Here is a 55,142-nt window from a genome sequence, read left to right on the forward strand (position 1 = left end):
GGGACGCAACCCCAATAACGACGCGATTCCGGTGGTTTCACCACCGGCTAATGTCCGTCGCGCCTTCAGCGCGCAACTGAAAAGATTTGGGTAATGACAAGGCGTGAGCAAGGGCTTTCTGTCGCCAGCCGAGTCCTTGCTCACGCGCGGGCTACTGACACGAGCATCGGTTTACGAACGTCTTTTGACTTCGACGACGACCGGCCATTCGTTCAACCAAACGATGACGAGCGCCGAAGAATAGACGACCTCGACCGCATAGCCGGCCGCTTCCAACAGCCGCGCGATCAAATTCAAATGTGTGATCACCGGGTCTTCAGTCATAGCGCTTCCTCCTGTCATCCGGCTTCCGCCGTCTGACCAATTCCGCCGCGCGGTTAAACCCCGCCCGGCCTTTGTCTAATGCCTGCTTGCCAAATTGCGAAAGCGCGGGCGCGGCCTTTTCGCGCCAGGCCGAAGCGGCTTCGTTCAGCAACACTCTGACCGGCTGCTGCTGTGTCGAGGCGGGCGGCGGCGCGGCCGTCAATTGAAAGCGGTCAAAGCGGTAGCCCAGAAATTCCAGCCCCTGCTCAAAGCGCAAAATCCGCGTTTTTTCCGCGCTCAGTTGCAAATGCAACTCGGCCAGTTTGCGCCCGGCAAATGCGAGCGCCCGTTCCGCGCTCGCGGCGTCCCGCGTCGTCACGACCCAATCGTCGGCATACCGCACCAGATGAAACCCAGCCCGCAGCATGGCGACGTCGAATTCGTGCAGCACGATGTTCAACAACATCGGCGAGAGCGGCGAACCTTGCACCGCGCCCACACCGCCCGCCCCTTGCGCTGAGGCGCCCCACCGCTGACGCAGAAATTGCGCGGCTTTCGGGTAGGCCGCCGTTGCCAGCACCGCCGCGCCCGTCAGCGCCAACGAAGCCGGCGAAAGCAACCGTCGCGTGCGCCCCACATAGGTCAATCCCAATAACAAGGCATCGCGGCCCAATCGTTTATAAGCTTCGTGGCGCGCCGCCTTGCGCAAATCAGCGGCAGCCTCCATCTGTGACAAAGGGGGCGGCATGGCCTCGGTTCCGTGCAGCGCGCCGTAACCGCCATAAGCGCCATAACCAGCGCCGTGGCCATCACCACCCAGCATGTGCGTCAGCGCATCGTTGACGGCTCCTGTCGTAAAGTCAGCCACCCGCTCGCCCAATGGCACGGCAGTTTCGTTCCCTGCCCCAGTTTGCATGCCATTGCCAGCCGCCAGCACCAGCCGAATCAGCCCCAGCAAGCGTTTGTCACGCAAGCGTTGCCCGATCAGCCCCAGCACGAGCTCGTGATCCAGACTGCCAAAGGCATCGGCCAGATCGGCATCCACGATGAAACCCTCGCCAGCGACGCGGTAATCAAGCACGCGTTTAACGGCCATCTCGACATTGCGCTGCGGGCGAAACCCATAGCTGCATTCCAGAAAGCTCGGTTCCCAGACGCGTTCGAGCAGGTCGTAAAGCGCCCGCCCCACGATCTTGTCTTCGACCGTGGCATTGCCCAGCGTGCGCTGCTTGCCATTGGCTTTTTGCACCTGAAAGTGCACCAGCGGCATCGGCAAATAACGGCCCTCGCGCAAGCGCGCCGCCAAATCCGCCAGATTGCCCAGCAAATTGGCTTCGTATGCATAGACCGACATTTGATCAACGCCTGCCACGCCGCGATTGCCGCGCACCTGTTTCCAGGCGGCCATCAAACTGCTCAACTCGCAAAACTGTTCAAAAAAACGCTGTTGCTTATCCATCAGCGAGACCTCCCTTCGCTTCACTCTGACGTTTACCTCGCGCGCAGGGACAAGCAGTGTCCTTGCGCGGTGAAAATTTTGCTTCCCCCCTGGGCGCGCAGGCGTCTCGCCTGCTGTAAGAAAAGCCGCGTAGCGTTCCTTATCCCTGCTTTCGCCTTTTGCGATGTTAAGGAACAAGGAAGGCTACGCCGCTTCTTTTATGGCAGGCGAGACGCCTGCGCACTCAGGGCGGCGCTCAGCCGTCTTGGCTTTTCGCCGTCGCAGATTGGTGCAATCGCAACTGACGAAACACGCGCTCCGTCACCACTCGCGTCCCCGCCACCCAATCTTCCGGGCGCTGGCCCGCCGGGCTGAGCAACACACAAATCAACGCCGCGATTTCGTACCCCACGGCCCACGGCCACCATTGCCAACTGCACCACGCCGTTTGCGAGAGCGCCGAACCCACGCGGCGCGCGACAGCCTGCCAGAGCGCAGCCCTTACGCCGCTTTCAACCGCCACCACGCGCAGGCGGCAAACCCATTTCCCCACGCTGCGCCGTTCGGGCGCGGCCTCGCAGAGCAAGTGATAAAGCAAGACGACCACCACCCATTTGGGAAAGATGAGCGCCAACAATGGCAACGGCACTGTGCGATCAATCAATTCCGCCAAACCGCGCCGCCACAACGCCGGCTTGCCTGAAACCAGCGCGCCGTTGCTGGTCACCGCTGCATTCGCATGCGCCGGCCAATCAGCGACGACCTGAGTTTGGTCTGAACGTAGTAAAGACATAGCGTTTCCTCCTTGTAAGTAGCGAATGGTTTTAGCCCTTGGTTTGACTACTAACCGATGTTACGCAGGCGAAGAATTGCAAGAAAGGTTGACACCCTCTGTGTGCCGGAGGCGCAGCGGATTTTAGCCGGTGGTGGAGGCCTAGCCGCAACCACCGGAAGCAGGCGCACACGCCCCGCGCCCCGGATGGGGCGCAGGACAAGCCTCCCCAATCAACAGCCACACAACAGTGTCTAACCTTGCTCCCGTGTCCGCGCGGAAGTTGCAATAGCGTAGCGGACAAGCTCAGTCCTGCGCCCCATCCGGGGCGCGCGTGGCTGGCATGCCGGGTCCCGGTGGTTGCGGCGAGGCCTCCACCACCGGCTAGTCTCCCGCGCGCCTCCGGCGCAAAGAATTGTCAAATCCGAGCCGAACTTTCTTACGGCGTAACATCAGTACTAAATTTAGCGAGCGCCTGCTTGACCGCCTCGCGTGGCTCGCCGAAATACGGAATCGCCACCGCGCCCGGCGCCGCGCGCAACAATTCGGCGCGCCGTTGTGACCAGAGTTCAGCAGGGCTGGGAAGCGGTCTCGTCTTGCGGAAAGCGGTCGAGGCTGTTGGCAACTCCGGCAAAATCACCACGACCAGCGCCGCGTTGGCCGTAGCGAGCGAGAGTGCGGGTAATTGGTGCGAACACGAATCGTCAAGATCGGTAATCAGCACCACCAGCCGGCGTTGCGGGCGCGCGGACGCGGCAATGCGCAGCAAGCAGCCGCGCACATCGGTGCAAGGCGGTTCGACCGCTTTCCCCGGCAACAGTTTTTCCGGCGTGAGCACGGCCAGCCGTTGCCGCAGCGCCGCCAATTGCTGCGCGCGCGCCTGCGCCGCCTGTTGTTGCTGCGCGCCTTTGAAAAGCACGCCTGCTTCGCTCACTTCAGCCGCCACTGGCGCAGGCAAATCAAGCCGCGCGATTTCCGCCGCGCTCCAACCACGGTCGCCGAACTGATAGGCCGTCACCCGCCGTATGTCGTGCGTCAACGCCAACTCCGGCAACGCGGCCAACAGCGTCCGCACGGCCTCGGCAAAGGCTTGATCTTCCGCGCTGCGTGACCAATCCAGCCACAATTCCAGCCACACGCCCGCAGGCGTCTCAACGGCAGTTTCCTCAACAGCAGTTTCCGGCAGCGCTGTGGTTAGCGCAGGTGTGGGCGCAAGCGGCGGCGCACTCGCGGCCCTCACCGGAGCGAACGCTTTGCGCCAATCCGCCTGCGCCTGGCAACCGCTGCCGCCCACGGCCAGCGCCGCAACCAGCGCGGCCAGCCACACGCCATTGCGCCGGACGAGCGCGCCGGCGCGCAGCGTAGTGTTCGTCACCGGCACGCGCGGCGCGGCGACTTGCGGCCAATTGTGCGTTCCGGCTTCGCCGCCGCCGGCTTCACGCACCGCTTGGCGGGGCGCGGGGCGCGGGCGTAATTCCTGCGCCACTTGCTCGGCCCGCTGCAACACCTTGTTGGTCTCGACGGCTTCGCGTTCCAGCGCGTTGAAGCGGTTCTCGGCGTGCCGGCTCCAAGACATCAAATAGCCCAGTGCAAACAGCCCCGCCGCCAAGCCCAAACACCCCAGCGAGAGCGCGCACAACGCCAGATTGATGAAGGGCAATAACAACAACGCGAGCACGCCCGCCGACCGCGCGAACAGCAACGCGCCCAGCGACAGCATCGTCAGCACCAGCGCCGGCGCGATCACATAGCGCCGCAACCGTTGCCGCGTCTGTTGCGGTTGCGCCGGATTTCGCCACAGCGCTAGCACGCCCACTTTGAGCGCAAAAATCGAGACCAGCGCCACCAGCAATAAAAACGGCGCGCTTACGGCAAAGACCAGCGCCACCACGACGGTCAACACCAACTCGGTCAAGGCCAGGCACAGCGCGCTCAGGTTGATCACCCGCGCATCGCGCAAATCCCCCTCGATCGTCATGGGCCGCCGCGCCTCGCCCGCGTCGCGCGAAGTCCACGCCGCCAGCGTCGCCGCATATTCACGGCACTGCCGCAGCGCCTTTTCGCTCAAGCGCCGCTGCTCTTGCCGCAACACGGGCACGGCCTCTTCCGCCGCCTTGCGCCGCTGTTCGGGCGCGCCGTTGTTGAGGTTGAAGGCGATCTGTTTGCGTTCTCCAGTTTGCATACCAATCCTCCTTTGTTGTTTCTGCGATTGCCTGAAAACGCGGCGAAGATAAGGCCGAGGGCGTCAAAGCGCAGCAAAACAATGCTGGCAGCAAGCTTGCTGGAAAGGTTGCGGAAAGGTTGTTGGCACTTGGACAGAAAGGCTGCCCCCTGGGTGCGCACGGCTGCCGGCCTGCCGTCTTGGCAGGAGACCGATTGATGCCAAAAGAAACCCTCCGGCAGCAGTCAGCCTTAGGTCGAGACAGCAGGCTGGCAGCCGTGCGTACCCGGGGTGCTAAAGAATTTCGAGCAGGTTCTTATCCAGATTCAACCCGTAGGTGGTCTCGCCCCACTTGCGCCGCGCGTTGATCTTGGCCGAGAGCGGGCGCAACGTCTGATTGAGCTTGGTGTGATAGGACAGCAGCGAATTTGTATCGAGCCTGCTGGCAGGCGCGTCTGCGCTGTCAACGCCCACGTAAAGCCGTTTGTAAAACTGCTGAAAGTTTTCGACCGTCAGCGCCGGGGTGGTAAAGCATTCCTGGCAAGCGCCGCACACCGGCAGGTTCGGCTGCACACAGCGATTGAGCTTCACATCGGCGTAATAGGCCAGCAACGCCAGCCTGACGCCGCGCACCGTCACCGCCCGCGCGCCAAAGCGCACGCGCTGCCCGGCCAGCTCGATCACCAGCCGCTGCGGCGCGGTGCGGTCAAGCCGCTGTTGCGCAATCGTAATCAGCTCCTGCAAACCGTGCTCGACCTTGCCCACGTCTTCGCCCAGCGTATTGCGCAAGCGCACAAACGGAATCTGCGCCACCTCCAACTTGGCTTCGCTGGTATTGATAATCGCCAGCTTGTTCCCGGCCACCCGAATCGGCAGCGGTTGATTCTGTTTGGGCGGGAAGAAAAAATCGGAATTCGTCTCGAACTCTTCGGTCACCACCACGTGCGTCAACTCATCCTCCGCGCGCCCATACATCATCAGCGCCAGCATCATATAGGCCGACATCGTGCGCCGCCCGCCGCCCAGCGAACAGTGCAACACGACATTCGGATCAATCGTCAACGCCTTGATGAAGCCCAACAACTCCGACGCCAGCGTCTCGTTATCCGCCGACGAGCGAATGTCATCGAGCGGCGTCTCGCTGCCATCCGCATACCGTCGTTTGAAAACCAGGATGTTCTCTTTGTTAAAGACAATCTCGCCCCCGATTTCATACTCGCGTTGCAACGCGGCAATCGCCCCGTCAGTTCCGCCCAGCTTCGCCCAAGCGATCTCGGCCCCCTTCGCCGTCGTCAGGATGTAGACCTCTGAAATCGGAATCGGTGGCTGTTGCGCGACGGCCAACACATACAACGTCTCGGTCACGATCTGCGGCGTATTGCCCGTGACCGCCACCAGGATGTGCTGCTTGGCGGTTGGTTTGTTGTCGTTTGTCGGAGTTGTTTTTTTCATCGTGTACGAATGGTTGGGCGGGTTGTCCGACAAGCTGCCAGCTTGTCGCGGCGTGGCCGTAAAACCAATTGGCTACCAGCCAAGACTTCGACAAGCTGGCAGCTTGTCGAACATACAAACAATCAGTCCGCGCTCAGCGCACATAAATCGTAATCACGCTCTGCACCTCAGTCGGCACGCGATTCAGTAGGAATGGCCGGAAGCTCCATTGCCGCAAGGCCTCCAACGCCGCATTCCGCAATAGCATTTCGCCCTCCACGACTTCGGCTTTTGAAAGGTGCCCATACTTTGACAGATAGACCCTGATCACCACCGGCCCTGCAACACCCGTGCTCTTGGCTTGCGGCGGCAACACCGCATTCACCCGCTTGGTCGCATACTGCAAAAACTCTTTCTCGCTGATCGTGAAGGTCTCGTCTTCCGCCGCACGCGCTGGCGTCTGTTCCGGCGCCGGCCTGGGCCGCCGTTCGACCGTAGGTTCCGCCGTCGCCGTCGGCCCAGCCACCGCCGCCGCCGTCGGCTCCACCGTAGGGGCCGCTTCCGCCGAGCCGCCCGCCGGTTTCGTATCAACGGCAATCTCCCCATTCTCATTCGGCTGCGCCGTTTCGGTCATTGCCGCCGCCTGGGCCGCCTCGTACTGCTGCCGCGCCTGCACAATCAAATTCTTCGCCTCGGCCAGATTCCCGCTCTTCCTGGCATTCATCGCATTCCGCCGCAACTCTTCCGCCTGCCGCCACTGCTCCACGGCTTTCTGTTGCGCCTGCGCATTCACCGCCGCCCCACGCACCGCGCTTACATCTTTGAGCAATTCCTCAAAGCTCAACGTCTCCGCCAGCCGCGCATTCACCCCATCCCAACTGCCGATCACCTGCCGATACAGCCCTTCCGCCAGCTTGAAATTCTCGCGCTTGAACTCAATCTCGCCATCCCGCCAAGCCGCTTCCGCCTGATTGACGTAATCCACAAAATCACGCTGCTTCCGCTTTTCGCGCACCTTCTTCAACGCCAACTCCGCCGCTGTCCGCACCACCGTCGCGCTGCCCTTATCGCCTTTGTAAAGCGCCCACAGCTTCGGATAAGCAAACATCCCACCCATTACTAACACACCCAACACCACCAGCTTGCGCACCCCACCAGCAATGGTCTGCCGCGTAGCCTTGCGTTCCTGCAACTCCCGCTCGTGCCGTGCATGCTGCAAGCGCGCCTGTTCCAACCGTAACGCCTCAGCCCGCGCCTGCTGCGCCGCTTCAGACTGTTCGATACGGACGCGCTCCGCCTGCGCCTGTTGCTCGCGCCGCTGGCGTTCATCCTCGACCTGCCTGCCCCGCACATCCGCATCCGGATCGCGATAGATCGCCTGCTTGAGTTCCGGCGGAATCGCCGGTTGGCGGCACACATCGCCGATGGCCTCGATCAAACAATTCACCGCATTCTGATGATCCCGTTCGTTAAACTCGTTCCCGGTCACATGCGCAAACGAATTCCGCACCTTCAACGCCCACAGCACCCGCGTGAAATTACTCAAGCTGTGCTGACAGGCAATCACCCGCTCGCCCACCTTCGGCTCTCTGCCCTCATCAGCGGCGGCGACGTCCGGGTTGTACATTTTCAGCAAGTATTCCAGCAGCGTCGTCAGATGCATCAGCTTGCTGCCGGCGTGGCGTTCGTGCTGGATTTGGGGGATGGTGAGAAAGTTGGGAGGAAGCATCGCAGCCAAAACCTCATTTCCGCTTGCTCGATTGAGGAAAAGATTACGTTGAGATAGCTCTTCAAAGGCTCAATTGCCCATGTTCAATAGACCAACACCCGTCATAACCAGGCAAAGACGAATCAGCAACGCGCAAATCAGTTAATACCGCGCACCAATCGTTCTTCGCCAAGCACCAATCGGACTGTGCAGCGCATCAATCGGTTTGTGCAAGGCGCCAATCGGTTTATGCAGCGCGCAGGCCGGGCTTTACAACGCGCAAATCGAGTTGGCAGCGCACCAAGCGGTTTGTGCAGGGCGCAAAGCGCTCTTTACAAGCTGAACATCGGTTTGTGCAAGACAAAAATCATTTTCGCTGTAGCCAAAAGCACACGGGTTTGCGCATTGCCACGCCCGGGCGAGGTCTTCCGCACCTTGGCGGAGAGCCTGCCTTCGTAAATTGGAAAAGAGCTAACCGCTCAACGCTCCTGGCGCCCTCGCTCGACGCATTGGCCGGTGAGTTGCTCAATGGCGGCGGTTTGGGGGTAGTGAGCGGTCGGGTGAAGTTGAGAATAGCCATTTTGTTCTCAATCATTCTGCCGCCACCTTTTCAGATCATCGGGCACGCCTGCAACCTGCTCAGTAAAAGGAAGTATTTGCGCGCGCCGATCTCTGATCTTCTCCGGCTTGCGGTTTTTCATAAACCACTCGAAGTTTTTAGCGTTCGTCCCCTCCAGCAATGGGTAGTGTGTTAATAGCTGGTAAACCACCGGGAATTGCAGAATCGCGCTAAGATCAACAATGTTCGATAACTGCTCGAAGGGCTGACCAAATCGTTGCTTCATCCAATCTTGAAATACAGCCACGTACTCTTCCCGCCAATTGGAAGCCGCTTGGTTTCCTTCTTCAAAGGATTCATGTGTAGCTGAAAAGAGCTTTTGGTAGCGTGTATTCCGGTCAATCAAGACAACATCCTCGACAATAATGGCGACGCTGCCCAATCCAATTGGCTTTCCCATGCCCATTTTATGAGCCATCCCATCATCTAGCGCTAAACTCCATAACAACGCTCCCAGTTCGTAACCTTCGAGATTGGAAAAACGAACCATGAAGCGGAACTCGTTCTCCGCAGCCAGTAGGCGGACAGTGGCGTTTTGCGAGTTCTGCTTCCTCATCCCTTGTTTCTCTTGCCATTGATATTGGCCTTTATCTTTCTGGTGCCAATAAAATTTGCGCCCTCGCAAGCGCATGAACTCATCATCGTAGTTACGATGTCGCGGGTGTTTCCCACCAATCCATACGCCAGTTGGGTCATCAGCATTCACTAGATAGAACTCGCAGGATGTGGGTTTGGGAGAACTCAAGATTTCGAGCGTGACCTCTGCTGCATGCTTGACTTTATCGCCGATGAAGTGGGCGTCCGAGAATGAAACCCTTCCGGCGTATGAAGACCGTTGAGGTGATCCCTGCTTTGCTTCACTGACAAAGCCGAACAGCCGCGCAGTCGGATCAAGTTGTTGATTATCAGTGGCCGGATGAAAGAAAGGATCGAGCAAATCCCTCACTGAATGCCGATACCTGTATCGTGGTATCGAGACATAACCCAAATCGCATGCATCACCGTTACTTTCGCGGAAGTAGACCAGTTGCCCTTCTTTCAATGGGTAGTTGTCACGTTTGAGAATTTCTGCGGCAACAAACGCATTTTCAGAACTGTCGCGTTGCTGCTTGGCACGCTCTTGCTGTGCCTTGATCAATTCGTTGTAGGCTTTCACTTCCTCAGTAGAAAACCGAAAAAGTTTCTTCTCAGCCTCATAAAAAAACTTTTCACTACGCTTCAAACTATCGCCGGTTTCATTCGTAATGATGTGCCTGCCGGTCAGTTTCACGTAGCCTTTTTTGGCTTTGAGTTGATCCGGCTTTTGTTTATGCAAGGCGACGACGATCTCGTTATTATTGGCGGTATTGCCAAGCTCGGCCCAGACTTCATCACCATCCGTTGCCCAACTCGCATCTCGATCAAGGACATCAAAAGGCACTCTGACTGTCCTCATCTTTTGTATCTCACCAGGCATATTTTGCGTCGGCAATTTAATAACTCTTCCTGCTGCTCTGAATTCACCTGGTAAGCTACGCCGATCTAACTGTTTTGAGCTAATGGCGGTAAAGCCACTGTTTGTTGCAGCCTCAAACACTGAACGGACGGCACCGCGAATGGTTGAGCCGTGAATCATTGGGGTGCGTGGTTTATTAGATGGCGCTTCTGTCGAGCAGTAATCCATCTGTTTGTGGCCTTTTGTTTCACTACCCTCTTCTGTGTCCTGTTTGATCGTGCGGGAATCCGGCGTGAAAAAAGGAGTCAGCGTTCTTAATCGGCAAGTGATCGTACCTGACAATCCATGAAAACTATTATGTGGTACAAAGGCTTTTTTGAACGCAGTTTCTTGTTCTGGCAAGGGGCTGGCAATTCGCACAAAATTATATGGGTTTCTGAACTGGCGTGGCCCGCCACAATAATTCGGTGGGTCAGGTAACGTAATGCTTTCAAAACGATCCTCGCCTATGCGCCCGACTCTTGGCTCGCCCTTGTTACCCGCAGGAACGAAATGAAGGCTATCCCCCACATTGAGTAGGTTAAGGTCTAAATCTTTGAGTACCGCTTTATCGGCCACATAGACTTTTCCATCAGTCCCTGAAATGCGAAGAATTCTTCTTTGGCGATCAATCTGAGAAATTTTCCCCTGCATAGTTGTGTCCCTCTATTCGAGTTCAAGTCTGTCTAGTCAACTCAGCGCGACGCACGCACACCAATCGGCGATGTTGCCGCCTTCACCCCGCTAACCGCCAACGGGTCAGGTAGCACCGGGCGGTCTTTGTATTCATTGCCAAGCTGCGGATGTTCGATCAACAAGTAGCGCGTGCGATCAGCCCACTGCGCATTCCATTCGCGCCATTCGAGCATTGCCAACAACATCTGAATGCGCGGGACATCAGCCAGCTTGCCGGTCTTAGGCGCGACCGCCTTCAGCACGAAACGTTCAAAGGCCGTCAGCAATTCAGCCAGCTTGGCGGCATCAGCCTCAGCCGCGCCATCCGCAAACCTGCCACCGTCAAAGAGCCGCGCATAACGTTCGCGCCGCTCGGTCAGATGCAGCGTCATCGTAATCTTAACCGCGCCCATTCCCAGCGGTTTGCCCATGCCGAGTTTGTGGCAATAGTTCTTGCCTGCTTCGCCCGGTAAACAAAGCGCCCAAGCCAGCGCGCCCAATTCGTAAGCGCGCAGGTTCTCGAAATGCACGCGGAAGCAGAAGCGCACGCCAGCCTTGACCGGTTCAATGCGGGTCAGTTGCGATTCCTTCGTCTTGTCATCGGCCAGCGGAATCTTCGCGTCGCCCTTGTGCCAGTAAAACTTGTGCCCGCGAATCTCGGCCCCAGTGCTGAAATGAGCGAGCGAACCGCGCAAATCCGGGTCGTGCCCCTGCGTTTTGTCCTGCACGAGGTAATGCTGAAAGGTGGTGATCTTTGGGCCGCTCAACGGCGCGGGCTTGATGGCAGCCGTGCTGTACCACACGCCATTTTTGCTGCCCACAAAGCGGGCATCGCTGAAAGAGACACGACCGGCGCGTTGCTTGATTTCTTTGCGCGCATCGAGATTGCCTGGCTCTTCTTCTACCCAGCCGAAGATCGCTTCGGCCAGATCGGGCTGGCTGGCATCTTGCCGCAAGCTGGCCGGGATGAAATCGCGCACCGCCGCCAGCCCGCCGTCTTCATTCCGCGCGGGGATGCGGAAGTTCGGCGTGTGGCCGAACCAGAAGACCCCGCCATCTTTGGCGGTCACATAAAACACTGGCGCGCCTTCTTCCAAGCCGCCTTCCGCCCAGAGTTCATCGCGCTGGAACGGCGTCAGGCTCTCGCGGTAAGCGTCCAGCATTTTGGACGCAATCTTCAATGGCTTGGCGCGCTCGTCCGCTTCCAATACCAGCGCGTGATTGCGGCGCGGCGAAGCCTGCTCGTCCTTGCCGCCTTCGATCATGCTGCCGCTGCAAACCAGCACGCCGCGCTGTTGGTAGTTGTCTTCCACATCGCCGATCTGCGTGATGCGCACGAACGTGCCGCGTTTGCCGCGCTCGTTGACGGCGTTGAAGCTGACCTTGAAATACTCCGGCCAATAATCCCAATCATCGAAGCGGTAGAAATCCTTGATCGCCTCGCTGGGGATTTTGGCCTCTTTGACTTTCAGGTAAGCGGCCTGTTCCGTCCAGCCTTTTTGTTTGGGCTTGAGCGCGGGTTGAATCGTCCAATCGCCATTGGGTTGCTGGCGCAAATATCCGGCCAGCACGTTGCGGCTGAACGCACCGATGACGTCTCGATACGGTTCGGCCAGCGGGTCTTCGCGCGCAGCCGCGACTGCGCGGAAGGTGACTTTCACCGTGTCATTCACCCAACGCATTTTGCCGTACCCGGCAATCTCGATCAGCCCGCGAATCATCCCGCGCAAACTGCTGCCAGGGATGGCGGGCGCGGGGCGGCCTTCGACGGTTTGCTTAGGGTCAGTTGAATAAAAGCCCGCGCGCTCCTTCTTCCGCTCAGCCTGTTCAGCCTCGGTCAGCTTGCGTTCTTCTGCCGGGTCGTACTTTTCGTGCTGTTCGCGCGTCATCAGCCCGCGCACGTATGTGGGTGAACACGTCACCAACTCGCAATCGAACCAGCCGGTATGCGTGTCCTCTTCGTAGCTGTTCAGCTTCGGCAGCTTATCTTGGTCAACGGTGATGACCTTTTCCGGCAATGGCACGAAGTTGTAAGGCGCGCGTGCCGTGCGTTGCGGGCGTGTCGGATTGAAATGCTTGAGCCGGTTGTTATTGCCTGTTGCCATTACGTACCTCCTTGGTTAAATCCCGTTCTTCCAGTCCAACCAGGCGACTGCATTTGATGATGGCCTGACCGTCTTCGTCTTCGCTCAAGTAATGGTGAACGAGCAAAGCCAACCGATGGTCATTATCAATCTGAACTGTGCGCGGCACGACCTGTCGCAGGCCGGTGCTTTCCTCTCGAATTGCCATGAAATCATCAGTCAGCTTGGCGACTTCGCGATTGCCGAGCAGGAGTTGATGTTCCGGGATGAATTCCGCGCCGGGTTGGTCAAGCACTTTGCGCCCGCGCCATTCGCTGTCCGACAAACGCCAGATGAACAATTCACCTTGCGAGCCGAAGAGGCGGCATTGTTGAATCGTCAACGTGCGCAACGGGGGCGTCCAATCTTGATATGCGGCAACCAGCAGTTCGCCGTTTTCTACGCGCCCCCACAGCACGCCGTCATCCAGATGAATCAGCGCATAAATCTGTTCGCCGGGCGCGGCTAAATCACCCGACTGCTCCACCAGCCACACGCCTTTGTTTTCAGCAAAGTTGTCGCGCGGTGTTATGGGCGTCAGTTTGGGCAAAGGCGCCGGTTTGAATTCGGTCATGATTGTTTCTCCTTCAGCGCAGCCAACTCAGTCCACGGCACTTGTTGTAGTTGGGCGACGCAATGCTCAAGCTTGTCCGCCGCCGTTGCGTCATCAAACGCAAGCGCGCTGCTATCCTGCGCCGTCAGCGTGACGGTCAACGGCGCTTTGCCCCACGCGCGCCAACGCAACGTAGCCGTCTGCCCGCGCAAGCGCCCGCGCCCGACGCTGCTTGCGCCGCCGAGCGGCAAGTCGCCGAGCCAAAGGTCTTTCAGCACCAGCAACAACAAACCGATTTCGGCTTCGCTTTGGTCGTTGGGAATCAGATGGAGCTTGAGCTTGAGGTTGGCCTGCCCGCCGAAATGCGGCGCTTCTTCCAGCAAGGCCGCCTCGATGGTGCCTTGCGTGAAGCGGTCAATCTTGATGCGCGTTTGCACCAGACTCTGGCCGCCGTTGACGAACTCTTCGTTGACTAACACTCGGCTGGCGCGCGCCTGTTTGGCATCCTTGATCTCGTGTGGGCCAAATATCTCGTTGATGAATGCTTGCACGCCTTCGCGCTTTCGTTCGTCCGCGCCTGCCAGCGTATTGGCGATGCGTTGCGCACGTTGCCGCAGCGCGCCCGCGACACTGGTGCCGGGCAAGACCGCCTGCCGCTTGCCCGTGCGCGGATTGTGCGTTTGCATATGCACGGTGTCTGGCCCGCGATCCTGTTCATCAAAACCGGAGCGCACGAGCAACGAACCGTCTACGGCCAAACTCGCGTCAATCTCGAAGCTCTCGCGCAAGTCCTTCACGCTTTGCAATTCGTCGAGCGAGACGCCCAGCAAGCCCGCGATGTCGCTGCCAGATGTTGGCTTCGGCCTGGCTTTCACCCATTCGGGATGCTCTGCCGCCAGCCACGCCACCAACTCTGCCGGTTTGTTCAATTCGTAGCGTGTGACTTCCCATTGCCTAACTTCGCAACAGCCGAAGCCGCGCCGCTTGCGCGCGCCCAACCTGATCTCGCCCGTGCCCAGTCCACGCAACGCAAGCGTCAATGCGCATAGGCGGTCTTGATTCAAGTTGGCGTGCTTGTCCAACAACAACTCAAAGCGCAGCCCGAACTCCGTTCCGGCGGGCAACAACTGGTAATCGAACTTCTTCTCGTCAGTGGCGGTGCGGGTTTCCGCGTCAATCGCCACACCGTCACGCCATTCGATCTGTGCAGGGGGTGAACTGTAAGCGTCGTCAACGATCAACGGGCTTTGCTCACCGTCTTTGTACCCACGATGTCCGCCAAACAATCTGCCTGCCAGAATTTCTGACTCGTATTGGGCACCATCCTTGAAATCTTCCTGCTCGCTACGTGACGGATGCGCGAGTTCGTACCCCCATTGCCACTCGCGCAGAAAGTTGCGCAAAGCCCCGGCCAGCGATGCGCCGGGAATCAACGCACGCTTGGTCACTTCATCCAACAGCAGTGGCAAATCAGTCGCCGCATCGGCGTCGCCGTTGCCGAAATGGGCGGGGCGCGTCAACACCAGCTTGCCCGTAACAATGATGCGCGCCGTCAGATTGCGATGCGTGGTACGTGGGCGGTGGATGGCGACCGGCATGATAGGTGACTGATTCATTTCTTACCTCCCGTGTTCTTTCTGGCTTTGACGGTGCGATGCAAGACAGCATCAATCAACCAGAGCGTGTATTCATGCGCCAGTGGTAGCGTTACCGCAGCCGTGACCATGCCGTTGCACAGGTTGATCGGCTTACAGTCCCACGGACTGATGGCCTTCACTTCATCAATTTCAACTTCCCCATCTTCCTTGATGACAATGCCCAGCAGTTCATTGATCCAATCGAACAGCGGCGTATCGTTGATGGAAATGCGCTGAAATTGTTCGCGCGTGCTCCGGCGAGTTTCGAGTTGCGCCAGATACGCGGTCAGGCGCGCGTGGTCTAAGCCCTTGCCCGACTGCACATCCGTTTGCAACTCACGCACGAGCAAGCGCAATCGAGAAAGTTGATGATTGGTCGTCAATTCTCCGGCATTCTCAATTTCACCGATGCTGTTGGCTTTCCGGCGCAAGGCCTTGTCCAGTTCCGCGCGCAGGATTCGCTCAGCAAGCTGTTCGGCGCACTTTCTCTCTTTATCAGACAAGGCTTCCGGCAACTCGATGGCAAGCGTTTGATCTGCGCATTTGCGCGTGCAATCAGGCTCTGTGTGCCAATTCACCGCCACGCGGCCAAAGCCCTCCACGCGTCGTTCGCCAATGCCTTCTTTTTCTAATTGACTGACTGCCTCCACTGAGATGGCTGAAGCCAAGCCGTAAACAAAAACGCTGCCCGCGTTGATCGTGTGGCTTTGCGGCAGGTAAAGACCCCATTGACGATTGAACCCATCTACCATCCAGTTTTCAACGAAGGAGTATTGGGGTTGCGGCTTCAACGTCACGCCCAGCTTGGCTGCGAGCGCGGCTTGCGGACAGAGCGTCGGCTGCCCCCATTCATCGCGCAAAATCGCCGGGCTGGTAAACGTAATCTTCAGCAGTTCCCATTCCTTGACCCCTTGTGTGGGCGGGTTCGGGTTTTCTCGCCAATCACCCCACGCTTCGACTTGGGGTTCGCCGACCACTTTGACTTGTCCATACGCGGCGCGGCGCGCGCGTCCAACCCACAAGGTTTGCGCTCTTAGCAACTGAACGAGGAGCGGGGCGACATCGTCATCAGCCAAAATCACCGCCTGAAACCGGCTGCCTGCGGCGATGGCTTCGTAGCGGTAAACTTCGCCTGCTTTTTCTGTTGCGCGCCCCATCTCAGCATCGCGCTGCGTATGCACATTGACCTGCCGCTGTTGCTGCGGCTGTACGGCGTCGTATTTCAGCCAGACGAAGGGGGCATCAACTTTTTCGTAATCGTCCTCTTGGGTAGACCGCTCTGAACTGGCAGACGGTTCCTGACTCAAGTCGAAAACCGTCTTGGGCTTTTCGTTCCGCTTCAGCTTTTTTATCTCATCTTTGCTATACCGCAACGAAGTCGGCGCAGGTAAAGCGCGTGTTTCGTCCTCGCCCCCCAGCGGATAGGCATTGAGAAAACGCGTCTGGTCATTCAAAAACAACTTGCGCGCCTGTAGGTCAGTCTCTGCATCGAACGCGCCAAATCGTTGGACGTACAGTCCGGCAACGGCTCCACGTAAAACAGCGCCGTGCAAGTAAGAGGCAGAAGTGGCGCTGTTCTGATCACCTTGCCGTTCCGTGACCAGAACCGGTGTCAACAATTCCAAGTCGTAGCGAATGGCTTTCATTGCCCCAGCACCTCCTGTTGAAAGGTCTCGAAGTATTGGCGGGTTTTCTCAGGGCTTTCGATCACAGCCTGTACGTTGCCGCGCCCGCGATTGCGGCTGGCCCCAACGCGCCGCCAAGCCAGTGTCGCTGCCGCCAACAAGGCCAGGTCTTTTTCGTCGGGCGATTGATCGAAGGTCAGCAGGGATTCAAATGGCAGACCGGGCAGGACGACGCGCAGCGAACGAAGCGAAGTAGACTCTGGCGCGCCGCGCTCTGTCATCGCAGTTTGCCGCCGAATGGCCGTGAGCGCCGCCAGCACCGACGACGCATGGACGCGCGCATCGCCGCCGACTCGTTGATTGCCGCGTTGCTCTACCGACCAAGCCAGCAAGCGCCACAAACCATCCGATAGACGCGCATCGCCAATGTGCAAGATACCGCTGCCATTGATTGCGCCGCTGACACCCAGCAATCGGTTGCGCGTTGTTCGCCAAAGCTCGGCTCGTTCACCCAAAGCATCCAGCAGGCTTTCGATCTCTTCGGCCAGTAGGCCGCGCAACGCCCGGCCACGCAAAAACGGCAAGCCGTATTGGTCGTGTTCGACTTCCTGATCTACATAACCGGCTAGTCCGCCGCCGCGCCCGAACGTGGCAGGCGTCTGCAATTCAAAGCGCAAGGTCAAAGTCTTTGTCATTTCTTTTGCTCCTCTTTGGCACGGGTTGCACCTGAATCGAGTTGGACGGACGTCAGCAGCAAGTGATGATCTAAGGCCTCCAGCGCATCGAAATAAACACACACGCTCCCGGCAAAACCTTCCTCCTGGTGAGGCCTTTCCGCTTTCGCCACTTTAGGTAAGGAATCTATTTTGTAGGTGCTGCGGAAATCGCGGACGGCTTCCGGCCCGGCGCGCAACGCATCGCGCAGGGCTTTCAATTTGTTGCGCTTGCCCGCCCAACGTTCATCGAAATTGAAGCGGGCAATCAGTTGCTGGAAGTTTTCCCACGAATGCCAATCATCTGGTGCGGCGATTTGAACTGGGCGCATCAACAGGTCTTTCTTTCCATCCTCTATCGTGTATTCACGCTGACGGATGACGTTAAGACTGCCAAGCAACCCCGTCGTCGAATAATGCCAGTCCAGCGCCGAACGGGTCGCACGCTCCTTGCCCAGATGATTCTTTGCTTCTTTGGTCAAGTCATCGCTCAAGTCATAGGCGCGGCGAAACGGGTAATGCACTTTAACTACACTCACCCCGGCGCTCGAATGAATCGGGCCGCCTTCCATTGTTTCCGTCGCACGACGGAACTCTTCGATGTAAAGCGCCGCCAGCGACATGCCGAGTTGACCGTTGCAGACGAACGTGATGTCGTCACCGCCAAAAACCAACGGGCGAAACGGCCAGTAAGGCTTATTCTTGTCGTCTTTATCCAACGCCAGTGTGATCTTCTTTTGTGCGATCTGTGTTTTGTGTTTCTCTTCAATGCCTTGTGGCGGGACTTCAGTCAGCACCCATTCTTTCCGTTTCTTGTCAGGAGTGGTTTGTTCACTAATTTGCTTATTCAGCACAGCCAGCGTCTGAACCAAGGCTTTCTCTGCCGCTTCCCGAACCTGCCGGGAAAAGTCGCGCCGAAGTTTGATGTACTGCAAGTTATCTTGCGCGCGTTCATCAAGCTTTTTAAGCCGCTCACCCAAACTGTTGCCGTCGGCATGCACGACCGCGATGTAACTCTCTTCGCCAGCCGTGCGGCTTAATTCGTCAAGTTCGTAGGTAAACTTGAGGCGAGCCAGTTCGCCTTGCGCATCGTGCTTGGCAACGAGGTATTGCAAACGACGGTTCGCTTTATCGACCACTTCGAGCTTGGCTTTGGCTTCGCGCGCAATCAATCGGGTCTTTGCTTTTTCCGGCTCCAGCCCACGATTAGAGCGCACAGCAGGCAAGCTCGTTGAACTACATTTCGCCGATACTCCCAATCCCAGTTGAAACATCGGCACGGCCTGCCGCATTTTTTTCTTTTCTAACAGCTTGCCTTCAATCAATTCTCGCACGCCGTCTTTCAAGTCATTCGCCTGCGGATTCCAGACAGGCATCTGACGATGCGCGATGACCAGTTGCAGCCCCGGCGCTTTTTTGAGGGCGTGCCGGGAAAGGGATTGCGCAAAGCTTCGGGCCAGATTTTCAGTGCGAAATAGAATGGCAGCGTTTCCGCCTGCTGCATAAATCAACTCCGCTTCAAGTTGATGCAGTTCCAACTCTAGTTTTTCATCGAGGCTCAAAACCCGTCGGCTTGCCTGACGCACCGGCTTGATATTGCTCTTTAACCTGACCAGCAAGCCTTTCACCCAATCGCCCGTTGCTTCCTCTACCAAAAGAGAGGCACCCAGGTTCTCGCGCAGTCGGTTACTGGAAAATATGTAATCCTGAATGGCCGCCGTATCCACGACCGTTAACACAACGTCTGTCAGCATAGTTTCCCTCTATTTGCTATCTGCCTGATCAAACCAACGTTTCAACTTATGCGCCAGCGTTTCCAGGTCTTCGTTGCCGAATACTCTGACGCGCACTTTATTTTCCCATTCTTTTTCGACTTCATTGCCAAGTGCGGTCACTTTGCCTTGCTCGACACAACTTACCAGTGCAACACGCGCTTCATCTCCCCCTAGTTGCGCCGCGCGGACAACTGCTTCCAGCAGTTTCAATTTCGCCACCTTGCGGTCATTCCCGGCAAAGCAGGAAAAATAGAAAAGCTGATAGCCACGCAAAGCAAGCACGTCCGACTCAGTCAAACGGTCTTCGTCATTGCGAGCAATCAGGTTGAGTATTGTGCCTTGCGGATTGAGTTGAGCGGTGTCAGCGATTTGGCGAAGCTGGCTCAGCGTGTGATGTTCGAGCCAATTGCCTTTCAACCAATTGACCAGCTTTTCTTTAGTGCCAAAGTCGTTCGCTGTAGCAATGGCCTCCAATGAATTGCCCGCATTGACCTGTAGCGCCAAAAGAAGTGCGTCATACCCCGCGATGATTTTGTTATGGGCGCGGGCATCCGGCTGCTGTTTGTTTGGAAGCTCGCCCTCGATAAGGTTCAATTGGGCGAGAAAATCCTGGCGGGTAGGAAATTCCTCTTTCAGATTGAGCCAGGTCTTGCGCCACGTCTCGACGCCAGCGCGATGGGAATTTACCTGACTGAGTGCGGCGGCAGCGTTCTGACTTTTGACTTCCTTTTCATAGGGCATCTTGCCTTCTTCGAAATCATCGTGCAGTTTCAGTAACGTTTCCGGCGTGATTTGCACTGCTGTGCCAACGGCATATTCGTTGCCATCGTCAAACTTCATCTTAAGGCTTCCTGCATCGAGATAGCTGAAGACCGCTTTGTCCCGAAACACTTTAGAAAACTCTCGATGCGCGTGAACCGCCATCATTTTGGTGCCGCCGGTATAGTTCAATCCTACGCTCTTGCCTTTAAGCGTGTCGAGCGACGTTTTGAGTGCGCGGGCAATTTCATGGGCATCGGCTTCGCGGGTAAGGATGTCATCGCCTTCACTCACCTTGAATCCTTCCTTTTGCAGAACACGTCGTAACCGTTTAGCCGCCTCGTCTTTCACCGCGTCCGTATAAATCAAATAGACATGCCCGTCTTCATTCAAAAGCAGCTTCGCTGCCACCCAGTTGGGCAGTGCATTCGCGCCGACCAGTAAAAACAGATGATCGCTGCGAAGGTTATCTGGAATAGGATTCGCTGGCATCAACCCTCCCTTTCACTTCCGCTCAAACATTTCAACCATCGCCCGCAACCTCTGCGGCGAAATAACAATTCGCTGTTCCCGCACTCCCGCCGCATCCAACTCCGGCGTCAACGTCACACCACGCCGGATGTATTCGATCTCGCGCTCTTTGTGCAGCGTCGCCAGGATCATCCTGCCGGACATTGCGGTGGTGCCGCCCGTGAAATCGGCGATGATCTCGTGCGGGCGCAAATCCGGCGCGGTCTCTGGCAGGCGGCGGTAAATCTCTGCCACGCTTTGCGCCGTCTGGCCGATGTCGTTCTCGTCATCAATCTCAACCTTGTAGCAGACCGCCGCGCGTCCCGAGATGCTTTTGACAATGGTTTGGACGACGCCTGTCGCTGTTTCAAAGTACTGACTCGAGCCTTGCGCGCCGAGCCTACAGATGATCCAACAATGCCGCAGCACGGGCGCGTGGTAGCGCACGGCAAAGGCCATCTGCCCCCAATTGCTTTTGAAGAGTTCGGCCAGGTCTAACGCGCCGTCATTCACCGCCGTTTGCAGTTCCGCCACCGTTGCGTAACGGCTTTGTCCCGTCGGCCCGCGCGGTTGATAAACGCTCAGTTGCAGAATAAAGCCGGGATGTGGGTCAGGGACGACCGAAGCGACTACGAAGGGCCGCGCGTTGCGAAGCGCATTGAAGATCAGGAAGGCCACCGTCGTACCAAACGCAAGCAACGGCAGCACCAGTTTGACCAGCGGCTCGGTGAAATGATGCGCGGGCACGGGGCCGCTCGACCAGCCGATCAGATATTGGCTCGCTTCCTGAATCACCGGCAGCAGCGAATCTACGATCCAACTCGCCGTCGCCACACTGACCGCAAAGAGGCAGACCGCTTTGACGCTGCCGCCGCGCTCGAAGGCGAACATCTGGCTCAGGCCTTCGACCAGTGTTGCGCGCAGCGAGGGCGTGACAGTCATCTGGTGCCGCGCCGGAGTGGACGCTGATGCGGGCGACGCGATTGTGGGTTTGGCGACTGAAGCCATCTACGGGCTCCTCGAAATCCGCCGCGCGGGCGACGGTGCTGAATACTGTTTATGCGGTCTTGCGGGCGCGCGCGGGCGTGTCTTCGTCTTCTTCAGTGGGGCAGCAAAAGGATAAAAGGGCGTGAGCAAGCACGCCGGACGCGCGGTTTCGCCAAGTTCGTGACAACTCTGTGTGCGTTGATTGTTTCCTGTGATTCTACCGAGTAGCTGCTAGCGGCTTCACCAGCCCAACCCTATTTCGGCACCAAGGTCGCTGAGCGGGGCGCAGTCTAGGTCAAAAATGTCTGGCCGTCAACGACTACGCACGATGAAACATTTGACAATTTATACACTGATTATTGGGCGGTTAATTGAGGGGAGGAAGATACGGTAAGCCCACTGTCTCGGTTGAGATTCTGTTGAATGAAGATTGAAAAATCATTCCTTTGAGCTAACAGCATTGATCTGCTGCCCGCCATCCGCTGCGATATTGACTTGTGCGGATTGTTGATCGTGACCGGCGACGGATACCGCCGCAAATCCCGCATCGCCTGCAAGGTTTGCTGAAAGGCCTGCATGTAACGGTCAGCCATCTGTGCGGCGTGCTCGACGGCTGCTTGTTCGTGCGCATAGGGCGGGGGCCAATAACCGTGCCCACGTTCGCGCGGAAACTCTCTTTCGCGACAAGCTTCTTCCATCAGCCAAGCGGCCAGATCGGCGCGCATCTCCGTTTCAGCGCGGGCGACAGTTACTTCATTCCAGTTTGAATTGCAGATGCAAAACGCCGAATTCAAGATCAACAGGCCCAGCCTGTTGATCGAGGCCTGCAAGCTGATTGATGAGATGCAAATTTTTCAGCAGAATCAGGGCGCGCAGAGCGATCTTTATGAATACCTGCTGAGCAGGCTCAACACCGCCGGACGCAACGGCCAGTTCCGCACGCCGCGTCACATCATTCGGATAATGGTGCGGATGGTTGCGCCCAAGGCCACCGAGCGCATTTGCGATCCGGCAGCGGGGACGTGCGGCTTTCTGGTCAACGCCTATCAGCACATTTTGAAAACCAACACCAGCCCAGAAATTCTGATTTACGACGAAGAAGGCATGCCGCATCATCTGGCGGGGATTTGCTGTCACCCGCCAAGTGCGATTTTTTGGAAACGCGGGCGTTGACTGGCTATGACAACGATTCGGGAATGACGATGTTACGCATCGGTTCGATGAATCCGATACTGTGTGTCTTAGCCGTAGATCGGCTTGCCAGCCAACCTAAGCGTCCAACTCATAAGCGCGTTTGAACCAGTCTTTGACCTCAGCATCAATGTCGGCCAGCGTTTTGATTTCGATGCGATGAGTAATGCGGTCTTTCTTAGCGAAGCCGCCGGTCTCAAGCAGGCGGCCTGCGCCTTTGAGTCCGCCCAGGGCGAAGCCGAAATCCAGGCGGGTGCGGGTGGCGGGTTTGAGTTGAGCGATGACGTGATGGCGATAGAGCGGGACGATGGTTTTGCCAGGGCTGGCTTTGATGTCCGGCGCAAAATTCAAACAGAAGCTCAACAACTCTTCGTACAGCGGACGCAAACCGGCTTTGGCGCCGGAGAACATGGCTTCGACATATTGCTCAGCCATTTGCAGGTAGCCTTCGGGCGTGTCCTCTTCCGCGCCTTTGTCGAGCGAGCGTTCGGCCAGCCACCCAGCGGTGTTGGTGCCCAACTTAAATTCGTTCTTGAGCCAGTCACGGCGCTCCTGTTCGGTGGCGGGGCCTGCGCGGTCGATAAATGTGAGCCATTCAGCGAGCGAACGGCCCGTTTTGGCGGGCAAAGTCTCGATCCATTTTTGCACCATCGCGATGCCGGGGTGAACGCTGTAGCGGGTTTGTGGGCGGGCTTTGCTCATTTGCTTGTTTGGGTGAACTCGATGGTGTTGCCATCGAGGTCGCGCACGGCAATCAGCTTTTCGCCGTGCCGCTCGGTGACTTTGCCGTCTACTTTGCCGCCTGCGGTTTGCACTGTTTGCACGGCGGCTTCGATGTCAGTGACGGCGAAGCGCAACTGGTGACGATTTTGCGGAGCTTTGACGCGCGCGCTTTGATTGGGGCAGAGCAGTAAATTGATTCCAGCTAAATTGCCTTGCTGGCACGCGGTTGTGCTTGCGCCGGATGGCGGCGCGGATTCCAGTCCTGCGCCAAAGACTTCGTTGTAAAAGCGCACCATCGCGGCCATGTTGTTCGTCGCCAGCGTGACGCGATTCAATGACGCGGACGCGGGTGCCACCGATGTTTTCAAGGAAGCTTTGCTGCTGCCGGTTTTGCCGACGGAATAGACGGCGACGGCAATGTAACCAACCACGATCAATAAAAGCAATGGCCCTTTCATCAGCACATCCCTCCTTCAGGTAGTTGCCAGCGTGCGAGGCGTTGGCCTGCGCCGTCTTCGCACTTGCCGCCCTTCATCAAATGGGAGAAGCGGTTTGTCTTTGTCGCAAACTCAGTGATCAATCGGCGACAGTAACGGTGACGCATAGCCAGTCAAACCAACCCGCGCGATCACGGCACAGAGCGAGCGGTTTGACCGGTTATTCGCCACCGAGGCCAATGCCTTTTTTCTCTTTGCGGCGCGACTCGATCCATTCACGCAATACGGCTTCCAGAGCGGGACCGCCGAATTGCTGCTGCATCTCTTCCCACTTTTGTCTGCCGATGTGGCCCAGATGGCGGCGGCGGCGCTGTTTGCCGACGTAATAAACTTCGCGGCAATCCCAGCCGACGCCTTTTTGCACCCATTCGATGTTGACGCCGACACGCGGCGGTTTTGTGCCACTCATAGCTTCCGGCCCCCCTTTTTTGACTTCGGGTTTAACCCGCGATTTGACTACTGTCGGGCGCACTGGTTTAAGCGCCGGAGCCGGTACTGCTGGTTCCTCACGCTGTGCGATGCGTCGGACTTCCCCAGTTCCGCCTGTGGCCACTGGCCCAGCCGCCGTTTGCCCAAGCGGATGAAAGGGCAGCACGATGCCCGAGTGTCCGGTAGTGCCGTTTTGGAGTGCTTCAACGTATTCTTCTTCAACAGCGCTGTCGCTAACCGTTTGTTGGTTGAAGCTTTCGACTTCCGCTTCCGCTAAGCGCCGGTCACGCAAGGGTTGAACTTGCGCCGATGATTCCTTTGTGAGGAAGGAAGGTTCTGAATGTCCGCGCGCGACCGGGGCGGCATCTGAAACCATCGGCGTTAGAATTTTCCCGGCGTTTCATCGTAATAGGTCGAGCCGTTCACATAGCCCGAAGCATACATATCGTCATAACTGCGCTGTTGCGGTTTGTTGCGCGTGCGCAATTTGGCGTCGAGCCGCGCCCGCACGGCACCGGGCAATTCACCGCGTACCTCTTCGATCCATTCTTCGGCCATCGCCTCGGCAGTGATTTCGGCGATCAGGTTTTTGGTGGCAATCATAGTCGGATGGCGTAACGCATCGCGGCGGGCATTGGTTTTGAATTCGACTCGTTCGCCGCGTTCGCGCCGGTCTAAAGCATCGCGGCGCGCTTCGGGGTCTTGCGATTGCAGCCATATACCCAACCCCATCACCGCAACGGGCACAACCACCAACCCCCATTTCAGATATTCGAGCAAATAAGGGTTGAGCGAAGCACTCGTCATCTGTTGCGCGAAGTGGCAAACGACGTTGACTGCGATGACCGCGAACAAACCCATAATGCCCGCGATGGCCGTGTGAATCTCGCGCGGCGTTTCATAGGTCGTCATCAATCCTTTGCGAAGTAGAAGTAGCACGCGTTCAATCGCGTAGACATAAAGTGTCGCCAGCACTCCACGCAAAACCCAATGCCGACCGGGGAAAAGCGAATAAACCAAAATCCACGACGCGATGCCGCAAAACACGGCGATCCCCAAAATCGTGCGATCCCAGGCGGCCCGGTGCTGCCGCCTGGTTGCCTCATCGTAGGCTTCTTGTGTTGACATGTTTTCTTGCTTTGCAGACATCTCGACCTCCGTACTTTCTATTCATCTTTTTGTTTGACCGTTTGAACTAGCAAGGTGTGCCAGTAGCCCGACCTTGAAGGAAGGGCGCTCTCTTTGCCAGCCACCGGCCCTTGCTCACGCGCGGGCTACTGACACGTTGCGTGCGGCTGGTGCAAGCGCAGACAACACAGAGACCACCAAAAAAGGGAAGCATGAAATGGTCTGTGTTGTCTGCGCCTGTCTCGTAAAAATCCAGGTGCAGCCATCAGGCCGCCGCCCGCAAGGCCCAATAGCTTTGCTGCGGCGTGCTCACGATGGAAAAGAGCGCGCCTTGTGGGTCTTCCAACACCGCGCAGCGCCCCATGCTGGGCAACTCGCTCGGCGCGGTTTTGACCTTCGCGCCCAGCATCTGCGCTTTGCGCAAACTGCGCTCAAAATCTTCGACGGCAAAATAGGCGAGCCATTGCGAACCGTTGTCGCCCAACGACTCGCTCAGCGGCTGCATACCGCCCGATTCCTGCGTGCTCTTTTTGGGTTTGAAAGTCGTGTAGGCGCGCGCTCCGACAGCGCGCGTTTGGGCTTGCCAGCCAAAGAGGCCGCTGTAAAAGCTTTTGGCCGTCTCGCAATCGGTCGTCACCAATTCCTGCCAGGAGAGCGCGCCGGATTGATTGACGACTTCGGCGCCGATGTGATTGCGCGCCTGCCACAGGGCGAAGATGGCGCCCGTAGGGTCTTGCATCACGGCCACGCGCCCGACATCGCTCACGTCCTGTGGCGGCGAAAGCAATTCACCGCCCAAGGCCAGGGCTTGCTGCACGCTTTTATCTACGTTGTCGGTGGCGATGTATAAACGCCAACTGGCGGACATTTCGTCGTCCAGCGTTTCATCAAAGGCCTCATGCAATGCGCCCACGTCGCGGCCATCCAGTTGCAGCATCGTATAAAAGCTGCCGTCTTCCATCGGCATATAGCTGCGCCGCCAACCGAACATTTCGCTATAAAACCGGTTGGAAGCCGAAGCATCCGCCGTGCTCAACTCGACCCAGCAAAACGTGCCGGGAAAATGTCTGGTGATCTCTGCCATCGCTCAACTCTCCTTCTGAAATATGTCGTGACCGTTGTTTTAATTGTGAAACAGAACTTTGCTAAAAAAAGCCGGAAGCCTTCCCGGGTGGGCAAGTTCCCCGCCAGCTCGGTGCGGGCAACCAAGCTGGCGGGGCGCGGACCCAGGCTGAGTCAAGTGGTGCTTCAGGCAGGAATCGAATAATCGTTCGAGACCGAATAGCGCACTGAATGAATGTTTGAAGATATGCTCTGCAAACCGCGCGCATCTGCAATTGTGCCGGCGAAGCCGACCGGATCCTTGTGTTCATAGGACAACGCGGCATTCTTCAACAGGCAATCGCATTCAAAGACCGTGTTCAAAACCGCTTGCTTGCGACGTTGGGCTAAGCTGGAGCGGCGGGCAATGGACACTCAAAAACACAACAATTCACTACACACTCGGCTTTCAGCTTAAGCCTGTGGGCGAAACCGGTGCGGCCATTACTCAATAGTTTGTTGTGAAAGATGATCTGTCTGACTTACTGTTTCAAGACTGAAACAGTATAAGTAAACCGCCCTTAAAATTCAATACTTGATTTGCGCTTTTCGGAAATTATTTTGTGACTGAAGAAGGTTATCGTGCGAGACACTGTCCGCGCGCCGGTCAAGCTGGCGCGCGAGCTATTCATCTTGTTTGAGATCAATCAGCGGCTGGACTTGATGGATGTTATTTACAACGTGCGCAGCGAAGTATCCTCATTCTAAATTCTAACTGCGCAGCGCGGCGGCGGCGATTGTGTTGCTTGCGCCTGATGATGAACGAACCTTATGATATGGGCCTCCCCCGTCATGATTGAGGGCGGCTTGCTCTAGGGCCGCGGAAGCAGCTTGGCTATGTATTGCAGTGCGTGCAACCTGGAATATTCCGACGAGTTGAAGTTTTGCCGAAGTTGCGGCCAGCCTTTGGTGTGCGCCGTCGGTGAGCCCGTCACGGAATCGCTGTGCTGCACTCGCTGTGGCGCGCGTTTGATACGCGGGGAAAAGACTTGTCAGCTTTGTGGCGTGCGCACAGGGGCGCTGGGCCAGGAAACGGTGACAGGGTCGTGCCACAATTGTGGCACATACTGGCGTAGCAGTTGGTTGTTCTGTAAACGTTGCGGCTTAGATCGTGACCGGGCGCTGCAATTGACACTCGCCGCCGCAGGTAAGACTTCGGCCTTCAATGCCGGTGTCACGCGTGAGGTAGTGGCGGATGCGAGCGCCCCGCGTTGCAACTATTGCGGCGCAGAAACCACTCCGCATTCGCATTTTTGCGAGAACTGCGGCATGCGCCAGTCGCCCAGCGCCAATGGCGCTCCGGTGCAAACGCAATCCACACCGGTTGCCCCGCCCATTTCCAAGGTCGATGTATTGGCCACCACCATCGAAGAAGACGAGCCGCTCATCTCTGTCAAAGACCTTTTCGGCGCCACGGTCGTCAACCTCGAGCAGCAAATTCGCAAAAGCAACCCGACTTATGAACCAACGCCACCTGTTGAGCCGCAGCTTGAAACAGAAAACACTCGCGTGACAGGCGAGCGCGCGGTGGAAAAGAAACGTGTCACCACGCAATTCCCTCCTCCCCCCGGCGACTCTGTAAGCAGTGGTGCGGCTGGCGCGCAACTAAAAACTTTGCGGCAAGCCCTGGGCGAGGATGCTTCAACGCATAAAATTGCCAGCCAAATGGACGCCATACCAACTGCACTCCGTCAGCCTTCAGTGGAAACCCAACGCATAGGCCAACGCACGCGCTGGGCGACCTGGATGGTGATGTTTGCGATGGCGTTGCTGGCGTTTTTGCTCACGGCAGTCTGGCAAACTTCGCGGCAGCCCCGGTCGCCGGGGATTGTTTCAACGCCTTCGCCTGAAGCCACTGCTTCAGTGCAATCACAAGCCTCGCCGGAAACAAACGCTCAGGTGCCCGCGGACATGGTCTATGTTCCCGGCGGTTTGTTCGAGATGGGACGCACGGATGGCGATGATTATGAAAAGCCAGCACATTTCGTGGCCGTGAAGGCTTTTTACCTAGACCGCACCGAGGTCACCAATGAACAATATAAAGCTTTCGTAGACGCCACCGGACGCGCGGCGCCGCAACATTGGCGTGGCAACCAACCGCCCGCCGGCGAGGCCAAACATCCCGTCGTCAATGTTTCCTGGAACGACGCAGTGGCCTATGCCGAATGGGTCGGCAAACGTTTGCCGACCGAAGAGGAATGGGAATTTGCGGCGCGTGGCACCGATGGCCGCCTATATCCGTGGGGCGCGGAATGGCACCAGGATTTCGCCAACACCGCCGAGAGCGGGACGAGCAAGATTGTCGAAGTGGGCCGTTATCCCGGCGGCGCTAGCCCATTTGGCGCGCTCGATCTGTGCGGCAATGTCTGGGAATGGACGGCCAGCGAGTTGCGCTCATACCAAACACAGGAGGCCATCGCTTCCGATCAACAGGTCGCGCGCAAGGTGATCCGCGGCGGTGCCTATGACGTGCGCAACGACCGCGCCACCACCACGTATCGCGGCGTCGTGCAAGCCGACAAGGTCTATCCTAAAACGGGCTTCCGCTGCGTGCGCGATGTCCAGTAAATGGTTGCGCGCCAGTCGTCCGCGCCAAAAGCCAAGCCCGGCTTGACCAAAATAGTTATGAAAGCGTTAGCCCCCTTCGTAATCTTTCTGCTCCTGTTTCTGAATAGCCTCTGTTTGGCGGCGCAAGACCCGACTGGACGGGATCTGCCGCCGAAGCCCGCGCCCGCCAAAACGCCGCCCAAAACAACCAAGCCCGCGCCGCCCAAGCCTAAACCCGCCGCCACCAAAACCGCACCGGCCAAAACCGCCCCAGCCAAACCGCGTTCGTCGCCCGTGGCCACAGCGCGTTTGCTGGTTACCGGCATTCCCAATTCGGCGGTTGAACTCGATGGTCAGACGCGCGGCATCATCGGCAGGGACGGTAAGCTCGCGCTCAATGCCGTCGCGCTGGGCGAACATCAGTTACGTGTGAACGCGGACGGATACGAAGCGTGGACGGGCGCGGTGGAAATCAAAGCCCCGACGACAAATTTTGCTGTCGCGCAGAAAAAGAAAGCCTTGACTGGCAAACTCGCCATTCAGGTCAATCAGCCAGGCACTGAGGTTTTCATTGACGAACGGCTCAGCGTCAAAAGCATCGCGGGCCAGCAGATTTCGGTGGATGGGCTGTTGCCGGGTGATCATCGCGTGCGGGCCGTTAAAGCCGGGTTCCGCGACTGGCGCAACGTCGTCAAGGTGACGGCGGGCGAGGCCACACAGGTGGAAATTGTGCTGGTGCCAAACCTCACTCCTGAAATGGTGCGTGTGCCCGGTGGTGAGTTTGTAATGGGCGAAGACAGCGGCCCGCGAGATGCCAAACCCGCCCATCCGGTCACGCTCAGCGAATTTGAAATCTCACGACGCGAGATCAGTAATCGCAGCTATAAACTATTCGTCACGGCGACCAATCATCCCGCACCCAACCCGCAACTTTCCGGCTGGCAAGGCGCAAACTATCCTGCCGCACAGGCAGACAATCCCGTCGCGGGCATCAGTTGGGAAGATGCCACCGCCTTTTGCCATTGGTTGACGCAGCAAACCGGTGCGCGTTACCGACTGCCCACCGAAGCCGAATGGGAAAAGGCGGCGCGCACTGTCAGCAATGCCTATCAATCGGTCGGCTTAGTTTATGAATGGTGTCAGGATTGGTACGACCCCAACTATTACAAGCGCCGCGAGAAGGTCAATCCGCCCGGTCCGGCTCAACCGCCCAAACTCAAGAAGTCCAAAGAAGGCCCGCAGCGTGTCGTGCGCGGCGGCGTGGCATCACGCACGGGCAGCCGCTTGACGCCTTACGAACGCAACTACTACTTCCCTGCCCAGGGCCGCGCCGACATTGGCTTTCGCGTCGTGCGCGAGGTCAAGCCCTAACTCAGCGCGCGTGAATGTGCGGGTCGCCTTCCGCCAGCACCAAATCGTCCGGCCAGGCCAATTCGACGCCGTGCTTGACCAGCAGCGTTTGAAACTCCGCCAACTTGTCCGCCTCATTGCGCACGGCGCGCGGCGTGATCTGTTGCAACAGACAATGCGCCGCCAAGCGCCCCGCCACTTCCCCGATGTTCCATTCAACCGGATGCAAGCGGTAACAGCCGTTGGTGATGTGCGTCGTGCCGATGTTCTTGCACGCGGGTAGCAAGTTCTCCAGCCGTTGCGGAATCAAGGCGCCCAGCGGAATTTGAAATGGCAACGAGCCGACATCAAGGTAATTGTTCCCGCCCGAACTGGGATGCAGATCAATGCGGTAATAGCCAATGCCGACCGTATCGTGATAGCGCTCGGCCAACGTTTGACCGGGCCGCAACGCCGCGCCCACATGCTGTTCGATAATCGTGAACTCGGCCCGGATGCGCCGCGACTCGCGTATGTAAGCCGCCTGCGCCAGGCCATCCGCCGAACCCGTCACCTCGCCGCGCAGTTTCAAGCCGGGCCAGCCCACACCGCCATCAGAACGTGGCGCGGCGGTTTGCAACCAGTACACCAACGACAAACTTTGCTCGCGCGCGGCGGCCAGATGCCGCGCTTGTTCGGCTTCGCTGCTGGTGCACAAATCGCCCAGCAGATAATCGGTCTGCGGCCAATTGACCAGACAGATGTCGCTGGCAAAGGGCGGCGCGAAGTTGTCGCGGTCGAGGATGCGGCGATACGTCCACAATCCGGCGAAGACTTGGTTGGCTTCCTGGTGCGGGGTGAAATGATAGGTCAGTGGCGTCATCAAACGTGGATGCGTGATCGTCCACGCGAGCAACGGCCCCGGCCACGCGGGCGCGAGCGGCGGCACGAAGTCGCGCCAGAATTCATAATTGGCGGGCCGTTCAATCGTGTGGTCTTCGCCCGCGTAGTGGCTGAGCGCGAAGCAAAGCGAAAACGCCTGCACATTGCTGGGCTGATATTCAGTCGGCGCGCTCGGCTCGCCGGTCATGGCTTGTGACTCAAACCCGGTGACGTATTCCGCGCCCGCCAGCGGCAGCAGATCGCCCAATTCGGTCGCGTCCAAAACATAATCCGCTTCGATCACGCATTCCCTGCCAGCGCGCAGATCGCGCAAGCGCACGGCGCGCACGCGGTCACCGTCCGCGTCCACCGCAACGGCCTTGTGCCCGCGCAAAATCGTCAACACACCCCGGCTGACCAGCGGCGCGAACATTTCTTCTAACGCGGCCAGCGCCACACGCGGTTCGTGACAGAGTGGCGAGACCCAACCGTTGCCTGGATTCAAAAAACGCGCCGCCCGTGCCGCCGCGCTCAACGGATAGTTGCGGCGATAATAACCGCGCACGCGATTGCGCCAGCGGCGATAGCTGGCCGTGCAGCCAAAGCCCTCGATCCAGCCGTGCTCATCGGGCGGCACGGCTTGTGCGGTCAGTTGTCCGCCTAACCATTCGCCCGCTTCGGTTAAGGTCACGTGCAAGCTGTGTTCGACCGCCATTTCAGCGGCAGCCAGCGCGGCGGCACAACCGCCCACGCCGCCGCCTACGATCAGAATCCTGGTCTTCGCTGCGCTCACCTTGTTTGCCTCAACCTTTCCGGAAAGTTTTGTGTCTGCGGTTCTAGCCGCACCCCGCACGGCTGTCAAATCGCCAGCTTTTGCGCGAGGCCTAAAGACAGGGCTTTGCAAAGGTCCTCAAACATCGGCCAAAGACATCTGGCTGGCGACTTTGCAAAAGCCCTGGATCTAAAGATTCTGCACGCACGCTTGAACAATGACTTGCGGGCGACTCCTCTTGTAGTGGCGAATTTATCAGCACTGTCGTGCACGCATAAATTCGCCACGACGACGAGCCGCTTTCAGCATAATTCCCAAACTGGCTGCCAAGCTGGTCAGCGGGACTGCCTGCCGGTCAAGGCAGGCGCGCAAAAAAACAGCCGCCCGGATTGATAAAATGCTTGGCAATTGCACGGACATAACGAATAATCCTCGCCGTCAAAACAACAAGCTTGGACGTGTTCCCTGAGATTCTTTGCGCGGAAGAGCAGCCGTGAACTTGATTGCTTTACCGCCGCAGACCGTTACACCAGAAAGTCGCTGCCGCATCACCAGGCGGTTTCAGCGCTGGCTGGCTGAAGCGGAGTTACACCCTTTTCGACTTCATCATAACTGAGCGAAACACGCCGAACGCTTCACGAAGTCCTTTGGCTTCGGTGCCCTTGTAGACTCATCCCAAAAATCCAATCCGGCTTGGTTCTCACAACCAATGCCCGTGCGTGATTGACAGGCAGCGCGCTTGCTGCTTGTCAATTCGTCACACGAATAACTGCATCCCGTCAAAAAATATCATCGGCGCCGCCGTGCCCGTTGCTGGCCGCGTCAAGCTGTAAAGTTGTCCGGAGGAACCCTTGAAAAACCGCGTTAGATCATTATCGTTACTCTTCGTCATTTTGTTTACCGTCGCTGCCGCCGCAGGCGCGGCGTGGCGTCTTCCAGCCGTCAAAGTGTCGGTCAAACACTTTTCGCGTGCGGCGTCAGAAATCAGCCGGAAGGCATGGCGCAACCTTTTGGGCGCGGGCGTGCTCGCCGCCGAACCGACCCAGCAACAACTCACGACCTGGCCCACCTTGGCCGAACAGTTGCAAAAGTCCAAGGTGCGACCGGGCACGGCCCTTGAAAAACTGATCCAGGAAAACCAGGAGTTCACCCTGTTGCGCCAGGATGAAATCAGCGACAAACGCGGTTTGCCGCCCTGGCTGCGCGTGTGGTGGCGCAAGGCGCATCCCGAACTCACTTATTCGGCGGCAGACCCCATCGGCGGCTATCCACACGTTTTGAAAGAGGTGTTGGAATGGATGGAGTGGCATCAGGATTTACGCTCCGGGATGGGGCTTCAACCCCTCGGCACGGGACAGCAAAACGAAGAGGAAGAAGAAGAAGCTGAACGGTTGCAAGCGCCGAATTCGACCATCACCAATGAACAACGCGTTTCGGGCGCACAAACCACGGCCCGCAGTGAATCGGACATCCGCATCAACTTTTTCGATCCGACCAAAATCATCTCGGCCTCCAATGCCATTACGGCCAGCGGGCAGCAGGCCGTTTTTTATTCAACCAACAGCGGCGTGAGTTGGGCGCAAACAGCGCTGGCTTTGCAAAGCGGCGATGCCTTTCATTCCGATCCGACGGTGGATTGGACTTCGGACGGGCGCGCGTGGTCATCAACCTTGGGCATTGATGCCAGCTCCACGGTGCTCAAATTGCGCAACTATTTTTCGACCAACAATGGCGCGGCCTGGACGTTTGAAACCACGCCTTCGGGCACGCAGACCAGCGTGGACAAACAAATGGTCTGGGTGGATCACAGTGCGACCTCGCCCTATTTCAATCGCATGTATGCCATCTGGCACAACGGCAACCCGGCGTATATGAATCGCCGTACCGCCGGCGTCAGCGGCACTTGGTTGGCCAGCCCGCTACAGGTCAGCGGCGCTGAAAGCACTGGCACAGCCATTGGCGGCGATGTCAAAAGCAACAGCTTTGGCGATGTCTTCGGCTTCTGGCCCACCACCGGCAACGCGCGCGTCTTCGTGACCAAATCCATCAACGGCGGCGATTCGTTTGGGGTGCCGGTGCAAATCGCCTCGACCTATGACACGTATGATATTGGGGTGCCTTCCTTCAATAGCCGTCGCGCGCTGATCTATGTTTCAGGCGCGACCTATCGCACGGCGGCCAAGAATCTGGTCTATGCCGCCTGGACGGATTTGAGCGGCGAAGCGGGTTGTACCACAGCGGCCAACGAACCAGCTTCCAACGTGGCTTCCGCTTGCAAGACGCGCATTTGGTTTGCGCGTTCCGCCGATGGCGGCGCCACCTGGGCGGCCAAAATCAGAGTCAATCATCAGGCCAGCCTCAACGACCAATTCAATCAATGGCTGGCGGTGGATGAAACGACCGGCGCGCTCGGCATTATGTATTACGACACCGTCGCCGATGCTGGGCGGAAGAAAACGCACGTTTACTATCAGCACTCCTTTGATGACGGCGTGACCTGGTCGGCAGCCGAGCAAGTCACGACCGGCCAAACCGATGAAACCAGCACGGGCACGGATACCGGCAATCAATACGGCGATTACAACGGCTTGTCGGCGTATGCGGGCATCCTGTTTCCATCGTGGACGGATCGGCGCGGCGGCGCGCGCGAAGAGGTTTGGACGGCGAAGATTGCCGATGCCGCCTGCACTCCCCCCGGCGCGCCCACGATCACCAGCGTTTCGGCGACGGCGGCCAATCAGTTGACGGTGAACTGGACGAACGGCGCACCTGCCGCCGCCACTTTCAATGTCTATCGCGCGCTGGGCACCTGTGCCGCGCCAGGCGCTTACACGCTGATCGCCTCGAATGTGGCGGGCACGTCTTACGCGGACAATGCTGTTTCCGGCAGCGTCACTTATTCCTACAAAGTCACCGGCAAGGACGCGACGGGCGCTTGCGAATCGGCGCAATCGGCTTGCAGTCAGGGCACCGCGACCGGCGTGTGCAACCTGCCGCCAGCGTTTGCGGGCCTGACCAGCGTGACTAACAGTGCCCAGGCGACCTGTTCGCTCAGTCTGGCGTGGTCGGCGGGCACGGCCTTTTGCGGCGGCCCGTTGAGTTATCGCGTCTATCGTTCGACCAATTCGGGCTTCACACCCGGCGCGGGCAATCTAATCGCGACCGTCAGCGGCACGAGTTATAACGACAGCGGCAGTTTGATGAACGGCACGCCGTACTATTACATCGTGCGTGCCGTAGACAATGCGACCTCCCTCGCCGAATCCAACCTTGTCGAACGCAGTGGCACGCCGACCGGGCCGATCACGATCACCACGCTGACGGAAACCTTTGAAGCGCCCAGCGGCTTTGACAACACGGGCTGGACGCACGCGGCAATCAGTGGCGGCGTGGATTGGGCCTGGTCAACTACGCAAGCGCAAACGCCGACGCACGACTGGTTTTCAGCCAGTCAAACCGATATTGCCGACCGCGTGCTGGTCTCGCCCGCCTTCACGGCTCAAGCCAACACGACGCTCAGTTTCTGGCACACCTACGCTTTTGAAGGCACCGTCGCCCAAGGCTATGACGGCGGCACGCTGGAGTATTCGACTGACGGCGGCGCGACCTGGACGGTGATGCCCGACGCGCGTTTTACGGCGGGTCTTTTCAACGGCACGATCAACAACACCTTCGGCAACCCGCTCGGCGGCTTGCGCGGCTGGGTGAGCGGGACGATTGGCGCGATGACCCAGGTCAGCGTCAACCTGAGCACCTTTGCCGGACAAAGCATGAAGTTGCGCTGGCACGAAGGCGACGACGGCAGCGTGGCCGCGACGGGCTGGTACGTAGATTCGGTCACGATTGCCAATGCGGGATTCCCCGGTACTTGCGTACCGATCAGTTGCCCAACCATTACCGGCACGGTCAGCGGCGGCGGCGCGATTTGTGCGGGCGGCACAGCGACGGTCACGGTGAGCGTCACGGGCGGGACTGCGCCTTACACAGTGGTGCTCAACAATGGCGGCGGCACACTCAGCGGCGCAGGCCCCTTCAACTTTTCAGTCAGCCCCGGCGCAACGACCAGCTATGCCCTGGCCGCCGGCAGCGTAGACATCAACAACTGTCCGATCACCGGCAGTGGCAGCGCTACGGTAACAATCACGCCCTTGCCCACGACGGCGAACGCCGGGCCGGATCAGGCGGTTTGCAATCTAATAGCAACCTTGGCGGGGAATACGCCCAGCATTGGCACGGGCACCTGGACGTTGGTCAGCGGCCCGGGCACGATCAATTTTAGCAATGCGAATGCGGCGGCGGCGACGGCCACAGCGGCGGTGGCAGGTGCTTACACTTTACGCTGGACGATTGCGAATGGCATTTGCACTTCGGCAGACGATGTCGTCGTGAATTTCGGCGCACCGCCCAGCACGGCCAATGCTGGCCCGGATCAAAGCGGCTGCGGCTTGCAGGCGACGCTGGCGGGCAATCCGCCAATCGTCGGCACGGGTACCTGGACGTTAGTAAACGGGCCGGGGACGATCACGTTCAACAACGCGAGTGCGCCCGCTGCCACAGCGACGGCCTCGACAGCGGGCGCCTATACTCTGCGTTGGACGATTGCCAGCGGCAGTTGCAATACGACCGATGATGTCGTTGTCACTTACACCGCACAACCAACCACGGCAGCGGCGGGGCCGGATCAAAACGTTTGTACGTTGACCGCAACGCTGGCGGGCAACGCGCCCAGCATCGGCACTGGTACGTGGACGCAAGTAAACGGCCCCGGCACGATTACGTTTGGCAATGCTAGCTCACCAATTTCGTCTGCGACAGCCTCGGGGTTGGGCGCATATACCTTGCGCTGGACGATTGCCAATGGCAGTTGCACTTTGGCAGATGATGTTGTCATCACCTATACCGCGCCGCCTACGACGGCCAATGCCGGGCCGGATCAAAACGTCTGCGGCCTGAGCGCCACGTTGGCGGGCAATACGCCCAGCCTTGGCACAGGTACGTGGACACGAGTGAGCGGGCCGGGCACGCTCACTTTCAGCAACGCCAATGCGCCCACCTCACAAGCAACAGCCTCGGTAACGGGTGCATACACCTTGCGCTGGACAATTGCCAACGGCGGCTGCACCTCAACGGATGATGTCGTCGTCACCTACTCGCCCGGAGCCATCACCATCGCGCCTGGCAATTTGCCCAACGCGGTTGCCGGGCAGTCGTATAGTCAGCCGCTCACGGCCAGTGGCGGCACACCGACTTACAATTTCACCCTGCTCAGCGGCAGTTTGCCAACGGGCATTATGTTGAGCAACACGGGCGAAATCGCGGGATCGACCACGGTGATCGGCGCTTCCAACTTCGTAATCAAGGTCACCGACGCGAACGGTTGTATGGGCACCCAAAGTTACACGCTAACCGTGGCGGCTTGCAGCACGATTACAGTCAATCCGGCGGCGTTATCGAATGGCAGGCTGAGCTTGCCGTATAACCAGAGCCTGACGGCGGCGGGCGGGAATGCGCCGTACTCCTTTGCCTTGCAAAGCGGCGCGTTGCCCAACGGCTTGAACCTGGCGGCCAATGGAGCGTTGACGGGCACGCCGACGCAATTGGGCGTATACAACTTCACGGTGCGCGCCACCGATGCGAACACTTGCAACGGTACGCGGGCATATACGCTAACAGTCATCCGCAGCTTTGTGCGCGCCGATTTCGATGGCGATGGGCGCAGCGATCTGAGTGTTTGGCGGCCCGGCAATGGCAATTGGCTGACCATCAATTCTTCCAACAGCCTGCTGCAAACAACGCAGTGGGGCGCGGGCTATGCGCCTTACAACGATGTCATCGTGCCGGGCGATTACGATGGCGATGGCAAGACCGATCTGGCCATTTGGCGTGGCGGCGATTCGATCTGGTACATCCGCAAGAGCAGCGATGGACAGGCTATCCTGCAATTCTATGGCGCCAACTACGCGCCGTATTTCGATGTGCCGGTGCCGGGCGATTATGACGGCGATGGTAAGACTGACTTGGCCGTCTGGCGTCCGACCACGGGCACCTTTTTCGTGCGCAAGAGTTCGGACGGCGGCAATCTGATCCAAGCCTGGGGCGTGAATGGCGATACGCCGGTGCCGGGCGATTACGATGGCGACGGCACAACCGATTTCGCGGTCTGGCGGCCCAGCACGGGCAACTGGCACTTGTTGTTGAGCACGGGCGGCCAGCAGATCATTCAATGGGGCGCGGGCTTTGTGCCCTACAACGATGTGCCGGTGCAAGCCGATTACGACGGTGATGGCAAGACCGATCTGGCCATCTGGCGCGGCGGCGATACGATTTGGTACATCCGCCCCAGCGCCACGCCGGGCGCGCCGATTCTGAAATTCTTTGGGGCGAACTACGCGCCGTATTTCGATGTGCCGGTGCCGGGCGATTTCGACGGCGACGGCAAGGCGGACATTGCGATCTGGCGACCGACGACGGGGACGTGGGCCGCCATTCGCAGTACGAATGGCACATTGCTGATTCAGGAACACGGGCAGAACGGAGATGTGCCCGTGCCCAAGTAAAACGGGTGCTCGTCAAACCCTACAACTAGAAAGCCGGGGGTTTGGGTTGCCCCAAACCCCCGGCTTTGTTTACAACAGGACTTACGCAAAGAGTTGCCACAGAGGCACAGAGGCACAGAGAAAGACGGAGAACGTTGCCGACACGGTGAAAAAGCTCTGTGTCTCCGTGCCTCTGTGGCTAACCTGTTCGTGTCTTGCGTAAGTCCTGTACAAGTTGCTTGCCGCAACCATCCTCAAAGGGTTTCGCGGTGTTCCAGCGCTTGCGACAGCGACTGCGCTTGGCGCTGCGCCGTTTCGATCACAGCTTGTTCATGCAACATCGTGAGCGTTCCCGCGCGCACGACAATTCGCCCATCAATCAAAACCGTTTCGACCGCGCTCGTTTCCGCTGCATAGACAATCGTGGAAACCGGATCAGGTTGCGGCGTCGTGTGCAATTGATCGAGCTTGAGCAATTGCAAATCGGCGCGTTTGCCAATTTCGAGGCTGCCGATTTCCGCTTGCAAGCCCAAGGCGCGCGCGCCGTCAATCGTCGCCATGCGCAGCGCGGTCAAAGCAGGCAGCGCGCGCGGCCCGTGCTGAACTTTTTGCAAGAGCGCCGCCGTGCGCATTTCGGTGAACATATCCAGCCGGTTGTTGCAGGGCGCGCCGTCGGCACCGAGCGAAACCGAGATGCCGCGCCGCAACATTTCGGTCACGGGCGCAATGCCCGAGGCGAGTTTGAGATTGGAAGACGGGCAATGCGCGACGTGCGTGCCTGTGGTTTGCAGGATGTCGAGTTCGGCGGCGTCCACCCAAACGCAATGCGCCAGCACAGTGCGCGCATTGGCGAGACCGACTTCGTTGAGATAGGCGATGTTGCGCTGACCGCTGAGGCGTTCGACCAAGGCAATCTCGTCGCGATTTTCTGAAGCGTGCGTGTGCACCAATACGCCGCGTGCGCGCGCGGTTTCAGCTACTTTTTCCAGCAAGCCGCGTGTGCAACTGACGGCGAAACGCGGCGCAAAACAATAGCGAATGCGCCCGTCCGCCTGCCCGTGCCAGCGTTCCAGCAAGCGCAAGGATTCAGCCAACGAAGCGTCGGTCTCTTCGTGCAAAGCGGCGGGCACATCCTCACCGAAATCCATCATGCATTTGCCGATGGTGGCGCGGAAACCGGCGGCGGCGGCGGCGTCAAACACGGCTTCGGTGTGATTGACCGTTTCCATCGTCAGCGCGCAGGTCGTGCCGCCGCGCATCAATTCGGCAATGCCCAGTTGCGCCGAAGCGTGCAGCGAGGCGGGCGTGTGCGCCGCTTCCATAGGCCAAACACGTTGTTTGAGCCAGTCAATCAACGCCAGGTCATCCGCCGCGCCGCGAAATAACGTTTGGCAAAGGTGTATGTGCGTTTGCACAAAGCCGGGCAGCAAGACGCGGCCCCGCCCGTCAATCACTTCATCTGTGGCGGCGTTGAACGGCGCGGAGAGCGGCGTATCAAAAGCGGCGAGCCTGCCCTGTTCAATCACTACATCGCCTGTGAAGATGCGGTTGTGCGCATCGAGCGTGATGACGGTTGCGCCTTGAATGACAGTCCTTGCAGCCATAATTCACCTTTACACCTGTCTCGGCTCAATTCAACAATTGCAAAATCTCGGCGTGCAATTGCGGATTCGCCGCCAGCCCTTGCCCGCTGGCAAAATCCAAATCGCCTTTGAGCGTCGAAAAGACGCCACCCGCACCGCGCAAAATCGGCGGCATCGGCGCGACATCGTAATAGGCCAGTGCGCCCGGTTCGATCATTACATCGGCGCGGCCCGTCGCCACCAGAAAGTACCCGTAACAATCGCCGTGTGCGCGCACCAACCGCGCCTGGCGGCAAACTGTGGCGACCTCGTCTGATTCCAGCAACGTCATTGGGTCAGTCAGGATCACTTTGGCCTGGCTCAATGTCGGGGTGTCTGAAACGCGGCACGGCGCGCCGTTTAGAAAGGTGCCCGTTTCTGCGGAACCAATCAGATGTTGATCTTGAATCGGCAAGTAAATCGAGCCGAGCAATAACTCGCCGTCGCGTTCGAGCGCAATCATCGTACCGAACAGGGGCGTGCGCATCACAAAGGATTTGGTGCCGTCAATCGGATCAATGATCCAGCGATAGGCGCTCGACCGGGCCGTCTCGCCATACTCTTCGCCATAGATCGAATGGTCGGGGAAGCGTTTGGTCAATTCGTCGCGCAGAAAGGTTTCGATCTCGCGGTCGGCCTTGGTGACGGGGCTGTTATCAGCCTTGTGTTCGACCTCGAATTGCGCGGGCGAATTGTAATAGCGCTTGGCAATCGCGCCGGCCTTGCGGCTCAACTCGTTCAGCGTTGAGTAGAGAGAAAGTAAATCGTTGATATTGGGCATAACGGGTTGCGATTGTATGCCAGTCCGGCACAAAGACGAAGGCGCGAGTGCAGCATTGTCGCCCTGCTCTCGCGCCTTTTGATGTTCCAGTGTAAACTCTTCAGCCGTCCGCCCCTGACAGGCGGTCAAACGAAGCGGACGGCTTCGGATTGCCCGGCGGTTCCTGGCAAAGCCGCCGGGCAAGCTCAAACTTACAAACGCATCCCCTGCTCAATTCTTCTTGGGTTTCTCGAACTGCTTCGGCTTCAAGTTCGGGTTCACTTTATATTTCAGCTTCCATTCTTCCATCACCTGACCATTGCTGGCTTTGACGATCTGATGCGGCAACCAAACATTGTTGACCTGTTTGTAATCGCTCAAGTAAAGCTGAATATCTACCAATTGGGGCTCACGAGCGGCTTCTTCGGCATCGTTGCTGGGACGGCGTCCGCGCTGGGCTTCGCGGTAAGTGAGCATGGCCGGGCGATGCGTGGTCTGATCAAAAATCAGCCACATAATAAAATCATTTGGCCCGGTTACACGCACCGCGTCCGCTTTGCCTTGGTTCGTCGTCAATTCCCTGTCATAAGCAAATTCAAGCGGCAACCCGCTCGGCGCGGCCATCAGCCAAGCCGTTGACAAACGCATGTATTCGGTTCGCGCCCGTACTTGCATTACCGCTTGCATCTGCGGATCAAGCTCCGGCATTCGCCCCATACCACCGCCGCCGCCGCCAAAACCGCCGCCACCGCCGCCGCCGCCACGACCACCGCGACCACCACCGCCACCACCGCCACCACCGCCACCACCACCGCCAAAACCGCCGCCGCCGCCGCCGCCAGAGGCATCGGCGCCACCGCCACCACCTAGACCACCACCACCGCCTTCACCGCCACCGCCTGGGCTACTATTCATTTTGCGGTCAGCCCAAGCGTCAGCCCCATTGACAGCTTCCAACGTGGTGAGGCTCATCATCTGGCTCGGACTTACCGAGAGGGTTTTCAGATACTTATCCGGCAGCAGCAAATCAAATTTGATTTGCCCCGTCGTGGGCCGCTGGCCGACAACAGTTTTGTAATCACCGCTGGCCGTGAGGCTTTGAATCGCTTTTAGATTCACTTCACCCCCCAGCGCCTCGCGCGCCTGTTGCAGGACGGTTTGGGCGCGCTCAGCAGCAACTTTGCCGTCAATCTTGCCGTTAGGCGGCGCTTGTTCCTGTGCCAATGCCAACAGCGGAAACAGCAGGGCAACGGCAATCACGTGGATGGATTTGGACACTTGGGTGAACTCCCTGATGCAGTTTGCGCGTTATTGTTGCGGCGGCGGCGCGCCATTTTTCATCCGCTCTTCACGTTCTTGTTCTTTTTGTTGATAAATTTTCTGCTGCTCGGGATTCAACACAGCGTTGACGCGCTCCCGCGTGCGTTGCCGGGCTTCTTTGAATCCGGGGCATTCCGCCAGTTTGCTGGGTGAAAACTCTTTGCGCGACTCCTCGAAGATTTTGCGGATGGAATCGGCCTGTTCGGAACTCAGATTCAAGTCCTTGGTCATACGCTCGACCATATGGCCTGGCCCACGCCGGGGGCCAGAGCCAGGGCGGTTATCAGCGTTACGCGAGAGATAAACTCGATCCAGCGAAACGCCGGTAATTCCCCCCAGGCCAAACACCGCCAGAATCACCAGCCAAACTTGCATTTTCGTGCGATTCATCGCTGCTCCTTTTCAGGTTCGGAACCCGTACCGCTAGCCTCCTGCCGATCCACCCCGGCCAAAGCGGCCACCAGTTCATCCGACGAAACGTCACCCGTGGCTAAGAGGTTTGCCGACACGTCGTTGTTCACCAGGTGTTGCTGCGAATTGGCGCTCTCGGCGGCTGACCAGAAAACCCCCAGCGCCAACAAAGCCACCAGGGCAAAGGCCGGTGTCGCCTGCCGCGCCGTCATCAACCACGCGCCCCATGCGCGCCCGGCTTCGGCGCGCCGCCGGGTTTCAGCTTCGATGTGCGCACGCAACCGGCGGTAAAAGAAAGGGGAAGTCGCCGCCGCCTCAACTTCCGTATTTTCCGGCTCAAGCGCGCGGTAAATCTCGTTTTCGATTGCTTGCCATTTGCCGTCAGCCACGGCTTTTTTATTCCATCGCCACATCATCTTGACCTCTCAATCTTGCGCTGTCAGGCGGCAGCGCTTGCCGCCTGACTTTGTCATCCCAGCCAGCTTAAACAAATTTGTGTAACACGCGCCGCAAGGATTCTCGCGCACGGTGGGCGCGCATTTTAACTTTGGCGGAAGTCCAACCCATCAGATCGGCAATTTCCGCCACCGATTTCTCCTCCAGGTTGACCAGTGTGAGCAACAATCGGTCTTCTGGGCGTAAGCGATGCAACAGTTTGTTCGCCAGATCGCGCGTGATGGCGTTGCCTTCGACATTGCCAGCCGTGCTTTGATCGCGCAGCTTCTCATGCAGGTAAGCCGCTTCGTCATCGCTCAGATCGCCCAATTCATTTTCAGACCGCCGCCGTTGCCGCCGCAATTCATCGTAACAGGTATGCACCGTGATGCGTGTCAGCCAGGCCGCAAACGACGCTTCGTGGCTGCCCTGGTAATCACCAAGCGCGAAATAGGCCTTGGTGAAACTTTCTTGCATCACGTCTTCGACCTGCTCGCGGCGCGAGAAAAAACGATAGCCCAGCCTCGCCACCAGTTGGCGATGCCGCTCGAAGAGTTCCGCAAAAGCTGTTTCGTCGCCTCGGATAGACGCCGCGACCAGTTCGTTATCCGTCATCGGCTCCCTCGCGATTTCTTGCAGCAGGGCCGGTGCCGGTTCGCTCGCGCTTACCCGAAGGCGTTGGGCCGTTCGCTTCATTGTTTGCTTCGTATTCCGCCGTGCACGGTCGCCCGACGGCCAGGAACGAATTACAAAATCAAACAGAAGGCTGGCGTAAAGGCCAGCGTAAGTATCGCCTAAGTGATTGACCGTAGCCGCCCATGAAGGCGTCAAAGGTCAGGGTCCGGTCACAACATTTTTGCCAAGTCCGGGCAAAAAATAACGCAAATCTGATTCTGGATTAAGCCAGATTGAAACCCAGTTTGATAGGTTAGGCGCCAATTCAACCAGAAACCTCGCCGAAATCCCGCTCGGCGGTTTATCGCGAAAGGATCAGAAGTTATGGCAAGACGCATCGAAGACGAATGTGCCTACTGCGCGGAAAAGATCAATCCACATACCGCTGTGATTGGGCATGATTGGAAAGTTTACTGCTCCACAGCTTGTGCCCAGCGTGGTGAAGACCTATCTGTTCGCGAAGCAACCCAGCTTATGCAACACGTCAGCGAACGGCATTGGCCCAAGACGCTTCATACGTAACCATTGGCCTCGAACCAGCGCACGGCTTTTTCCAGTGCCCGCTCAATCGGTTGTTGCGGCAGGCCTAATTCCCGCACCGCCTTGGCCGCGTCATAATACATCGCCTTGCGCGACATCTGTACCGAGTAAAACGACACCTGGGGTGTTTTGCCAAAATACCGCGCCAGGATCATTTCATCTACAAACGCCACAGCCAGCGGGAGGAAATGCGGCACCGCGAAGCGTGGTGCGGATTTGCCCGTGATGACTGCCAACCTTTGCAGCATCTCTTTTAACGTCAGATTCTGATTGCCCAAAATGTAGCGTTCCCCCGTGCGGCCTTTTTGCCAAGCCAGGATGTGCCCACGCGCCACGTCTTCCACATCAATCAGGTTCAGCCCTGTGTGCACATACGCGGGCATACGATCTTGCAGAAACCGCAGCACGATCTCCCCGGTGGGAGTCGGTTTGACATCGTGCGCCCCAATCGGCGTCGAGGGATTCACGATCACGACATCCAACCCGGTACGTGCGGCTTTCAGCGCTGCCTGTTCGGCCAGGTATTTTGATTTCTTGTAATCGCTGACCAGTTCAGCCAAGGTCGTCCGGGTGGCTTCGGTTCCCAGCGTGCCCGGCGCCGGGACACCAATGGCGGCCACGGAACTGGTATGGATGAAGCGTTTGATTCCGGCTTGCCGGGCCGCCGCCAGCAGATTTCCAGTGCCGGTCACATTGGCGCGATAAATGGCGGCGGCATCACGCATCCATAAAGAGTAAAGGGCTGCGACGTGAAAAATCACCTCGCAGCCCGCAACTTGTTCGGTCAAATTCGCTTGGGAGTCTAAATCACCACTGACCAATTCCACCGGCAACCCGGCCAGATTCCGTTGATCGCTGTTAGGGCGCACCAGCGCGCGCACCTGAACGCCATCCGCTAACAAGGCCCGCACCAAATTTCCGCCGACAAACCCTGTCGCCCCTGTGACGAAAGCTCGCATAATGGCCCTGGGCTTCCGGCGTTAAATCCCCATCACCTGCACGTGTAAGCGCCGCGTATTCGGCCCATCAAATTCCGTGAACAGCACCTGTTGCCACGTGCCCAGTTTGAGCCGTCCGTTCTCAACCGGGATGGAAAGACTGTGACCTACGACGACTGCGCGCAAATGTGAATCGGCATTTTTGCGGTCGCAATCTGAAAGCTGAGGGTCATTGTGTTTGTAATACACGCCACGTGGCACGACCTGCTCGAACATGGTTGTGACATCGTCCAACAGGGCCTCTTGCACCTCATTGAGAATCAAACCAGCGGTCGTGTGCAGTGAAGAGACTTGCACGATGCCATCACGAATGGAGGTTTGCGCCACGACCTCGGCAATCTCGTGCGTGATGTTTTTCATCTGCACACGCGCATTCGTTCCCAGCACCAGCGTGGTCGCGGCCACTTTATAAGTGCCCTCCTTGGCTTCGACACGTGGTCTGGTCTCAACAGGCGAAAGTGCCACATTACTCATTTGCTGTTCTCCTTCATTGAGTTACTTCTTGGTTATTTTTTGGGGTCTCGCTCGCAGGCGGCGGCGGCTGAAATTCCGTAAATGCCGGGGCCGCATTGTGTTTTACAATTGCAAAACTCTAGCCAGCGGGTAGGGGGTTGTCAACCAAACTTGGCGCTCCGTTTATTCACATTGGCTAAACCACTTAACGGCTGCTCAGCAGACTAAAAACCACCCGTGACACCTGGGTCAAACTCTGCAAGGCAGGCCGCAGCGTGCGTAAAAATTGGAAAGTGACGCGCGGGCGTACCAGTAAAACATGCAGCATCGGCCAAAGTCGCCATTGTCCCGTGCGATTCAACCCAGCATTGAAATCAGGCAAATCACTGGCAGCCTCATCCATTACTACACGAACGGCTGCGCAGGGCAGGTGAAATTCAGCCGCCGCCGCCCATACAAGATAGGTTTCCATGTCTACTGTTGCTGCCTGCGTCCGCTCAAACAAAGCCCGTTTCTGCTGCGCTTCAATGATCACCCGTTCCACCAATAAACCCGCGACGCGTTGACTGGGCAGCCCTCGCTCGCTGCATCTCTCAAACAGTTTCTGTCCCAACCTCTCGTTGCAGGGAATACCGTCTTGTTCGTTGATTAAGAAGCCTTCCAACTTGCCAGCGCGCCAGGCGGCTTCCAGCTTGCGTCCATCCAAACACCGGTCGTAAAGCACCACATCACCAGTCCGCAATCTCGGATCAAGCGCGCCTGCCAATCCTATCACCAACAAAGCCGCATAATGGTTTTGCGCCAGATGCGCCTGCAATTTTTCGGCAAAGCCGACTGCCCCGATTTCGGTCTTGAGCAAGGTAACTTTTTGCGCACCGTACCGCCCGCGCAACACTTGCAAGCCGTCCTCGCTGATCGGGGCGTCCGCCGAGAGCAGTTTTGCGACGGTTTTGAATTCAATGACGGCAGCCGTGATCACGCAAAGATCGCCGGGCGCTTCAACTCCGCTTGCTGTCATTTCGTTGTTCCAACCATTCCAGCAACCGGCCCCCGATGACCGTATGGGCGGGGGTCAATTCCGCCACACTTGCACAACCGCATAACATAACTGCCACACGCAATTCGTCAATGAATCCATGCAAGTAGGTTTCAACCGCCTCAATGCCACCCGTGACGTAGGCGCGCAGCAAGGGCAATGCCATCCCGACCGCTTTGGCTCCCAGGGCCAGGGCCTTTACGGCTTGCAACCCCGTGCGCATTCCCCCGGAGGCAATTAAGTTAAGCCCTAATGGCTGCAATTCACACACGCTGGCTGCTGTCGGCAGCCCCCAGTCCCAAAAAGCTTCGCCGAGTTCGCGATTGGCGCGATTACGAATCGTCTCAACTCCTACCCACGAAGTTCCCCCGGCACCCGACACATCCACCCATCGCACCCCCGCCTCCACCAGTTGCGCGCCTGTTTCGCGGGCAAAGCCGCAACCTGTCTCTTTGGCAATAATCGGGAGAGGCGCTTCGCTCACCAGCCGCCGCAAAGCCACCAGCGAACCGCGAAAGTCATGATCGCCGCGCTCCTGGATCACTTCCATCGCCGTATTGAAATGAATGCACAGGGCATCCGCGCCAATCGCCTCAGCTAGTCCCACTGTTTCGCGCGTGCTCAATTCGCGCGCCTGCGCAATACCGAGGTTTCCAAACAAGAGCACATTGGGCGCTTCGGCACGCACTTGAAAGCTGGTAGCGGATTCAGGATAACGCAACATTACGCGTTGCGACCCCACGCCAAAGCCAAGACCCCAGCGCTCCGCCAGGGCAGCCATCTCGCGATTAAATACACCCACCTCATCCACTCCCCCCGTCATTCCCGTAATGATCAATGGATAATTGAGTTGTTTGCCTAAAATTTCGACACTGAGGTCAATGGTTTCCAGACAGGCGTCGGTTAAGGCTTGCGGCACCAATTCCACGTGTTCAAACCAGGTGGTTTTATGGCGAAATTCAACATCCTGATGCGCGCAAAGCTCAAAGTGACTCAGCTTGCGATTGACGATTTCCGGTGTGATTGTCATGCGGCAATGCTCAAATGCCTAGCGACTTGCTCGATAGATGGCCGGTACGTTAATTTGTTTGTGCTGGTTGTGCATAGGATTGGATGTGTCAACCAACACGCGCTTCTCAATACGCGGCGATTATATGGTTCAGATTCCCCGAATTCCAAAAGCCTCCTCCCCAGTTCCGCCTCTATTCATTCAATTCTTGTACCAGCTTTCATGAGGTCAGAGAGCAGTTCCATGCGACCAAGATATACCCTGGCACTCTTACTGCTGTTTCTCTTCCTGATTTTTGCCGCCACTTCCTTCAAACCAGCGCTGTTGGATGATGCCGACGCCACGCACGCCGAAGCCGCCAAAGAGATGCTCGAACGCAGTGACGGCGTGACGCTGTACGTCAATGGCGTGCGCTATCTGGAAAAAGCCCCGTTGCTGTATTGGGCTGTCGCGGCCTCCTTCAAGGTATTCGGCTTCAACGCCTTTGCCGTGCGCTTTTCCACCGTCATCGCCATCGTGTTGCTGGCCCTCAGCCTGTATCACTTCGGACGTTGGGCTTATTCCGACCGGGCGGGACTTTATGCCGCTGCCGCCATCGGTACCTGTCTGGGCATGTATCTGTTCACGCGCGCCATGATTCCCGAAGCTTTGCTTACGCTCTGGTTCACCCTGGCGCATTATTGCTTTCTGCGTGGCTTTTTTGGCGAAGGCCAAGCGAAACGCTGGTATTACGGCGTGTATGCCAGCGTCGGTGTGGCGCTGGTGACAAAAGGGTTGATCGGTGTTGTCTTTGTGGCGGGGCCGATTGGTTTGTTTCTGTTGCTTACGCGCAGTCTGACTGAAATCAAAAACATGCGGCTGCCAAGCGGCACGTTCTTGGCACTGGTCATCGCCGCGCCCTGGCATTTGCTGGCGGGCTGGCGCAATCCGCATTTCTTCTGGTTCTATTTCATCAACGAACAGTTTTACCGCTTTCTCGGCAAACGCTATCCACACGATTACAACAAAGTCCCCTTCACCTTTTACTGGTTGATGCACCTGGCTTGGCTCTTTCCCTGGAGTGTCGCGACGCCGTTGCTCGCCATGCAGCGCCCCTCCCTAGTGCGCCAAGCCAATAGATCACGGCTGATCAATCTCTATCTTTTCCTCTGGGCCGGAGTGATTTTGCTCTTCTTCAATTTCTCGACCAGCCAGGAGTATTACACCTTCCCTTGTTACGCGCCCCTCGCACTGTTGCTGGGCGCGGCCTTTGCCAATGCCGAAACCAACGCCAAAGCGCAGCGTTACCTGATCTGGTCGCAGGGTGTGTTGGCCGCGTTGGCCTTGTGTGTTGCCGCTTTGCTCTTGACGCTCGTCTGGCAAGCCCGCCACGTGCAACCGACAGGCGAGCTAGCTAATTGGCTCAATCAGGCACCCGCCGATGCCACGCAATACACGCTCTCGCTCGGCCATTTCTTCGATCTGACCACACATGCCTTTGCCATATTACGCGTGTCTGCGCTGGGCGCGGCCCTGGTCTTTGCGCTGGGGTTTCCAAGCGCGTTTCTGTTGCGCCGCCGCCAACAACACGGACGCGCCGCCGTAACGATGGTGGCGGCGATGGGCGCACTTTTCCTCTGCGCCAACCTCGCGCAACAGAAGTTCGAGCCGGTCTTGTCTTCGCGATCTCTCGCCGATGCGATTCGGCAGCGTTGGGAGCCGGAGGCAAAAATCGTCTTCAATGGGGAATACGAGACAGGCTCGTCGCTGGCGTTTTACACGCGGCAACAGGTGTCGTTGCTCGACGGCAAAGTGAACGGGATGTGGTTCGGCGCGCAATATCCCGATTGCCCGCCGGTGTTTTTGGAGCAGGCCGATTTGCGCCGCTTGTGGCAGGGCGAAGCGCGCATCTTTTTATTCACGGAAGAAAGCAAGCAAGAGAAAGCGCGGCGCGTGCTGGATGGATTGCCGCTCTATTTGCTGGCGAAGCGCGGGGGGAAAAGTGTGTGGATGAATTGCCCTTGAGTTGATTACAAGGGGGTGCGTAAATCGGCGCGCCGATCTGCCTTGAAGCAAGGCATTCTCCATTCTTTATTCTCCATTCCTGGGCAGCGGGAACACCGGCTCAAGGCCTCTCTGCTTAGGAATTGAGAATGGAGAATTGAGAATGGCAGTTGCCCAAGTCATCCAAGGCTGCTGAATTACGCACACCCTTCAGTTAATTTAGCGACGCGTGCGCCGAATTAAATTGATTGACTGGTTTTTTCCGTTGCCCTAGTCTGCGTTGCGTAATTCGACGTTTGATCTTGAGCTTCCACTTCAGCCTTGACGACAACCAAAAATCAGTGTCCCCACGAGGTATTCCGATGAAACCGTTATTTGCCTTCATCGTTTGCGCCGCGCTGCTCGCCGCACCCGTCCGCGCATCCGAAGCAGATGCCGTCGCCCTTTCCAACACGATTCAACAACGCCATCTGCCCAACGGCTTGTTGCTTGATCCGCAATTTGCCGCGCCTGATAGCAATGAGATTGTTGTCTACACGCGCGGCGCCGATGCGGCTATCTGGACAGGGCATTACCTGGCGGCGGAAAGTTACCGCTATCAGGTCACCAAAGCCCCCGACGCGCTGGCGAATGTGAAACGCGCGCTCGCGGGCTTGCGCTTGCTGGCCGAGGTGACAGGCAATGGCTTGCTCGCGCGTTGCGCGTTCCCCTCCACCTGGAAGTACGCCGCCAGCGTGATCGAAGAAGAGCGCCGCCACGGCATCTATTACCGCGTGCTCAATGGCGACACCTATGTTTGGATTGGCAACACCTCGCGCGATCAATACTCAGGCGTCTTTTTCGGCTTGGGTGTGGCTTATGACTTGGTTGAAGACGCCCAAGTGCGCGCGGAAATCAAAACCATCACGACCAAGCTGCTCGATTACCTGCTTGATAAAAACTGGCTGGTGACGATGCCCGGCGGCGAGATCAGCACGACCTTCACCGGCCATCCCGAACAGCGCTTGAGCTTCCTGGCCGTCGGTCGCCGCGTCAATGCGGGCTTCGCGTCGGATTATGAACTGGCGCGCTTCTTCGCCTCGCTCACGGTTGGCAGCGCAATATTCGTTGAAGTCCTGGAAGAGCACGACTCCTATTTCAAATTCAATCTGGCGACGATCAATCTGTTCAACCTGCTCCGGCTGGAAAACGACACGACCTATCGCAACCGTTATCTCGACACCTACAACGTGCTGCGCCGCACGACGGACGATCACGGCAATGCGCATTTCAATATGCTTGACCGGGCCATCCGCGGAACGGCGGACGTAACGCGCGATGAAGCGACGCGCCAGATGTTAAACGATTGGTTGAAACGCCCACGCCGCGATGTCTGGTTGGATTGGCGCACCAGCGCGCGCTTTGCCGCCTGTGGCGCAGACAGAGCCTGTGCGCCGCTGCCGATTGTTGACCGCATCACCACAGACTTCCTCTGGCAACGCAGCCCGTTTTTGTTGTGGGGCGGCGGTTACGGCACGATTGAGGGCGCAGGCATTGATTACCTGCTGCCATACTGGATGGCGCGTTATTACGGCGTGATTCAGGAATATCAAGCACCAAAACGCAACGCCTCAACTGGTGCAACAGGGCTGCCCACGCGCTCAAGAAACAACTGATTCCAACCTCACGCGGCCAAACAGAATTAGCCACAGAGGCACGGAGTCACAGAGAGGAGATTGAGCATTTGTTCAGACTCTTTCCCTCTGTGACTCCGTGCCTCTGTGGCTAATCTTCTTTGTCCGTATGCTACCTGCTACAGCTTACGCAGCTTCACACTCTCCACCGCATGATCTGCGCCCTTCTCCAAAATCAAATGCGCGCGCGTGCGCGTCGGCTGGATATTTTCGCGCAGGTTCAAGCCGTTGATTTCTTCCCAAATGCTCAGCGCTTTTTGCACGGCTTCTTGATCGGAAAGATTGGCGTAACGGTGAAAGTAGGACGCCGGATCGCGGAAGGCCGTGCGCCGCAAAGTCAAAAAGCGATTCACATACCAGCGTTTGATGTATTCCTCGTCCGCATCCACATAGATCGAAAAGTCGAAGTAATCCGACACGAACACAGGGTTATCCGCGCCCACGCCGGTTTGCAGCACATTCAGGCCCTCGACGATCACGATGTCCGGCTGCCGCACCTTGACCGTGTTGTCGGGCAGAATGTCGTAAATGATGTGCGAATAGACAGGCGCTTCGACTTCGGGTTCGCCCGCTTTGACATCGGCGATGAAGCGCAGCAAGCGCCGCCGGTCATAGCTTTCGGGAAAGCCTTTGCGTTTCATCAAGCCGCGCTCTTCCAGCACGGTGTTGGGAAAGAGAAAGCCATCGGTCGTGATGAGATCAACTTTAGGATGATGCGGCCATTGCGCCAGCAACGCCTGCAACAAACGCGCGGTCGTGCTCTTGCCCACGGCCACGCTGCCCGCGATGCCGATGACATAAGGAACCCGAGCCGTGTCTTCGCCGAGAAAAATATCCTTGGCTTCGTGCAAACTCTGCTGGGCCGCGACGTACAAATTCAGCAGGCGCGACAGTGGCAAATAAATCTCCGCCACCTCGCGCAACGAAATCTCTTCATTCACGCCACGCAAGCGCACCAAGTCGGCTTCCGACAATGTCAGCGGCGTGTTGTCACGCAAGCGCGCCCATTCCGCGCGCGTGAAGTTGATGTAAGGTGAGAGGGGCATCGTGGTCTGTAGTCGGCGGTCAGGCTTGCTCAACGCAAGGCGAATCCTTTGCCCTGATCGCCTGTCCCGCCGATAATGGCAATGTGTTGTTATTTCATGTTTTCAGTTGAATTGATTCGAGCTTGAAGACTAAACCGTCTTCGGCGGCATTCTAGCATCAGGTCTGTAAGCCAATGAAAGCGACCGGTGATTTAACCAAGGCGCGCACGACCAAGTCGCAGCCGACCAAACGCAGCCTCAAAACGCGGCTGCGCGAATTCAGTTTCTTCGCGCGCGAATGGATCGCGGAACAATTCCCCTTGCCCGAAGAGCGCATTGCCTGGCGTGCTCTGGCCGAAACCTTTTTGCACTTGGGCGCGACGGGCTTTGGCGGCGGCATCGCCGTCATCGGGCAGATTCGCCGCCTGGTGGTGCGCGAGCGCGAGTGGATGTCAGAGGAAGAATTTCTCGACGCCGTTTCGTTGGCGCAAAGCCTGCCCGGCGCGAATGCGGCCAATGCGATCACCTATGTCGGATTGAAACTCGGCGGCTTGCGCGGCGCGGCGGTTTCAGTCGCCAGTTTCATCCTGCCTTCGTTTTTGATGATGATGGCGTTGACGATTGCGCACGGTCACCTGTCAGAGCGCCCCGATGCCAAATTGATCTTCCAGGGTTTTAACGCCGCCGTCGTTGGCCTGATTGCCGCGACGACGGCGCGACTGGGCCAGACGGCGATGCAACGGCAATGGCACTTGGAACTGGGCGTGGCGGCGGGCTTCGTGCTCATCTTCACCGACACCACCGTGGCCGAAGTCGTCTTGCTGGCCGGCCTCATCGGCGTGTTTATTCAATCCTTCAGAGGCCGTGTGCGCCAACGCTGGCGGCGGCAGGCGCGTAAAGAAAAACAGGCCGAGGGGCGTTCCGCCGTTGCGCAACAACAGGCACGCCAACACGCCGCCGAAATGATCGAACACCCCGACCAGTTGACCGACGATTACAAAGTCGAAGTCTCGCTGCCGCCGCAAGAGGCCGAACCGCCGAAAGAGCGCCCGACGAGTGATCGCCCAACAAATGACCCGGTCAAACCGCCTGCGGAAAAGAAATCCACCACGGGTAAACTGGTTTCGTTCGTGCCCTTCGCAGCCTTGCCGCTCTTGGCTTGGCCGATCCTGTCGAAGCTGGTTGCGGTCTGGCATCTGGCGAGCATCTTTCTGCGCGTCGGTTCGGTCACGTTTGGCGGCGGCTTCGTGATGATTCCGCAGATCGAGACCGACGTCGTGAATGTGCATCAGTGGATGACGCATCAAGCCTTCGCCGACGGCATGGCCTTCGGCCAGATCACGCCCGGCCCGGTGCTGATTACGGCGACGTTCATTGGCTACAAAGTCGCAGGGGTTCTGGGGGCGCTCGTAGCGACGATTGCCGCCTTCCTGCCTTCGTTCGTGATGACCGTGATCGCGGGCACTTCGCTCAATCGCTTCCGCACCAATCATCAGGTGCAAGCCTTCCTCGGCGGCGTCGCCCCTGCGGTCGTCGGCATGCTCGCGGCAGCCGGTGTCAGTTTGGCGAAATCAGGCGTGAGCGGCTCGACAGGCTTCGGCATCGCGACGCTGGCGTTTTTGCTGATGATGCGGGCGGCGGTGAATCCGGTGATTATTATTTTTGGGTGTGGGATGTTGCAGTGGGCGATTGCAAGAGGACTGATTGGGTTGCCGTAGTGTGATTTTTCAGCAACAAACGCCTGCCATTGCGTTCAGAAAAGGAACCCATCTTCGCATAGCAAAGGAGGTACACTGTGAATCTATTTGGAGCATTAATAATGTTGATGATCACCCTGTTTGTCCAAAACAGGGGATCAGCTATTCCCGCTCAGCAATTACCTGAAAAACGTAGGGAAGAAGTCAGACGGCATCAAATAGACGATAGCTTGCGCAACGCCAGCAAGGTCAAAGTTATTTTTCAAGGGAACCGTGTGTTCACCAGCCAAGAGCTTTATGAACAAATGGAGCGTTCGCGCAACACAAATTCAGCCAAGCCCTTTGCGCTGAAAACACCATTTTATTCTGAGGACTTGCAGCATGACCTAGAGGGAATTCGGTTTTTCCTCGGCACCAAAGGATATTTGATGGCGCGTTATACTGGCCCAGAAGTGCAAGTAACTGAGAATCAAACACAAGTGATCTTGCACATCGAAGAAGGCGCGTTTTATCGCATTGGCAAGCTTGAGGTCGTTGGGAATCGGTTGTTTCCAACAGAACAGCTTATTGCGATGTCAGGCTTAAAGATCGGCGAGCCAATCAATGTTCGAGACATTCAAGAAAAGGTCTTCACTGGCATCAGGAAGGAATATGACGATCACGGTTACATTCAAGCCGAAATCAATTTCAATCCCACTTTCAATGTCCCTTTCATCGGCGCGTCTGTGGGTGTAGTAGATGTCGAACTCGAAGTGGACGAAGGTCGCTTGTTCACTATCCGTTCGATCGGTTTTCTTGGGGTGAAGAAGAGCGAGGAAGAGCTACTACGTTCCCAACTGTTTTTACACGAAGGTGATGTTATGCGGCAAAATCTTCTTGAAGCGAGCCTGGTAACCCTGAATCAACTTGGACAATTTGAAGAGATTCGCCTTAAAGATGTGATCGTGAGAACTAATAGCCATCTTTCAACGGTTGATTTGGACTTTCAGCTATCACGCAAAAAATAGGCAGTAACTCACCTCTACCTTAGCTTGCTCACCACGCCCGCACAGACTACTTTTCAGTTGAAATTCTGCGGTTGAACGGCTGCCGCGATGGCGCGTTGCA

At 57.8% G+C, this 55,142-nt stretch carries 42 protein-coding genes and 1 pseudogene; 9 read left to right on the top strand and 34 right to left on the bottom strand.

Annotated elements, in window-relative coordinates:
• Positions 1-171 precede the first annotated feature (171 nt).
• From HY011_14230 to HY011_14305, 16 genes are all read right to left on the bottom strand, one after another.
• Entirely contained in the window at positions 172-324 is a 153-nt protein-coding gene (locus HY011_14230) for a hypothetical protein (GenBank protein ID MBI3424086.1), read from the bottom strand.
• On the bottom strand, positions 317-1,762 hold the full coding sequence (locus HY011_14235; GenBank protein ID MBI3424087.1) for a hypothetical protein: 1,446 nt from the start codon (positions 1,760-1,762) through the stop codon (positions 317-319). The genes HY011_14230 and HY011_14235 overlap by 8 nt, the downstream gene beginning before the upstream one ends.
• Before the next feature lie 235 nt (positions 1,763-1,997).
• On the bottom strand, positions 1,998-2,534 hold the full coding sequence (locus HY011_14240) for an RDD family protein (GenBank protein MBI3424088.1): 537 nt from the start codon (positions 2,532-2,534) through the stop codon (positions 1,998-2,000).
• Between the two features lie 418 nt (positions 2,535-2,952).
• Positions 2,953-4,695: a hypothetical protein gene (locus tag HY011_14245; GenBank protein MBI3424089.1), complete on the bottom strand. Its 1,743-nt coding sequence runs from the start codon at positions 4,693-4,695 to the stop codon at positions 2,953-2,955.
• Between the two features lie 273 nt (positions 4,696-4,968).
• Positions 4,969-6,126 (bottom strand): TIGR02584 family CRISPR-associated protein, encoded by a 1,158-nt coding sequence (locus HY011_14250; protein ID MBI3424090.1) that lies wholly within the window; start codon positions 6,124-6,126, stop codon positions 4,969-4,971.
• Between the two features lie 133 nt (positions 6,127-6,259).
• Positions 6,260-7,834, bottom strand: a complete 1,575-nt coding sequence (locus HY011_14255; protein MBI3424091.1) for an energy transducer TonB — start codon at positions 7,832-7,834, stop codon at positions 6,260-6,262.
• Positions 7,835-8,400: 566 nt separating this feature from the next.
• Positions 8,401-10,560 carry a TIGR03986 family CRISPR-associated RAMP protein gene (locus tag HY011_14260; protein MBI3424092.1) on the bottom strand — a complete coding sequence of 720 codons (2,160 nt, stop codon included), beginning with the start codon at positions 10,558-10,560 and terminating at the stop codon, positions 8,401-8,403.
• A gap of 41 nt (positions 10,561-10,601) precedes the next feature.
• Positions 10,602-12,686, bottom strand: coding sequence for a TIGR03986 family CRISPR-associated RAMP protein (locus tag HY011_14265; protein MBI3424093.1), 2,085 nt, complete (start codon positions 12,684-12,686; stop codon positions 10,602-10,604).
• Positions 12,670-13,278 (bottom strand): TIGR03984 family CRISPR-associated protein, encoded by a 609-nt coding sequence (locus HY011_14270; GenBank protein ID MBI3424094.1) that lies wholly within the window; start codon positions 13,276-13,278, stop codon positions 12,670-12,672. The genes HY011_14265 and HY011_14270 overlap by 17 nt, the downstream gene beginning before the upstream one ends.
• Positions 13,275-14,873, bottom strand: a complete 1,599-nt coding sequence (locus HY011_14275) for a hypothetical protein (protein MBI3424095.1) — start codon at positions 14,871-14,873, stop codon at positions 13,275-13,277. The genes HY011_14270 and HY011_14275 overlap by 4 nt, the downstream gene beginning before the upstream one ends.
• A complete protein-coding gene (locus HY011_14280; protein MBI3424096.1) occupies positions 14,870-16,540 on the bottom strand; it encodes a hypothetical protein in 1,671 nt (556 codons plus the stop codon). Before HY011_14280 ends, HY011_14275 begins: the two co-directional genes overlap by 4 nt.
• The gene (locus tag HY011_14285; GenBank protein ID MBI3424097.1) at positions 16,537-17,214 is read right to left on the bottom strand and encodes a hypothetical protein; all 678 of its coding nucleotides are present in this window, start codon (positions 17,212-17,214) and stop codon (positions 16,537-16,539) included. Before HY011_14285 ends, HY011_14280 begins: the two co-directional genes overlap by 4 nt.
• Positions 17,211-18,986 carry a hypothetical protein gene (locus HY011_14290; protein ID MBI3424098.1) on the bottom strand — a complete coding sequence of 592 codons (1,776 nt, stop codon included), beginning with the start codon at positions 18,984-18,986 and terminating at the stop codon, positions 17,211-17,213. The genes HY011_14285 and HY011_14290 overlap by 4 nt, the downstream gene beginning before the upstream one ends.
• A gap of 9 nt (positions 18,987-18,995) precedes the next feature.
• Positions 18,996-20,258, bottom strand: a complete 1,263-nt coding sequence (locus HY011_14295) for a DUF1887 family protein (GenBank protein ID MBI3424099.1) — start codon at positions 20,256-20,258, stop codon at positions 18,996-18,998.
• Positions 20,259-20,270: 12 nt separating this feature from the next.
• Positions 20,271-21,284: a hypothetical protein gene (locus HY011_14300; GenBank protein ID MBI3424100.1), complete on the bottom strand. Its 1,014-nt coding sequence runs from the start codon at positions 21,282-21,284 to the stop codon at positions 20,271-20,273.
• A gap of 335 nt (positions 21,285-21,619) precedes the next feature.
• The gene (locus HY011_14305) at positions 21,620-21,988 is read right to left on the bottom strand and encodes a hypothetical protein (GenBank protein MBI3424101.1); all 369 of its coding nucleotides are present in this window, start codon (positions 21,986-21,988) and stop codon (positions 21,620-21,622) included.
• A gap of 49 nt (positions 21,989-22,037) precedes the next feature.
• On the opposite strand from HY011_14305, the pseudogene HY011_14310 reads away from it, so the two are divergent.
• Positions 22,038-22,561, top strand: a pseudogene (locus tag HY011_14310) (SAM-dependent DNA methyltransferase).
• Here the strand turns inward: HY011_14310 and HY011_14315 are convergent.
• The 6 genes from HY011_14315 to HY011_14340 all read right to left on the bottom strand — a co-directional run bounded on the left by HY011_14315 (position 22,533) and on the right by HY011_14340 (position 26,707).
• On the bottom strand, positions 22,533-23,156 hold the full coding sequence (locus HY011_14315; protein MBI3424102.1) for a DUF4287 domain-containing protein: 624 nt from the start codon (positions 23,154-23,156) through the stop codon (positions 22,533-22,535). The pseudogene HY011_14310 and the gene HY011_14315 sit on opposite strands and share 29 nt — an antisense overlap.
• Positions 23,153-23,635, bottom strand: a complete 483-nt coding sequence (locus HY011_14320) for a VOC family protein (protein MBI3424103.1) — start codon at positions 23,633-23,635, stop codon at positions 23,153-23,155. Before HY011_14320 ends, HY011_14315 begins: the two co-directional genes overlap by 4 nt.
• Positions 23,636-23,834: 199 nt before the next feature.
• Positions 23,835-24,083 (bottom strand): hypothetical protein, encoded by a 249-nt coding sequence (locus HY011_14325; GenBank protein MBI3424104.1) that lies wholly within the window; start codon positions 24,081-24,083, stop codon positions 23,835-23,837.
• Positions 24,084-24,484: 401 nt separating this feature from the next.
• Positions 24,485-25,231 (bottom strand): hypothetical protein, encoded by a 747-nt coding sequence (locus HY011_14330; protein MBI3424105.1) that lies wholly within the window; start codon positions 25,229-25,231, stop codon positions 24,485-24,487.
• Between the two features lie 265 nt (positions 25,232-25,496).
• Positions 25,497-26,315 (bottom strand): VOC family protein, encoded by an 819-nt coding sequence (locus HY011_14335; protein ID MBI3424106.1) that lies wholly within the window; start codon positions 26,313-26,315, stop codon positions 25,497-25,499.
• A 164-nt stretch (positions 26,316-26,479) separates the two neighbouring features.
• A complete protein-coding gene (locus HY011_14340) occupies positions 26,480-26,707 on the bottom strand; it encodes a hypothetical protein (GenBank protein MBI3424107.1) in 228 nt (75 codons plus the stop codon).
• A gap of 708 nt (positions 26,708-27,415) precedes the next feature.
• Between HY011_14340 and HY011_14345 the strand changes: the two genes are divergently transcribed.
• On the top strand, positions 27,416-28,900 hold the full coding sequence (locus HY011_14345; GenBank protein MBI3424108.1) for an SUMF1/EgtB/PvdO family nonheme iron enzyme: 1,485 nt from the start codon (positions 27,416-27,418) through the stop codon (positions 28,898-28,900).
• A gap of 57 nt (positions 28,901-28,957) precedes the next feature.
• The gene (locus HY011_14350; protein MBI3424109.1) at positions 28,958-30,250 is read left to right on the top strand and encodes an SUMF1/EgtB/PvdO family nonheme iron enzyme; all 1,293 of its coding nucleotides are present in this window, start codon (positions 28,958-28,960) and stop codon (positions 30,248-30,250) included.
• Position 30,251: 1 nt separating this feature from the next.
• Here HY011_14350 and HY011_14355 read toward each other — a convergent pair whose 3' ends face one another.
• Positions 30,252-31,883: an FAD-dependent oxidoreductase gene (locus HY011_14355; protein ID MBI3424110.1), complete on the bottom strand. Its 1,632-nt coding sequence runs from the start codon at positions 31,881-31,883 to the stop codon at positions 30,252-30,254.
• 830 nt (positions 31,884-32,713) lie between these two features.
• Here HY011_14355 and HY011_14360 point away from each other — a divergent pair.
• Positions 32,714-38,419 (top strand): VCBS repeat-containing protein, encoded by a 5,706-nt coding sequence (locus HY011_14360; GenBank protein ID MBI3424111.1) that lies wholly within the window; start codon positions 32,714-32,716, stop codon positions 38,417-38,419.
• A gap of 233 nt (positions 38,420-38,652) precedes the next feature.
• Here the strand turns inward: HY011_14360 and HY011_14365 are convergent, their stop codons facing one another.
• The 6 genes from HY011_14365 to HY011_14390 all read right to left on the bottom strand — a co-directional run bounded on the left by HY011_14365 (position 38,653) and on the right by HY011_14390 (position 43,561).
• Positions 38,653-40,002: a 5'-deoxyadenosine deaminase gene (locus HY011_14365; GenBank protein MBI3424112.1), complete on the bottom strand. Its 1,350-nt coding sequence runs from the start codon at positions 40,000-40,002 to the stop codon at positions 38,653-38,655.
• 25 nt (positions 40,003-40,027) lie between these two features.
• Positions 40,028-40,801 (bottom strand): histidinol phosphate phosphatase, encoded by a 774-nt coding sequence (locus tag HY011_14370; protein ID MBI3424113.1) that lies wholly within the window; start codon positions 40,799-40,801, stop codon positions 40,028-40,030.
• 210 nt (positions 40,802-41,011) lie between these two features.
• On the bottom strand, positions 41,012-42,058 hold the full coding sequence (locus HY011_14375; protein ID MBI3424114.1) for a hypothetical protein: 1,047 nt from the start codon (positions 42,056-42,058) through the stop codon (positions 41,012-41,014).
• 30 nt (positions 42,059-42,088) lie between these two features.
• The gene (locus tag HY011_14380) at positions 42,089-42,490 is read right to left on the bottom strand and encodes a hypothetical protein (protein MBI3424115.1); all 402 of its coding nucleotides are present in this window, start codon (positions 42,488-42,490) and stop codon (positions 42,089-42,091) included.
• Positions 42,487-42,927, bottom strand: coding sequence for a hypothetical protein (locus HY011_14385; GenBank protein MBI3424116.1), 441 nt, complete (start codon positions 42,925-42,927; stop codon positions 42,487-42,489). The genes HY011_14380 and HY011_14385 overlap by 4 nt, the downstream gene beginning before the upstream one ends.
• 67 nt (positions 42,928-42,994) lie before the next feature.
• Positions 42,995-43,561, bottom strand: a complete 567-nt coding sequence (locus HY011_14390; protein ID MBI3424117.1) for a sigma-70 family RNA polymerase sigma factor — start codon at positions 43,559-43,561, stop codon at positions 42,995-42,997.
• A gap of 384 nt (positions 43,562-43,945) precedes the next feature.
• On the opposite strand from HY011_14390, the gene HY011_14395 reads away from it, so the two are divergent.
• Positions 43,946-44,143 (top strand): hypothetical protein, encoded by a 198-nt coding sequence (locus tag HY011_14395; GenBank protein ID MBI3424118.1) that lies wholly within the window; start codon positions 43,946-43,948, stop codon positions 44,141-44,143.
• Here HY011_14395 and HY011_14400 read toward each other — a convergent pair.
• From HY011_14400 to HY011_14415, 4 genes are all read right to left on the bottom strand, one after another.
• Entirely contained in the window at positions 44,134-45,120 is a 987-nt protein-coding gene (locus tag HY011_14400; GenBank protein ID MBI3424119.1) for an NAD-dependent epimerase/dehydratase family protein, read from the bottom strand. The two genes, HY011_14395 and HY011_14400, sit on opposite strands and share 10 nt — an antisense overlap.
• Positions 45,121-45,141: 21 nt before the next feature.
• Positions 45,142-45,633, bottom strand: coding sequence for a YjbQ family protein (locus HY011_14405; GenBank protein MBI3424120.1), 492 nt, complete (start codon positions 45,631-45,633; stop codon positions 45,142-45,144).
• Positions 45,634-45,817: 184 nt separating this feature from the next.
• Positions 45,818-46,630, bottom strand: a complete 813-nt coding sequence (locus HY011_14410) for a hypothetical protein (protein ID MBI3424121.1) — start codon at positions 46,628-46,630, stop codon at positions 45,818-45,820.
• Positions 46,611-47,678 carry a type 2 isopentenyl-diphosphate Delta-isomerase gene (locus HY011_14415; GenBank protein MBI3424122.1) on the bottom strand — a complete coding sequence of 356 codons (1,068 nt, stop codon included), beginning with the start codon at positions 47,676-47,678 and terminating at the stop codon, positions 46,611-46,613. Before HY011_14415 ends, HY011_14410 begins: the two co-directional genes overlap by 20 nt.
• A gap of 222 nt (positions 47,679-47,900) precedes the next feature.
• On the opposite strand from HY011_14415, the gene HY011_14420 reads away from it, so the two are divergent.
• Together HY011_14420 and HY011_14425 are read left to right on the top strand one after the other, a co-directional pair.
• Positions 47,901-49,661, top strand: coding sequence for a glycosyltransferase family 39 protein (locus HY011_14420; protein ID MBI3424123.1), 1,761 nt, complete (start codon positions 47,901-47,903; stop codon positions 49,659-49,661).
• 341 nt (positions 49,662-50,002) lie between these two features.
• Entirely contained in the window at positions 50,003-51,295 is a 1,293-nt protein-coding gene (locus HY011_14425) for a hypothetical protein (protein ID MBI3424124.1), read from the top strand.
• A gap of 137 nt (positions 51,296-51,432) precedes the next feature.
• Here the strand turns inward: HY011_14425 and HY011_14430 are convergent, their stop codons facing one another.
• Complete coding sequence (locus HY011_14430) at positions 51,433-52,359, bottom strand: type I pantothenate kinase (GenBank protein MBI3424125.1); 927 nt, start codon at positions 52,357-52,359, stop codon at positions 51,433-51,435.
• Positions 52,360-52,532: 173 nt separating this feature from the next.
• On the opposite strand from HY011_14430, the gene HY011_14435 reads away from it, so the two are divergent.
• Both HY011_14435 and HY011_14440 read left to right on the top strand, forming a co-directional pair.
• On the top strand, positions 52,533-54,056 hold the full coding sequence (locus tag HY011_14435; GenBank protein MBI3424126.1) for a chromate transporter: 1,524 nt from the start codon (positions 52,533-52,535) through the stop codon (positions 54,054-54,056).
• Between the two features lie 101 nt (positions 54,057-54,157).
• Positions 54,158-55,042, top strand: a complete 885-nt coding sequence (locus tag HY011_14440; GenBank protein MBI3424127.1) for a hypothetical protein — start codon at positions 54,158-54,160, stop codon at positions 55,040-55,042.
• Positions 55,043-55,142 lie beyond the last annotated feature (100 nt).

It is taken from the genome of Acidobacteriota bacterium, assembly GCA_016196035.1.
Taxonomy (GTDB): Bacteria; Acidobacteriota; Blastocatellia; order RBC074; family RBC074; genus JACPYM01.

Bases quoted from the DNA above. Each gene is read 5' to 3' on its own strand.
- HY011_14230 (MBI3424086.1), bottom strand. From the start codon at position 324: ATGACTGAAGACCCGGTGATCACACATTTGAATTTGATCGCGCGGCTG.
- HY011_14235 (MBI3424087.1), bottom strand. From the start codon at position 1,762: ATGGATAAGCAACAGCGTTTTTTTGAACAGTTTTGCGAGTTGAGCAGT.
- HY011_14240 (MBI3424088.1), bottom strand. From the start codon at position 2,534: ATGTCTTTACTACGTTCAGACCAAACTCAGGTCGTCGCTGATTGGCCG.
- HY011_14245 (MBI3424089.1), bottom strand. From the start codon at position 4,695: ATGCAAACTGGAGAACGCAAACAGATCGCCTTCAACCTCAACAACGGC.
- HY011_14250 (MBI3424090.1), bottom strand. From the start codon at position 6,126: ATGAAAAAAACAACTCCGACAAACGACAACAAACCAACCGCCAAGCAG.
- HY011_14255 (MBI3424091.1), bottom strand. From the start codon at position 7,834: ATGCTTCCTCCCAACTTTCTCACCATCCCCCAAATCCAGCACGAACGC.
- HY011_14260 (MBI3424092.1), bottom strand. From the start codon at position 10,560: ATGCAGGGGAAAATTTCTCAGATTGATCGCCAAAGAAGAATTCTTCGC.
- HY011_14265 (MBI3424093.1), bottom strand. From the start codon at position 12,686: ATGGCAACAGGCAATAACAACCGGCTCAAGCATTTCAATCCGACACGC.
- HY011_14270 (MBI3424094.1), bottom strand. From the start codon at position 13,278: ATGACCGAATTCAAACCGGCGCCTTTGCCCAAACTGACGCCCATAACA.
- HY011_14275 (MBI3424095.1), bottom strand. From the start codon at position 14,873: ATGAATCAGTCACCTATCATGCCGGTCGCCATCCACCGCCCACGTACC.
- HY011_14280 (MBI3424096.1), bottom strand. From the start codon at position 16,540: ATGAAAGCCATTCGCTACGACTTGGAATTGTTGACACCGGTTCTGGTC.
- HY011_14285 (MBI3424097.1), bottom strand. From the start codon at position 17,214: ATGACAAAGACTTTGACCTTGCGCTTTGAATTGCAGACGCCTGCCACG.
- HY011_14290 (MBI3424098.1), bottom strand. From the start codon at position 18,986: ATGCTGACAGACGTTGTGTTAACGGTCGTGGATACGGCGGCCATTCAG.
- HY011_14295 (MBI3424099.1), bottom strand. From the start codon at position 20,258: ATGCCAGCGAATCCTATTCCAGATAACCTTCGCAGCGATCATCTGTTT.
- HY011_14300 (MBI3424100.1), bottom strand. From the start codon at position 21,284: ATGGCTTCAGTCGCCAAACCCACAATCGCGTCGCCCGCATCAGCGTCC.
- HY011_14305 (MBI3424101.1), bottom strand. From the start codon at position 21,988: ATGCGCGCCGATCTGGCCGCTTGGCTGATGGAAGAAGCTTGTCGCGAA.
- HY011_14315 (MBI3424102.1), bottom strand. From the start codon at position 23,156: ATGAGCAAAGCCCGCCCACAAACCCGCTACAGCGTTCACCCCGGCATC.
- HY011_14320 (MBI3424103.1), bottom strand. From the start codon at position 23,635: ATGAAAGGGCCATTGCTTTTATTGATCGTGGTTGGTTACATTGCCGTC.
- HY011_14325 (MBI3424104.1), bottom strand. From the start codon at position 24,083: ATGAGTGGCACAAAACCGCCGCGTGTCGGCGTCAACATCGAATGGGTG.
- HY011_14330 (MBI3424105.1), bottom strand. From the start codon at position 25,231: ATGTCAACACAAGAAGCCTACGATGAGGCAACCAGGCGGCAGCACCGG.
- HY011_14335 (MBI3424106.1), bottom strand. From the start codon at position 26,315: ATGGCAGAGATCACCAGACATTTTCCCGGCACGTTTTGCTGGGTCGAG.
- HY011_14350 (MBI3424109.1), top strand. From the start codon at position 28,958: ATGAAAGCGTTAGCCCCCTTCGTAATCTTTCTGCTCCTGTTTCTGAAT.
- HY011_14365 (MBI3424112.1), bottom strand. From the start codon at position 40,002: ATGGCTGCAAGGACTGTCATTCAAGGCGCAACCGTCATCACGCTCGAT.
- HY011_14370 (MBI3424113.1), bottom strand. From the start codon at position 40,801: ATGCCCAATATCAACGATTTACTTTCTCTCTACTCAACGCTGAACGAG.
- HY011_14380 (MBI3424115.1), bottom strand. From the start codon at position 42,490: ATGAATCGCACGAAAATGCAAGTTTGGCTGGTGATTCTGGCGGTGTTT.
- HY011_14385 (MBI3424116.1), bottom strand. From the start codon at position 42,927: ATGATGTGGCGATGGAATAAAAAAGCCGTGGCTGACGGCAAATGGCAA.
- HY011_14390 (MBI3424117.1), bottom strand. From the start codon at position 43,561: ATGACGGATAACGAACTGGTCGCGGCGTCTATCCGAGGCGACGAAACA.
- HY011_14395 (MBI3424118.1), top strand. From the start codon at position 43,946: ATGGCAAGACGCATCGAAGACGAATGTGCCTACTGCGCGGAAAAGATC.
- HY011_14400 (MBI3424119.1), bottom strand. From the start codon at position 45,120: ATGCGAGCTTTCGTCACAGGGGCGACAGGGTTTGTCGGCGGAAATTTG.
- HY011_14405 (MBI3424120.1), bottom strand. From the start codon at position 45,633: ATGAGTAATGTGGCACTTTCGCCTGTTGAGACCAGACCACGTGTCGAA.
- HY011_14410 (MBI3424121.1), bottom strand. From the start codon at position 46,630: ATGACAGCAAGCGGAGTTGAAGCGCCCGGCGATCTTTGCGTGATCACG.
- HY011_14415 (MBI3424122.1), bottom strand. From the start codon at position 47,678: ATGACAATCACACCGGAAATCGTCAATCGCAAGCTGAGTCACTTTGAG.
- HY011_14420 (MBI3424123.1), top strand. From the start codon at position 47,901: ATGCGACCAAGATATACCCTGGCACTCTTACTGCTGTTTCTCTTCCTG.
- HY011_14425 (MBI3424124.1), top strand. From the start codon at position 50,003: ATGAAACCGTTATTTGCCTTCATCGTTTGCGCCGCGCTGCTCGCCGCA.
- HY011_14430 (MBI3424125.1), bottom strand. From the start codon at position 52,359: ATGCCCCTCTCACCTTACATCAACTTCACGCGCGCGGAATGGGCGCGC.
- HY011_14435 (MBI3424126.1), top strand. From the start codon at position 52,533: ATGAAAGCGACCGGTGATTTAACCAAGGCGCGCACGACCAAGTCGCAG.
- HY011_14440 (MBI3424127.1), top strand. From the start codon at position 54,158: ATGTTGATGATCACCCTGTTTGTCCAAAACAGGGGATCAGCTATTCCC.